At 71.2% G+C, this 56,855-nt stretch carries 48 protein-coding genes and 1 pseudogene (1 of these 49 running past the window's edge); 33 read left to right on the top strand and 16 right to left on the bottom strand.

Features of this window, described 5'->3' with window-relative positions; all coding sequences use genetic code 11:
- Both acs and BT98_RS24310 read left to right on the top strand, forming a co-directional pair.
- Window positions 1–1,283, top strand: partial view of an acetate--CoA ligase gene (gene acs, locus BT98_RS0113235; protein ID WP_026033519.1) — the 3' portion only. 652 nt of this gene lie to the left of the window's left edge; the window shows 1,283 of its 1,935 coding nt (coding positions 653–1,935); its start codon lies beyond the left edge, outside the window; it ends in the stop codon at window positions 1,281–1,283.
- A 129-nt stretch (window positions 1,284–1,412) separates the two neighbouring features.
- Window positions 1,413–2,621 carry an MFS transporter gene (locus BT98_RS24310; protein WP_019462845.1) on the top strand — a complete coding sequence of 403 codons (1,209 nt, stop codon included), beginning with the start codon at window positions 1,413–1,415 and terminating at the stop codon, window positions 2,619–2,621.
- Between the two features lie 352 nt (window positions 2,622–2,973).
- Here the strand turns inward: BT98_RS24310 and BT98_RS0113225 are convergent, their stop codons facing one another.
- Entirely contained in the window at window positions 2,974–3,849 is an 876-nt protein-coding gene (locus tag BT98_RS0113225) for a LysR family transcriptional regulator (RefSeq protein WP_019462954.1), read from the bottom strand.
- A 105-nt stretch (window positions 3,850–3,954) separates the two neighbouring features.
- On the opposite strand from BT98_RS0113225, the gene bla reads away from it, so the two are divergent.
- The 5 genes and pseudogenes from bla to BT98_RS0113200 all read left to right on the top strand — a co-directional run bounded on the left by bla (window position 3,955) and on the right by BT98_RS0113200 (window position 10,962).
- Entirely contained in the window at window positions 3,955–4,875 is a 921-nt protein-coding gene (bla, locus tag BT98_RS0113220) for a class A beta-lactamase (RefSeq protein WP_019462953.1), read from the top strand.
- Window positions 4,876–5,205: 330 nt separating this feature from the next.
- A pseudogene (locus BT98_RS28075) lies at window positions 5,206–5,949 on the top strand (gluconate 2-dehydrogenase subunit 3 family protein).
- A gap of 47 nt (window positions 5,950–5,996) precedes the next feature.
- Window positions 5,997–7,763 (top strand): GMC family oxidoreductase, encoded by a 1,767-nt coding sequence (locus BT98_RS0113210; RefSeq protein WP_019462950.1) that lies wholly within the window; start codon window positions 5,997–5,999, stop codon window positions 7,761–7,763.
- Window positions 7,764–7,774: 11 nt separating this feature from the next.
- Window positions 7,775–9,208, top strand: coding sequence for a cytochrome c (locus BT98_RS0113205; RefSeq protein WP_019462949.1), 1,434 nt, complete (start codon window positions 7,775–7,777; stop codon window positions 9,206–9,208).
- A 155-nt stretch (window positions 9,209–9,363) separates the two neighbouring features.
- Complete coding sequence (locus tag BT98_RS0113200) at window positions 9,364–10,962, top strand: ABC transporter substrate-binding protein (protein WP_019462948.1); 1,599 nt, start codon at window positions 9,364–9,366, stop codon at window positions 10,960–10,962.
- 26 nt (window positions 10,963–10,988) lie between these two features.
- Here the strand turns inward: BT98_RS0113200 and BT98_RS0113195 are convergent, their stop codons facing one another.
- From BT98_RS0113195 to BT98_RS0113165, 7 genes are all read right to left on the bottom strand, one after another.
- On the bottom strand, window positions 10,989–11,792 hold the full coding sequence (locus BT98_RS0113195) for an amino acid ABC transporter ATP-binding protein (protein WP_019462947.1): 804 nt from the start codon (window positions 11,790–11,792) through the stop codon (window positions 10,989–10,991).
- A gap of 8 nt (window positions 11,793–11,800) precedes the next feature.
- On the bottom strand, window positions 11,801–12,466 hold the full coding sequence (locus tag BT98_RS0113190; protein WP_019462946.1) for an amino acid ABC transporter permease: 666 nt from the start codon (window positions 12,464–12,466) through the stop codon (window positions 11,801–11,803).
- A 12-nt stretch (window positions 12,467–12,478) separates the two neighbouring features.
- Window positions 12,479–13,147 carry an amino acid ABC transporter permease gene (locus BT98_RS0113185; protein WP_099782209.1) on the bottom strand — a complete coding sequence of 223 codons (669 nt, stop codon included), beginning with the start codon at window positions 13,145–13,147 and terminating at the stop codon, window positions 12,479–12,481.
- A gap of 127 nt (window positions 13,148–13,274) precedes the next feature.
- A complete protein-coding gene (locus BT98_RS0113180; protein WP_019462944.1) occupies window positions 13,275–14,171 on the bottom strand; it encodes a transporter substrate-binding domain-containing protein in 897 nt (298 codons plus the stop codon).
- Window positions 14,172–14,491: 320 nt separating this feature from the next.
- Complete coding sequence (locus tag BT98_RS0113175) at window positions 14,492–15,667, bottom strand: ABC transporter substrate-binding protein (RefSeq protein ID WP_051004747.1); 1,176 nt, start codon at window positions 15,665–15,667, stop codon at window positions 14,492–14,494.
- 162 nt (window positions 15,668–15,829) lie between these two features.
- Window positions 15,830–17,146 (bottom strand): cystathionine gamma-synthase family protein, encoded by a 1,317-nt coding sequence (locus BT98_RS0113170; protein WP_026033030.1) that lies wholly within the window; start codon window positions 17,144–17,146, stop codon window positions 15,830–15,832.
- A 144-nt stretch (window positions 17,147–17,290) separates the two neighbouring features.
- Window positions 17,291–18,499: an amidohydrolase family protein gene (locus BT98_RS0113165; RefSeq protein WP_019460162.1), complete on the bottom strand. Its 1,209-nt coding sequence runs from the start codon at window positions 18,497–18,499 to the stop codon at window positions 17,291–17,293.
- A 211-nt stretch (window positions 18,500–18,710) separates the two neighbouring features.
- Here BT98_RS0113165 and BT98_RS0113160 point away from each other — a divergent pair, with 211 nt between their 5' ends.
- A complete protein-coding gene (locus BT98_RS0113160; RefSeq protein ID WP_019460163.1) occupies window positions 18,711–19,391 on the top strand; it encodes a flavin reductase family protein in 681 nt (226 codons plus the stop codon).
- A gap of 35 nt (window positions 19,392–19,426) precedes the next feature.
- On the opposite strand, the gene BT98_RS0113155 is transcribed toward BT98_RS0113160, so the two are convergent.
- On the bottom strand, window positions 19,427–20,776 hold the full coding sequence (locus BT98_RS0113155; protein ID WP_027297239.1) for an LLM class flavin-dependent oxidoreductase: 1,350 nt from the start codon (window positions 20,774–20,776) through the stop codon (window positions 19,427–19,429).
- A gap of 248 nt (window positions 20,777–21,024) precedes the next feature.
- Between BT98_RS0113155 and BT98_RS0113150 the strand changes: the two genes are divergently transcribed.
- The 3 genes from BT98_RS0113150 (at window position 21,025) to BT98_RS0113135 (ending at window position 24,970) form a co-directional block, all read left to right on the top strand.
- A complete protein-coding gene (locus BT98_RS0113150; RefSeq protein ID WP_019460165.1) occupies window positions 21,025–21,927 on the top strand; it encodes a LysR substrate-binding domain-containing protein in 903 nt (300 codons plus the stop codon).
- A 578-nt stretch (window positions 21,928–22,505) separates the two neighbouring features.
- Entirely contained in the window at window positions 22,506–24,032 is a 1,527-nt protein-coding gene (locus BT98_RS0113140) for an amidohydrolase family protein (RefSeq protein WP_255346340.1), read from the top strand.
- A 5-nt stretch (window positions 24,033–24,037) separates the two neighbouring features.
- Entirely contained in the window at window positions 24,038–24,970 is a 933-nt protein-coding gene (locus BT98_RS0113135) for a CobW family GTP-binding protein (RefSeq protein ID WP_019460167.1), read from the top strand.
- Between the two features lie 66 nt (window positions 24,971–25,036).
- Here the strand turns inward: BT98_RS0113135 and BT98_RS0113130 are convergent, their stop codons facing one another.
- From BT98_RS0113130 to BT98_RS26160, 6 genes are all read right to left on the bottom strand, one after another.
- Window positions 25,037–26,464, bottom strand: a complete 1,428-nt coding sequence (locus BT98_RS0113130; protein ID WP_027297238.1) for a glycosyltransferase family 4 protein — start codon at window positions 26,462–26,464, stop codon at window positions 25,037–25,039.
- Window positions 26,461–29,433 (bottom strand): glycosyltransferase, encoded by a 2,973-nt coding sequence (locus BT98_RS24300; protein ID WP_019460169.1) that lies wholly within the window; start codon window positions 29,431–29,433, stop codon window positions 26,461–26,463. The genes BT98_RS0113130 and BT98_RS24300 overlap by 4 nt, the downstream gene beginning before the upstream one ends.
- Window positions 29,434–29,456: 23 nt before the next feature.
- Window positions 29,457–29,777: a hypothetical protein gene (locus tag BT98_RS0113120; RefSeq protein ID WP_139323400.1), complete on the bottom strand. Its 321-nt coding sequence runs from the start codon at window positions 29,775–29,777 to the stop codon at window positions 29,457–29,459.
- A gap of 139 nt (window positions 29,778–29,916) precedes the next feature.
- Complete coding sequence (locus BT98_RS0113115) at window positions 29,917–30,648, bottom strand: ABC transporter ATP-binding protein (RefSeq protein ID WP_019460171.1); 732 nt, start codon at window positions 30,646–30,648, stop codon at window positions 29,917–29,919.
- A gap of 7 nt (window positions 30,649–30,655) precedes the next feature.
- Window positions 30,656–31,492 (bottom strand): ABC transporter permease, encoded by an 837-nt coding sequence (locus tag BT98_RS0113110; RefSeq protein ID WP_019460172.1) that lies wholly within the window; start codon window positions 31,490–31,492, stop codon window positions 30,656–30,658.
- 147 nt (window positions 31,493–31,639) lie between these two features.
- Window positions 31,640–32,065, bottom strand: coding sequence for a glycine zipper 2TM domain-containing protein (locus BT98_RS26160; RefSeq protein WP_019460173.1), 426 nt, complete (start codon window positions 32,063–32,065; stop codon window positions 31,640–31,642).
- A 462-nt stretch (window positions 32,066–32,527) separates the two neighbouring features.
- On the opposite strand from BT98_RS26160, the gene BT98_RS0113100 reads away from it, so the two are divergent.
- The 11 genes from BT98_RS0113100 (at window position 32,528) to BT98_RS0113050 (ending at window position 42,595) form a co-directional block, all read left to right on the top strand.
- The gene (locus BT98_RS0113100) at window positions 32,528–34,006 is read left to right on the top strand and encodes a transglycosylase SLT domain-containing protein (RefSeq protein WP_019460174.1); all 1,479 of its coding nucleotides are present in this window, start codon (window positions 32,528–32,530) and stop codon (window positions 34,004–34,006) included.
- 16 nt (window positions 34,007–34,022) lie between these two features.
- Window positions 34,023–34,367: a hypothetical protein gene (locus BT98_RS0113095; protein ID WP_019460175.1), complete on the top strand. Its 345-nt coding sequence runs from the start codon at window positions 34,023–34,025 to the stop codon at window positions 34,365–34,367.
- A 46-nt stretch (window positions 34,368–34,413) separates the two neighbouring features.
- A complete protein-coding gene (locus BT98_RS0113090; protein ID WP_019460176.1) occupies window positions 34,414–35,145 on the top strand; it encodes an aspartate/glutamate racemase family protein in 732 nt (243 codons plus the stop codon).
- A 328-nt stretch (window positions 35,146–35,473) separates the two neighbouring features.
- Complete coding sequence (locus tag BT98_RS0113085; protein WP_026033033.1) at window positions 35,474–36,520, top strand: flagellar motor protein MotB; 1,047 nt, start codon at window positions 35,474–35,476, stop codon at window positions 36,518–36,520.
- Window positions 36,517–37,383: a flagellar motor stator protein MotA gene (gene motA / locus BT98_RS0113080; protein WP_019460178.1), complete on the top strand. Its 867-nt coding sequence runs from the start codon at window positions 36,517–36,519 to the stop codon at window positions 37,381–37,383. The genes BT98_RS0113085 and motA overlap by 4 nt, the downstream gene beginning before the upstream one ends.
- Before the next feature lie 49 nt (window positions 37,384–37,432).
- Window positions 37,433–37,867: a PaaI family thioesterase gene (locus BT98_RS0113075; protein WP_019460179.1), complete on the top strand. Its 435-nt coding sequence runs from the start codon at window positions 37,433–37,435 to the stop codon at window positions 37,865–37,867.
- 447 nt (window positions 37,868–38,314) lie between these two features.
- Window positions 38,315–39,382, top strand: coding sequence for a methionine ABC transporter ATP-binding protein (locus BT98_RS0113070; protein WP_019460180.1), 1,068 nt, complete (start codon window positions 38,315–38,317; stop codon window positions 39,380–39,382).
- Entirely contained in the window at window positions 39,382–40,056 is a 675-nt protein-coding gene (locus BT98_RS0113065; protein ID WP_019460181.1) for a methionine ABC transporter permease, read from the top strand. Before BT98_RS0113070 ends, BT98_RS0113065 begins: the two co-directional genes overlap by 1 nt.
- Window positions 40,057–40,105: 49 nt before the next feature.
- On the top strand, window positions 40,106–40,927 hold the full coding sequence (locus BT98_RS0113060) for a MetQ/NlpA family ABC transporter substrate-binding protein (protein ID WP_019460182.1): 822 nt from the start codon (window positions 40,106–40,108) through the stop codon (window positions 40,925–40,927).
- A gap of 11 nt (window positions 40,928–40,938) precedes the next feature.
- Entirely contained in the window at window positions 40,939–41,772 is an 834-nt protein-coding gene (locus tag BT98_RS0113055) for a MetQ/NlpA family ABC transporter substrate-binding protein (protein WP_019460183.1), read from the top strand.
- A 10-nt stretch (window positions 41,773–41,782) separates the two neighbouring features.
- A complete protein-coding gene (locus BT98_RS0113050) occupies window positions 41,783–42,595 on the top strand; it encodes a MetQ/NlpA family ABC transporter substrate-binding protein (protein WP_019460184.1) in 813 nt (270 codons plus the stop codon).
- A 307-nt stretch (window positions 42,596–42,902) separates the two neighbouring features.
- On the opposite strand, the gene BT98_RS0113045 is transcribed toward BT98_RS0113050, so the two are convergent.
- On the bottom strand, window positions 42,903–43,103 hold the full coding sequence (locus BT98_RS0113045; protein ID WP_027297237.1) for a DUF1674 domain-containing protein: 201 nt from the start codon (window positions 43,101–43,103) through the stop codon (window positions 42,903–42,905).
- A 42-nt stretch (window positions 43,104–43,145) separates the two neighbouring features.
- Between BT98_RS0113045 and htpX the strand changes: the two genes are divergently transcribed.
- The 11 genes from htpX (at window position 43,146) to BT98_RS0112990 (ending at window position 56,617) form a co-directional block, all read left to right on the top strand.
- A complete protein-coding gene (gene htpX, locus BT98_RS0113040) occupies window positions 43,146–44,096 on the top strand; it encodes a zinc metalloprotease HtpX (RefSeq protein WP_019460186.1) in 951 nt (316 codons plus the stop codon).
- Window positions 44,097–44,410: 314 nt separating this feature from the next.
- The gene (locus tag BT98_RS0113035; RefSeq protein ID WP_019460187.1) at window positions 44,411–45,961 is read left to right on the top strand and encodes an ABC transporter substrate-binding protein; all 1,551 of its coding nucleotides are present in this window, start codon (window positions 44,411–44,413) and stop codon (window positions 45,959–45,961) included.
- Window positions 45,961–46,911: an ABC transporter permease gene (locus tag BT98_RS0113030; RefSeq protein ID WP_019460188.1), complete on the top strand. Its 951-nt coding sequence runs from the start codon at window positions 45,961–45,963 to the stop codon at window positions 46,909–46,911. Before BT98_RS0113035 ends, BT98_RS0113030 begins: the two co-directional genes overlap by 1 nt.
- Window positions 46,912–46,913: 2 nt before the next feature.
- Window positions 46,914–48,764 (top strand): dipeptide/oligopeptide/nickel ABC transporter permease/ATP-binding protein, encoded by a 1,851-nt coding sequence (locus BT98_RS0113025; protein ID WP_019460189.1) that lies wholly within the window; start codon window positions 46,914–46,916, stop codon window positions 48,762–48,764.
- Window positions 48,761–49,744 carry an ABC transporter ATP-binding protein gene (locus tag BT98_RS0113020; RefSeq protein WP_019460190.1) on the top strand — a complete coding sequence of 328 codons (984 nt, stop codon included), beginning with the start codon at window positions 48,761–48,763 and terminating at the stop codon, window positions 49,742–49,744. Before BT98_RS0113025 ends, BT98_RS0113020 begins: the two co-directional genes overlap by 4 nt.
- A gap of 65 nt (window positions 49,745–49,809) precedes the next feature.
- On the top strand, window positions 49,810–50,634 hold the full coding sequence (locus tag BT98_RS0113015; RefSeq protein ID WP_019460191.1) for a creatininase family protein: 825 nt from the start codon (window positions 49,810–49,812) through the stop codon (window positions 50,632–50,634).
- Window positions 50,635–50,886: 252 nt separating this feature from the next.
- On the top strand, window positions 50,887–52,341 hold the full coding sequence (hydA, locus tag BT98_RS0113010) for a dihydropyrimidinase (RefSeq protein WP_019460192.1): 1,455 nt from the start codon (window positions 50,887–50,889) through the stop codon (window positions 52,339–52,341).
- A gap of 131 nt (window positions 52,342–52,472) precedes the next feature.
- Complete coding sequence (locus BT98_RS0113005; protein WP_019460193.1) at window positions 52,473–53,432, top strand: GAF domain-containing protein; 960 nt, start codon at window positions 52,473–52,475, stop codon at window positions 53,430–53,432.
- A gap of 133 nt (window positions 53,433–53,565) precedes the next feature.
- On the top strand, window positions 53,566–55,083 hold the full coding sequence (gene adh / locus BT98_RS0113000; protein WP_019460194.1) for an aldehyde dehydrogenase: 1,518 nt from the start codon (window positions 53,566–53,568) through the stop codon (window positions 55,081–55,083).
- Window positions 55,084–55,172: 89 nt separating this feature from the next.
- Window positions 55,173–56,204: an alcohol dehydrogenase AdhP gene (gene adhP / locus BT98_RS0112995; RefSeq protein ID WP_019460195.1), complete on the top strand. Its 1,032-nt coding sequence runs from the start codon at window positions 55,173–55,175 to the stop codon at window positions 56,202–56,204.
- A gap of 50 nt (window positions 56,205–56,254) precedes the next feature.
- Entirely contained in the window at window positions 56,255–56,617 is a 363-nt protein-coding gene (locus tag BT98_RS0112990; RefSeq protein WP_019460196.1) for a DUF779 domain-containing protein, read from the top strand.
- The last annotated feature ends 238 nt before the right edge of the window (window positions 56,618–56,855 follow it).

The raw sequence follows: 56,855 nt of genomic DNA, 5'->3' as shown, positions 1-56,855 counted from the left end.
GCATCACCGGCGGCGACGTGCCGATGCAGGAAGGCCGCGACCATTCCTGGGAGGCGCTGACCGCCAAGGCCGCCACGGCCTGCGAGCCGGAGCCGATGGAGGCGGAGGACCCGCTCTTCATCCTCTACACCTCCGGCTCCACCGGCAAGCCGAAGGGCGTGCTGCACACCACCGGCGGCTACATGGTCTGGGCCAGCTTCACCCATGACCTGGTCTTCGACTACCGCCCGGGCGAGGTCTACTGGTGCACCGCCGATGTCGGCTGGGTCACCGGCCACACCTATATCGTCTACGGGCCGCTGGCGAACGGCGCGACCTCGCTGATCTTCGAGGGCGTGCCCTCCTGGCCCGACAACAGCCGCTTCTGGCAGGTCATCGACAAGCACCAGGTCAACATCTTCTACACCGCGCCCACCGCCATCCGCGCCCTGATGCGCGATGGCGAGGCGCCGGTGAAGAAGACCTCCCGCAAGTCGCTGCGCATCCTGGGCAGCGTCGGCGAGCCGATCAACCCCGAAGCCTGGCTCTGGTACTACCGCGTCGTGGGCGAGGAACGCTGCCCGATCGTGGACACCTGGTGGCAGACCGAGACCGGCGGCATCCTCATCGCGCCGCTGCCGGGCGCGGTGGCGCAGAAGCCGGGTTCCGCCACCCTGCCGCTGCCCGGCGTGCAGCCGGCCCTGGTGGACGGCGACGGCAACACGCTGGAAGGCGCGACCGAGGGCAACCTCGTGATCACCGATAGCTGGCCCGGCCAGATGCGCACCGTCTTCCGCGACCACGAGCGCTTCATCCAGACCTATTTCTCGACCTTCAAGGGCACCTACTTCACCGGCGACGGCGCCCGGCGGGACGAGGACGGCTACTACTGGATCACCGGCCGCGTGGACGACGTGATCAACGTCTCCGGCCACCGCATGGGCACCGCCGAGATCGAGAGCGCGCTGGTCGCCCATCCCAAGGTGGCCGAGGCCGCCGTGGTCGGCATGCCGCACGACATCAAGGGCCAGGGCATCTACGCCTATGTCACCCTGAATGCCGACGAGCAGCCGACCGAGGCGCTGCGCAAGGAGCTCGTCACCTGGGTGCGCAAGGAGATCGGCCCCTTCGCCGCGCCGGACGCCATCCACTGGGCGCCGGGCCTGCCGAAGACGCGCTCCGGCAAGATCATGCGCCGCATCCTGCGCAAGATCGCCGCGAACGAGATCGAGGGGCTGGGCGACACCTCCACCCTGGCCGACCCGACCGTGGTGCAGGACCTGATCGAGACCCGCGTCGGCTGAGACTCCTTCCGGGGGCGGGCGGCCGCCCCCGGAAACCCGCGTCCCGCCCGCGGCGGAGCCGGCCTCCCGCCCTCTTTCTCGCCTCCGGGCAGTTGCGCCCGCCGCCGCCCTGCGCAGGATGGCGGGCGCATGTCAGACACCCCACCCGCCGCGCCCACGGCTCCTACCGCCGCGCAGGTCGGCCACCTGGTCTTCGTCCTGGGCCTCGCCGGCTTCTCCTCCGCCCTCACCACCCGGGCGCTGGACCCGCTGCTGGTCAACGTCGCGGCGGATTTCAACACCACCGTCGAGCGCACGGCCCTGCTCGCCTCGGCCTTCGCGCTGCCCTATGCGCTGATCCAGCCCATCCTCGGCCCCATCGGCGACGCGCTGGGCAAGCGCCTGGTCATGATCCTCTGCGCCAGCCTGCTGGTCCTGGCCCTGGGCTTCGGCGCGCTGGCCCCCAGCCTGCCCACGCTTTTCGTGGCGCGCATCCTGGCCGGGGCGGCGGCGGGCGGCATCACCCCCCTGGCGCTCGCCACCTTCGGCGACAGCGTGCCGATGGCGGAGCGCCAGGTGGCGATGAGCCGCTTCATGGCCTGGACCATCGGCGGACAGGTGGCGGGCGGCGCGCTCTCGGGCTTCCTGGCGGTCCATCTCGGCTGGCGCGGCATCCTCGCCGCCTGCGGCGTGGTGGTGCTGGTGGGCGCGGTGGTGCTGTGGCGCGACAGCCGGCGCCATCCGGCCCCGCCCGCCCGGCGCTTCGACCTTTCCGTCGCGCTCAGCCACTACAAGAGCATCCTCTCCAATCCCAGGGCGCTGCGCCTCTTCGCCGGCGTGGCGGCGGAGGGGCTGCTGGTCTTCAGCATGTTCCCCTTCCTCGCCGCGCTTCTCGACCTGCGCGGCCTCGGCGGCACGGCGGAGGCCGGGATGGCGCTCGGCATCTTCGGCCTGGGCGGCTTCGCCTATGCCGGCCTGGCGCCCCTGCTGGTCCGTGGCATCGGCCAGCCGAACATGATGCGCTTCGGCGGCGCGCTCGCCGGCTGCGGCCTGCTGCTGGTCGGCCTGGCCGGGGCACTGCCGGCGGTGCTGGCGGGAACGCTGCTGCTCGGCCTCGGCTACTTCATGCTGCACAACAGCATCCAGGTCCGCGTCACCGAGGTCGCGCCCAAGGCCCGCGGCTCCGCCATGGCGCTGCATGCCTGCAGCTTCTTCCTCGGCCAGTCGCTGGGCCCGGCACTCTTCGGCGCCGCCCAGGCTTGGATCGGCACACTCCCCAGCCTCGCCGTCTGCGCCGCCGGCATCCTCCTGGTCGGGCTCTGGCTGGCCCATGCCCGCCGTCCGGCGCCACAGGCCTAGAAGGCGGCGCTCGTAGCCCGGGGGGAAGGCTCCGCCTTCGCCCCCGTAACCCCCCATCCGCCAGGACCCTGAGGGTCCTGGACCTCCCGTTCGCTGGCGCCCGCTGATGCCGGATCTCGCCGGGGAGCATGGCTCTCCGGCAGGCTGCCGGTGCCACCCACGCGGACAGGGTGCCTTTCTTCCTTTCGGCAGCCCCGCGCTGCCACCTGCTCCCAGGGATCAGGGCGAAGACTGACGACAACCACGGGAACCCACGAAAGCCCGGGGTCCGGGGACCGGCTTCGGTCCCCGGCGGAGAGGGGGTCCGGCGGGAGAGGCGGCGCCTCTCCCCCGGGGCCGGCCGCGGAAGCTGTCACTCCGGCCACGCCACCTCCTCCAGCAGCCATTCCCGGAACGCCGCCTGGGCCGCCGTCTCGGTGCGGGATTTCAGCCGGGTCAGCCAGTATTCGCCCAGGGTGACCTCTGTGGCGAAGGGCCGCGCCAGCCGTCCGGCGCGCAGGTCGTGCTCGAACATCCGTGCCGGCAGCAGGGCGACGCCCACGCCCTGGGCCGCTGCCTCCGCCATGGTCAGCGAGGAATCGAAGACGAAGCCCCGGATGGCCGGCGGGGGCAGGCCCGCCGCGGCGAACCAGCACTCCCATTCATCGACGCGGTAGGAGCGCAGCAGCACCTCCGGCAGCAGGTCCGCCGGCTGGCGCAGCCGCCAGGCCAGGGCGGGGGCGCAGAGCGGCGAGAGCGGCGCCGCCAGCAGCCGCACCGCCTCCGCCCCGTGCCAGGCGCCGTCGCCGAAGCGGATGGCGCAGTCCAGCCCCTCGCCCGCGAGGTCCACGCGGTTGTTGTTGGTCAGCAGCCGCAGGTCCACGAAGGGATGCGCCGCGCGGAAGCGGGGCAGGCGCGGCAGCAGCCAGCCGGTGACGAAGGTGCCTACGGCGCCGAGCGTCAGCACCTCCCGCAACCGCCCGCCCGCGAAGCGTTCCAGTGTGCCGGAGATCCGCCGGAAGGCCTCGGTCAGCACCGGCAGCAGCGCCTCGCCCTCCTCGGTCAGGGCGAGGCCGCGCGGCAGGCGGCGGAACAGGGTCACTCCCAAGATTTCCTCAAGGCTCTTCACCTGATGGCTGACCGCCGCCTGGGTGACGCGCAGCTCCAGCCCGGCCCTTGTCAGACTTAGATGCCGGGCAGCGGCCTCGAAGGCACGCAGCGCGTTGAGTGGAAGCTGCGAGGGCAACATGGCCGGACCCTTTAGTTTTTCTTGGGGCAATCGCAAGAAACGATCGTTTGCCGGGTCGCGGCTCCCTGCGCAATCTCCGCCCGCCAGCACAGAGGGGAGCGGCACATGATCGGCAGGCGGATGGGCATGGGCGCCATGGCGGCGCTGGGCCTCGGCATGATGGCGGCGGGGCCTTCCGGTGCCCGGGCGGCTTCGGGCGCCGGGAAGGGGCAGGCAGGGGCCGGTTTCAGCGCCCTGCCGGCGGTTTTCGCCGGAATCGAGCGGCGGGTCGGCGGGCGGCTCGGCGTCGCCGTGCTCGACACCGCCACCGGCCAGCGGGCGGGCCATCGCGAGGCGGAGCGCTTCCCCCTCACCAGCACCTTCAAGCTCCTGGCCGCCGCCGCCGTCCTGTCCCGGGTCGATGCCGGGCAGGCGCGGCTGGACCAGCGCATCCGCTACGGGCGGGAGAAGCTGGTGGCCTACTCTCCCGAGACGGAGAAGCACGCAGGCGAGGAAGGCATGACCCTGGCCGCGATCTGCGAGGCCGCGGTCACGCTGAGCGACAACACCGCCGGCAACCTGATGCTGGAGCAGATCGGCGGTCCGGCGGGGCTGACCGCATGGCTGCGCTCCATCGGCGACACGGTGACGCGCCTCGACCGCTGGGAGACCGCGCTGAACGAGGCGGAGCCGGGCGACCCGCGCGACACCACCAGCCCGGCGGCGATGCTGGCCAGCCTGCAAAGGGTGACGCTGGGCGAGGCGCTGTCGGTGGGCGGGCAGGCGCATCTGACCGGCTGGCTGCGCGCCAACAAGACGGGCGACAAGCGCCTGCGCGCCGGTCTGCCGGGCGGCTGGCAGGCGGGCGACAAGACCGGCGTGGGCGAGAGGGGCACCAACAACGATGCCGGCCTGCTCTGGCCGCCAGGGGAAAGCGCGCCGATCCTGGTCGCCGCCTATTCCACCGGCGGCACGGCACCAAGCACGGAACGCGATGCGGCCCTGGCCGAGGTCGCCGCGGCCATCGTTGCCGCGAAGGGTCCCTGAAGCAGGCCGGACCGTCCTGGAGAGGCGCCGCGACGGCCCGGCCATGGCCGCCGCGGCGACCGATGGGGTGACGTGACGAGCGGGGAAAGTATCCCATCCCCGCGCGGGCGGGCGGAATGTGCGGCCCGTGCAGGCCAGGAAATCATGTGTAAGTCAAAATAGTGTAACGTTCATGTACGATTATTAATGTTCTTGTTTCACTCACCATGGTCTGCGGTTTCGTTCGGATGTTTTCTTTACGATACGGTGTGGCTGCTTATTAACGATTGACAGGGGAAAGGCGGGGCGAATAGGCCGACCTCAAAACGCCTTTCCGGCCAGGGATCCCGCATGTCGACAGGTCACATGACGCTGCGTCGTCATTTCCTTCTCTCCACCGCCCTCGCCCTCCCGGCGGCCGCCCTCGGGGCCACCCTGGGAGCCTCTTTCCCGCGACTGCCGGCGGCCGAGGCGGCGGAGCGTCTCGCCCCCGCCCTCGACAGCTACAAGCCCGTCTTCTTCTCGGGCGACGAATGGAACTTCGTGAAGGCCGCCTGCGACCGGCTGATCCCTTCCGATCCGGAAGGCCCCGGCGCGCTGGACACCAACGTGCCCATCTTCATCGACCAGGAGCTGAACGGATCCTATGGCCAGGCGGCGGACTGGTACATGGAGGGCCCCTTCCACCCGGACGCCCCGGCGCTGATGGGCTTCCAGCTTCCCTACGCGCCGCAGGAGATCTAACGCCGCGGCATCCGCGCCACCGGGGCCTTCTGCCAGAAGACCTACCAGAAGGGCTTCGAGGCGCTCGACGACGCCACGCGCGACGCGGTGCTGACGAAGCTGGAGCACGGCGAGATCCACTTCCCGGATTTCGGCGAGCCCCTGCTCAAGGCCGCGGATTTCTTCTCCTTCCTGCTGGGCAACACCCGGGAAGGCTATCTCTCCGACCCGATGTATGGCGGCAACAAGGGCATGGCGGCGTGGAAGATGATCAACTTCCCCGGGGCCCGCGCCAGCTTCCTCGAATGGGTGGGGCAGCACAATGTCCGCTACCCGCTCGGCCCGGTCAGCATCATGGGCGAACGCGCCTGATCCCCGCCCACCTCCGGTGACGCGCCCCTCCCGCTAGGATTTTTCCCATGGCTATCGTCAAGGACGCCGTCGATGCGGTGGTTGTCGGACTGGGCTGGTCCGGTTCGATCATGAGCATCGAGCTGGCCCGCGCCGGTCTCAAGGTCCGCGCCCTCGAAAGCGGTCCCGAGCGGACCAATGCCGGCCACCTCTACCCCAAGCCTGCCGACCAGCTCGCCTATTCCATCCGCCAGAAGGTCTTCGCCCGCCCGCGCCAGATGGCGACGACGGTGCGGCACAACACCGACGAGGTCGCGCTGCCGACCCGCACCTGGGGCGCCTTCAAGCCCGGCAACGGCGTCGGCGGCGCCGGCGTTCACTGGACCGGCGTGCTGATCCGTCCGACGCCCACGGACCTGAAGCTCAAGACCTTCGTCGACCAGGCCTACAAGCCCGGCCAGTTGCAGGAGGACCTGCAGATCCAGGACTTCCCCTTCACCTGGGAGGAAATGGAGCCCTTCATGGACCATTTCGACAAGGTCTGCGGCGCCTCCGGCGCCACGGGGAACCTGCGCGGCCAGATCATGGAAGGCGGCGATCCCTTCGAGGGGCCGCGCTCGAATCCCTTTCCCATGCCGCCGCTGAAGGATACGCTGAACAACACGATGTTCGCCGAGGCGGCGCGGAAGAAGGGCTACCATCCCTTCCCGAACCCCTCCGCCGCGGCTTCAGGGCCCCACACCAACCCCTACGGCGTGCAGATCGCGCCCTGCAACTACTGCGGCTTCTGCAGCGACTACTACTGCCTGAACTACTCCAAGGCCTCGCCGCAGACGACCATCCTGGACGCGGCGCGGCGCCTGCCGAACTTCTCCTACGAGGTCAACGCCCATGTCCTCCGCGTGGACCTGCACGACGACCGCAAGACCGCCAAGGGCGTGACCTATATCGACGAGCAGGGACAGGAAGTCTTCCAGCCCGCCAGCATCGTCATCCTCAGCACCTTCCAGTACAACAACGTGCGCCTGATGCTGCTGTCCGGCATCGGCACGCCCTACGACCCCCATACGGGCGAGGGTGTGGTCGGCCGCAACTATGCCTTCCTGAGCAACGGCGGCACGACGCTCTTCTACAAGGACAAGCACTTCAACCCCTTCGTCGCCGCCGGGCCGACGGGGCAGATGATCAACGACTTCTCGCCCGGCAACTTCGACGCCGCGCCCTATGGCTTCATCGGCGGTGCGAAGCTGCACAGCTCCCAGGCCGGCGGCGCGCCGATCGGCGCCTCGCTGCCCGCCGGGACCCCCGCCTGGGGCGCCGGCTGGAAGAAGGCGATGAAGGACTGGTACGGGCATTCCATGAAGGTCAGCATCTCGACGACCTGCATGTCCTACCGCGGCAACTACCTGGACCTCGACCCGACCTACAAGGACCCCTACGGCCAGCCGCTGCTGCGCATCACCTTCGACTGGAAGGAGAACGAGCTGAAGCTGCAGCGCTTCCTGCGCGAGCGCGTGCTGGAGATCACGAAGGAGCTGAATCCGGACAGCTTCACCGAGAGCTTCCTGAAGATGGATTCGCACTGGGACACGCGGCCCTACATCTCCACGCACAACGTCGGCGGCGCCGTGGCGGGCGAGACGCCGGTGGATTCCGCCATCAACCGCTACCTGCAGAGCTGGGACGTGCACAACGTCTTCGTCCCCGGCGGCAATGCCTTCCCGCAGAACTTCCAGGGCAACCCGACCAGCATGATCGGCGCCATGACCTACTGGTCCGTCAAGGCGATCACCGAGCAGTACCTGAAGAACCCTGGCCCCCTGGTGCAGGCGTGAGGAACGGGGCCATGACCAAGCGGAAACCCCTCCTGCTCGCCGCCGGCCTCCTCGCCGCCCTCGCGGGCCCGGCCCTGGCTCAGCTGGCCCTGGCTCAGACGACACTGGCTCAGACGACACTGGCTCAGCCGGCCCCGGCTTCGTCCGGCCCGGCGCAGCAGCCCTCCGCCGGCGAGAAGGCGCTGATCGAGAAGGGCGCCTACCTCGCCCGCGCCGGTGACTGCGTGGCCTGCCACACCGGGCCGGGCGGCAAGCCCTTCGCCGGCGGCCTGCCGATCGAGAGCGATCTCGGCCGGATCGTCACCACCAACATCACGCCCGACAAGCAGACCGGCATCGGCAACTACACCGAGGCACAGTTCGCCGCCGCGCTGCGCCAGGGCCGGCGAGCCGATGGCACCAACCTCTACCCGGCGATGCCCTACCCCTCCTACCGGCTGATCACCGACGAGGACATGCACGCGCTCTACACCTTCTTCATGAAGGGTGTGGAGCCGGTCGTGAACAGGCCGGAGGAGACGAAGCTCAGCTTCCCCTTCAACCAGCGCTGGGGCATGTCGCTCTGGAACTGGGCCTTCCTGCCCACCGGCACCTTCCAGCCGAACCCGCAGGTGAGCGACGAGATCAACCGCGGCGCCTATCTGGTCGAGGGGCTGGGGCATTGCGGCACCTGCCACACGCCGCGCGCCTTCACCATGCAGGAGCGCGGCTTCACCGCCAGCGACCCGCATTTCCTCGCCGGCACCGAGCTGAACGGCTGGCACACGCCGCAGCTGCGCGCCGGCGGCGAGGCCGCGCGCGGCGTGGCGACCTGGAACGTGCAGGACATCGCCGACTATCTCGGCAAGGGGCGGAACCGCGTCTCCGCCGTCGGCGGCGAGATGAAGTCCGTGGTCGAGCACAGCATGAACTACATGAACGATGCCGACCTGCACGCGATCGGCGCCTATCTGAAGTCGATCCCCAACGCCATGCCGGCGGTGCAGCCCAGGCCGGACGGGCAGCGCCAGACCCAGGCGAAGCTGACCGCGGCGGTCGACCTGACGCCGGGCGAGCGCCTCTATCTCGACAACTGCAACGCCTGCCACTTCGTCACCGGCCATGGCGGGACCACGGTCTTCCCGCGCCTCGACGGAGCCTCCATCGTGAACGCGGAGAACCCCACCGGGCTGATCACCACGATCCTCGGCGGCGCGGCCACGCCCTCGACCGAGCGGGCGCCCTCCGTGCTGCCGATGCCGGGCTTCGCCTTCCGCCTGTCGGACGAGGAAGTGGCGACTCTGGCCAGCTTCGTGCGCAGCGCCTGGAGCAACACCGCCCCCGCGGTGACGGCCGAACAGGTGGCGCGGGTGCGCGCGAACCTGCCGAAGCACCCCGAGCCGGTGCCCCGCACCGGGTTCAGCAACGCTTCCGGCGGCACCAACCCGACCTCCAGCCGGCCGTGACGCGCGGCGCCAGGATGGCTCCTCCATCCTGGCGCCGTTCCCTTGTGGGGCGAGAGGCGGCCCGCCGCGAAGCGTAACGGCCAGGGGCGCCTCCGAGGCCGCGGCTGGCACATCGCTTGCTGCGCCGGACGCACACCACGACAGGACACCGGGCCTTGTTCCAGCGACGCCATCTCCTCCAGCTCGGCGCGGCCGCCCTGGCCGCGCCGGCCCTCGCCGCTCCTCGCATCGCACAGGCCACCTCGCAGCGCGTGCTGAAATTCGTGCCGCAATCCGATCTCACCGTGCTGGACCCGGTCTGGACCACGGCGACGGTGACACGCAACCACGCCTTCCTGGTCTTCGACACGCTCTACGGCCTGGACACGGATTTCCGCCCGCATCCGCAGATGGCGGAAGGCCATGTGGTGGAGGCGGACGGACGCGCCTGGAACATCCGGCTGCGGCCCGGCCTGATGTTCCATGACGGCACGCCGGTCCTGGCGCGCGACTGCGTGGCCAGCCTGCAACGCTGGGGCAGGCGCGACGCCTTCGGCCAGAGCCTCATGGCGGTGACCGAGGCGCTGGAGGCGCAGGACGACCGGACCATCCGCTTCCGGCTGAAGCGGCCCTTTCCGCTGCTGGTGCATGCGCTGGCCAAGTCCACCGCCACGGTGCCGGTGATCATGCCGGAGCGCCTGGCGAAGACCGATGCCTTCACCCAGGTCCCGGAGATCGTCGGCAGCGGCCCCTACCGCTTCCTGCCCGCCGAGCGCCTGACCGGCGCGCGCGTCGTCTACGAGAAGTTCGCCGGCTACAGGCCGCGCGAGAACGGCGAGCCCTCCTGGACCTCGGGGCCCAAGCAGGCGCATTTCGAGCGCGTCGAATGGAACATCCTGCCCGACGCGGCCACGGCGGCGGCCGCGTTGCAGAGCGGCGAGGTGGACTGGTGGGAAAGCCTGTCGCCCGATCTCGCGCCGATGCTCCGGCGCGACCGCAACCTGCGGTTCCAGCCGCAGGACCCCACCGGCTCCATCGGCATCCTGCGCTTCAACCACCTGCAGCCGCCCTTCGACAACCCGGCGATCCGCCGCGCCGTGCTGGGCGCGGTCAGCCAGGCGGACTACATGTCCGCCGTCGCGGGCTCCGACACCTCGCTCTGGCGCACCGGCGTCGGCGTCTTCACCCCCGGCACGCCCATGGCGACGGATGCCGGGATGGAGGTGCTGAACGCGCCCCGCGACATGGAGAAGGTGAAGCGCGACCTCGCCGCCGCCGGCTACAAGGGCGAGAAGGTGGTGGTCCTGGGTGTCAGCGACCTCGCCGTGCTGAAGGCGGAAACCGATGTCGGCGCCGACATGTTCCAGCGCATGGGCATGAACGTCGATTTCCAGGCCGCCGACTGGGGCACGGTGGTCACGCGCCGTGCCAACAAGGGCCCCGCCTCCCAGGGCGGCTGGAACGTCCACTACACCGGCTTCAACGGCATCGACTTCGTCAATCCGGTCGGCCACCTGCCGCTGCGCGGCAATGGCGACGGCGCCTGGTTCGGCTGGCCCGGCTCGCCGCGGCTGGAGGAGCTGCGCGACGCCTGGATGTTCTCGGAAGGCCTGGAACAGCAGAAGACGATCGCGGTGGAAATGCAGCGCCAAGCCTGGCAGGACGTGCCCTATATCCCCCTCGGCCAGTACTTCGTGCTGCAAGGCTACCGCCGCGACCTCGCCGGCATGCTGCCCGCCTTCCCGGTCTTCTGGAACGTCCGGCGCAGCGCCTGACGGGTCCGGCGTTGCGCCTCCCGGGATCAGCCGGCATGCCCGAACAGGCCGTGGAAGCGCCCGAGGAAGCTCCGCAGCCTGTCGCTGGACGGGTTGCCGAAGATCTCCTTCGGCGGCCCGGCCTGGGCGACGCGGCCGCCATCCATGAAGACGACATGGTGCGACACGTCGCGCACGAAGAGCATCTCGTGGCTGACCAGGAGCATGGTCATGCCGCTCTCGGCGAGGTTCTGCATCACGCCCAGCACCTCGGCCACCAGCTCGGGGTCGAGGGCGGAGGTCACCTCGTCGAAGAGCAGCAGGCGCGGCTGCATGGCCACGGCCCGCGCGATGGCCACGCGCTGCTGCTGCCCGCCGGAAAGCTGGTAGGGATAGTGCCCGCGCCGCGGCCCCAGTCCCACGCGGTCCAGCCAGTGCCCGGCGATGTCGCGCGCCTCCGCCTTGCCCTTGCCCAGCACGCGGACGAGGCCGAGCATCACGTTCTCCTCCGCCGTCAGGTGCGGAAAGAGGTTGAAGCTCTGGAACACCATGCCGATGCGGGCGCGCTGGGCGGAAACCGCCGCCTCGCCCATCCGCCGCCGCCGCCCGTTCTCGACGCGGTAGCCGACCGGGTCGCCATCCAGCAGGATCTCGCCGCCATCATGTTCCTCCAGCAGGTTCACGCAGCGCAGGAAGGTGGTCTTGCCGGAGCCGGAGGCGCCGATCAGCGCCACCACCTGCCCCTGGTGCACGTCGAGGTCGATGCCCTTCAGCACCTCGACCGGACCGAAGCTCTTGTGCACGCCACGCGCGCGGAGAAGGGGCTGGGCGCCGTCGCTCTGGCTCATCATCGGGGCTCTCAGTTCCGGATATAGGAGAAACGCCGCTCCAGCAGCGCGCCGATCTGGGCGATGGCGAAGTTGACGATCAGGTAGAGGATGGCGGCGAGCAGGTAGAACTGGATGATCATGTAGTTGCGTGCGATCGCCTGCTGCGTCGCCAGCAGCAGCTCCACCACCCCGATCACCGAGAGCAGCGTGGAGCCCTTCACGATCTCCAGGCAGATGTTCACCCAGGGCGGCAGGGCCCGGCGCACCGCCTGCGGGATGATCACGTACCAGAGCCTCTTCGGGAAGGTGAGGCCGATGGCCTTGGCCGCCTCCATCTGCCCGGCGGGCACGGATTGCAGCGCGCCACGCAGGTTCTCCGCCACATGCGCCGTGGCGAAGGCGGACAGCGCGATCACCCCGGCGGCGAAGGGCGTCACGTTCACCTTGAACAGCGCCAGCCCATAGAAGGTGAAGAGGATCAGCACCAGCACCGGAATGCCGCGCATGAAATCCACATAGGCCCGCGCCAGCCAGCGGAACGGCGCCCAGGCATAGGCGAGCACGGCCCCCATCGCCAGCCCGGCCAGGGTGGCGAGGAGGATGCTGAGCAGCGAGGTGCCGAGCGTCACCTGGAGGCCGGAAAGCAGCGAGAAGCGGGCCAGCCAGGCCTGTTCAAGAAAGAGGTCGAGATCCATCCCCGCCCTCCTTCAGCGGATCACGGCATAGCGGCGCTCGACCTGCCGCAGCAGCAGGGCGATCGCATAGGCGGTGACGAGGTAGAGCGCGCTGGCGGTGAGCCAGGATTCCATCACGCGGAAGGTGTTGGCGTTGATCTGCCGCGCCGTGAAGGTCAGCTCCGGCACCGCGATGGCAGCGGCGAGCGAGGTGTCCTTGAACAGCGAGATCAGGTTGTTGCTGATCGCGGGCAGGGTGATGCGGAAGGTGACGGGCAGGATGACGTAGCGCTGCCGCTGCCAGGGCCGCATGCCGATGGCCTTGGCCGCCTCCATGTACTGCCGCGGCACCGTGCCCAGGCCGGCGCGGAAGACCTCGCACATATAGGCGCCGGCATAGATGGACAGGGTGAAGATGAAGGACTGGACCTTGTCCAGCCCGTAGATGCCCAGCTCCGGCAGGCCGAAATAGATGAAGAAGACCAGCAGCAGCAGCGGCGTGTTGCGGATGACCTCCACATAGGCCCAGACCGGCCAGCTCACCCAGCGCGGCCCATAGACGCGCCCCATGGCGCAGAACAGCCCGATCACCGTGCCGATGGCCAGCGAGGCGATCGCCAGCCCGAGGCCCAGGCCGAGCGCGGCCGCGAAACGGTCCCAGTTCCGCCAGATGACGGACCAGTCGAAGTGATAGTCGATCATGCCTGTCCCGATCGCCCAGGACATTCCCGGCGCGGCCGCGCCGGCCGGGAATGTTCCATCCGTTGGTGTGCATCGCAGCGGGATGCAGGCCCCGCCGGGGCGTTCCCGTCCCGGCGCGGCGGAAGGATCAGGAGAACTCGCTCGGGAAACCGACCTTGGGCGTCGGCAGCTCGATGCCGAACCACTTCTTGTAGGAGGCGGCGAAGTAGTCGAAGTCGACGCCCATCATCGCCTCCTTGTACACGGTGTTGACGTAGTTCAGCCACACCGGCTCGCCGGGCTTGACGGCGGAGGCATAGGAGTTCGGCATCCAGCCATAGCCCGAATCGACGAAGCGGCCGGGCGCCTGCTGCATCAGCCAGCGCGAGGCCGACTGGTCCGACATCGCCGCGTCGATGCGCCGGGCGTTCAGCGCCTGGATCGTGGCATCCGGACTCTCGAAGGCATCCACCTTGGCCTGGGGCAGCGCCTTGTGCACCCATTCCTCCAGGAAGACGTTCTGCATGCCGCCGATGGTCACGGCGCTGCCCGCGGCCTTCAGTTCCTCGAAGTTCTTGTACTTGCCGCCGCGCGCCAGCAGCAGCAGGCTCACGCCCTCGCGGTAATAGGGGATGGTGAACTCCACCTGCTGCGCGCGGCCGCCGGTGACGGTCATCCACTGCACCACGATGTCCACCTTGTCGGTGATCAGGCTCGGGATGCGCGCATCGGAGCCCTGCAGCACGAACTCCACCTTGTCGTAGTCGTCGAACAGGTTCTTCGCCAGCAGCCGGGCGAGGTCGATGTCCATGCCCACCAGCTTCCCGCTCGAATCCTCGAAATGCCAGGGCGGGTTGGTGCTGCCGGTCCCGACGATCAGCTTGCCGCGGTCCTTCACCACCTGCAGCCGGCTCTTGCCCGCCGCCTGGGCATGCGCCGCCCTGGGCGTGAGCAGGCCCAGCCCCGTCCCCATCGCGGCGCCCAGCGCCGACAGGCCGAAAAAGCCGCGCCGGACGAGATTGGCGCGGCTGGTCTGGTCGTCCATCGGATGTCTACCCCCTTGCTGTCCCCCGGAGCCCGGATGGACCGGCCCCGCCAAGGGAAGCAGAGCAAGAATGTCGCCACCTCCACAATGGTCCGCATGCGGACCGGCCGGGAAAGCATCGCCCCCTCCGCCGGTCGCGCTCCACGCTCGGCGTCGTCCCCGGGGGGACAAGGCTCCGCCTTTTCCCCCGGACCCCCTTATCCGCCAGGACCCTGAGGGTCCTGGACCTCCCGTTCGTTGGCGCTCGCTGATGCCGGATCGCGCCGGAGAGCCACGCTCTCCGGCGGCCAGCCACGAAGCGTGACGCCCGAAGGGGCGGTTCAGGCCTTCAGGTTGGTCCAGTAGGTCCCCTGCATCGGCACGGCGGCGAAGCGCTGGTTCAGCGTGGCCAGCGTGGCAGCGGGGTCGATCCCGGCCGTGGCCTCCGGATGGAACCAGCGTGCCATGGCCTCGATGGCCATGAGGTGGGTCGGCGAGTCGTTGAAGGCGTGCCAGAGCGCATGGGCCCGGCCCTGCTTCACGGCGCTGAGGCCGGAAAGGTGCTGGCTCTCGATCACCTGCGCCAGGCTCGACCGGGCCAGGGCGGGATCGACCCCGGCGCCCAGGCTCACCCCGCCGCGCCCGCCATAGGGGCCGCCGGTGGCGATATAGACATGCGGGTCCTGGGTCAGCACGTATTCCAGGCTGAGCTGGCCGGTTTCGGTGGCGATGCTGTCCGCGCCGATATTGTGCCCGCCGGCGAAGCGGATGAAGTCGTCATAGACCCCGCGGCCCGGGGAGAAGCAGCAGGCCAGCCCGCCGGCATGGGCCTGCATCATCACCCGGGGCCGGTTCTCGCCGATCCCGGCGAGGCGCGCCTGCACCGCCCGCATCCGCGCGCGATAGAACTCCAGGAAAGCACCGGCCTGTTCCTCCCGCCCCAGCAGTTGGCCCAGGATCTCCAGGCTCGGCTCCGTGTCGCGCAGCGGGCGGACAAAGAAATCCACCACCGCCACGGCGACGCCCGCCGCCTCCAGCGGCGCGAAGAAGCTGACCGCCGCCGTGCCGCCGCCCAGGCTGGCGACGTTGCGGCGGCTCAGCAGCAGCAGGTCCGGCTTCACCGTCAGAAGCTGCTCCAGCACCCCGACCCCGGTGGAGAAGCCCAGCACCGGCAGCCGGTCCAGCGCCGGGAAGCGGCGCAGATAGGCCTGGTACTCTGCCCCCTCGCCCCGGCGCATGTCGTCCGCCCAGCCGACGACGAGGCTGGCCGGGTCGGGATGCAGCAGGTTCAGCACGGCGAGATGGCGCCCCTGGCCCAGGGCGATCCGCCGGGCCGGCTGCTTCAGGGCGATCTCCCGGCCCAGCAGGTCGCGCAGGCGGGGCGCTTCCTGCGCCCGCAGCACCGCGGGCGCCGCCAACGGGGCCGCCATGGCGGAAAGGACCAGGGCCAGCCCGTGCCGCAGCACGGTCCGGCGGCGGGGCGGGCAGGGGGAGGGGGGAGAGGATGTCTCGGGCATGGCGCAACGCCTTTCCGGTGGCCACCCGCCCGGCCGGGCGGCGAAGGCCGCGAAGTTGTTGCGAAGCCTTCGCATGAACGGCCGGGCTTGGCCAGGGCCGCCCCCGCCCACTCCCCCATTACCGCCCTATCATCCTCCCATCATCCCCCCATCATCCCCCCATCATCCCCTGGGGGCCTGCCCCTCGCCATCCCCGTCCAGCGTCGCCAGGGCCTGGGCGAGATCGGCGATCAGGTCGTCCGGGTTCTCGATGCCGATGCTCAGCCGCACCAGCCCGTCGGTGACGCCGATCCGCGCCCGCAGCTCGGCCGGCACACCGGAATGGGTGGTGGAGGCCGGATGACTGATCAGCGACTCCGTCCCGCCCAGGCTGACCGCCAGCTTGAAGACCCGCAGCGCGTTGAGCATGCGGAAGGCCTCGTCCTGCCCGCCCCGCAGCTCGATGCTGAAGGTCGAGCCGGGGCCGCTGCACTGCGCCGCATAGACCCGCCGCGTGGCCTCGTCGCCCCGATCCGGCCCCAGCGCATGAACCCGGCTCACATGCGGATGCCCGGACAGGAACTCCGCCACCGCCTCGGCATTGGCCGCCGCTGCCCGCATCCGCAGCGACAGCGTTTCCAGCGAGCGGCCGATCATCCAGCAGGAATGCGGGTCGAGCTGCGTGCCGATGGCGCCGCGCAGCAGCCGCACCGGCTGCAGCACCGCGCGTGATCCCAGTGCCGCGCCGGCGATCAGGTCGCTGTGCCCGCCGACATACTTGGTCAGCGAATAGAGCGAGATATCCGCCCCCTGCGCCAGCGGCGTCTGGAAGACCGGGCCGAGCAGGGTGTTGTCGCAAAGCAGCAGCGGACGCTTTCCGCCCTGGGCCGCCGCGATGCGCTCGGCCTCCACCCGCAGCAGGGCGAGGTCCACCAGCGTGTTCAGCGGGTTGGACGGGGTCTCCGCCAGGACCATCGCCACCGGGCCGCGCGCCATGGCCCGTTCCGCCGCCGCCCGCACGGCACCGGCATCGGTGCCCTGGGAGAAGCCCTCGGCCAGGATGCCGTATTCCGCCAGGGTGCGGGCCAGCAGCGTTTCCGTGCCGCCATAGAGCGGCTGGCTGTGCAGGATGACCTGCCCCGGCCGCGCATGGGCCAGGATGGTGGTGGCGATCGCGGCCATGCCGGAGGCGAAGAGCAGCCCGCCCTCCGCCCCCTCGTAGAGGGCCAGCCGCTCCTCCACGATCTCGCTGTTCGGGTGGTTGAAGCGGGAATAGACCAGCCCCGCCCCGCCCTCCGGCGCCGGCTTGCGCCCGGCCACCACGTCGAAATAGTCCCGCCCCTCCTCCGCCGAGCGGAAAACGAAGGTGGAGGTGAGGAAGACCGGCGGCTTCACCGCGCCTTCCGACAGGGCCGGGTCGTAGCCATAGCCCAGCATCAGCGTTTCGGGGCTCAGCCGGTGGTTGCCGAGCATGGTCTTGTGACTGCGGTCCTGAGCCATGCGCCTCGCCTTTCCGCCGTGGAAGCCGCGAGCATACCAGGAAACCCGGCCCGCGCCGCCGTTCCGGGCGGCGCCGGACCATGCCCGGGGGCGGGGCGCAATTCACATCGCGGTGGGGCGGGCCAGGGGGTCAGGGGTCAAGGGTCAGGGCGCCTCGACCAGGGACACGCCGTTGCGGGCGACGACCCGGCCGCGCTTGACCACGAGGCGCCGCGGCGGGCGGGCGGCCACGGCCTCGGCCAGCGATTCCCCATCCACCAGCACGAGATCCGCCCGGCAGCCGGGCTCGATCCCATAGCCCTCCAGCCGCATCACCCCGGCGCCGCCCCGGGTGCAGATGTCCAGCGCCATCTCCACCTCCTCGTCCCGGCGGAAGTTGTTGCGCAGCCCGATCAGCATCGCCCGCTCCAGCATGTCGGCATTGCCATAGGGGCCCCAGGTGTCGCGGATGCCGTCGGAGCCGGCGCAGAGCCGGATGCCCAGGCCGCGCAGCGTGGCGGCGGCGGGCACCGGGCGGCTGGCGGGCGCGGTGGTGGCGATGGCGATATCCAGCGCCGCGATCCGCTCCAGCAACGGGTTCACCAGCGCCGGGTCCGGGTCGCCCAGGCAGAAGGCATGGCTCACCGTCACCCGCCCCTTCATGCCCAGCGCCTGCGTGCGCTCGATGATCAGCTCCAGGCTGAAGGCGCCGAGCTGCCCTGGCTCGTGCAGGTGGATGTCCACCGGCCTGCCGAACCTCTCGGCCAGACCGAACACCACGTCGAGCTGCCCCTTCGGGTCGCGGTCGATGGCGCAGGGATCGAGCCCGCCCACCACATCCGCGCCCATGCGCATCGCCTCCTCCATCAGCGCCGCCACGCCCGGGCGGACCATCAGCCCGGATTGCGGGAAGGCGACGGTCTCGATCTCCATCACCCCGGCATAGGCGGCCCAGGTGGCGAGCACGCCCTCCATGCCCGCAAGGCCCACCGCGTCGTCCACATCCACATGCGTGCGGATATGCGTCGTGCCCATGCGCAGCGACTGCACCACCTGCCGCGCCGACTGGCGGGCCGGGTCGATGTCCCATTCCTTCTTCAGCCGCCGCTCGGTCTCGATCTTGTCGATCAGCCGTGGCCCGGCCTGGTGCCGGCGCCAGCCCATGCCCCAGAGCGACTTGTCGAGATGCGTGTGCGCCTCGACGAAGCCGGGGATCAGCAGCGCCCCGGCGCCATCCTCCACCGGCACGCCGGGCGCCTCCAGGGGGGCATCCGGCCCGCCGCCCCATCCGGCCACGCGCCCGTCGCGGACCAGCACATCGGTGGCCTCGCCCCCCATGGGCCGGACGTTCCGGAGCAGCAGGTCGTGGGTCATGCGGGCGTTTCCTCCAGGCGGGACGTGGCGATCCGCAACCTCCGGGCCACTGGATCGCAGGCCGCCATGAAGCGCCGGCCATGCCCCGGATTCAAGCCGCCGCGCCGGAACCCCAGGAGAGGCGCGGTCGACGGCATCCCGGCGCCTTCTGTATAGGATTCCGCCGCACCGACCCCGCCCCGGCCCGGCGGCGATGCCGAAGGAACGAGACATGAGCGACACCGCCAGCGTCGGTATCACGGAAAGCCTGGGCTTCGACTTCGCCGCCCTGTCCCCGCGCGAACGCTACAAGATTCTGATCGGCAGCGTCGTGCCGCGTCCCATCGCGCTGGTGACGACGATCGGGGCGGACGGGCGCGCGAACGCGGCGCCCTTCTCCTTCTTCAACTGCCTCTCCGCCGATCCGGCCCTCGTGGCCCTGGGCATCGAGTTTCGCGCCGACGGCTCGCCGAAGGACACCGGCCGAAACATCCGTGACACGGGCTGCTTCACCGTCAACATCGTCTCCGACGCACTGGTGGAAGCGATGAATGTCTGCGCCACCCCCTTCGCCCCGGGCGTGGACGAGCTGGCCGAGGCCGGGCTGGAGATCCGCCCCGGCCATGCCGTCGCCTGCCCCTGGATCGCCCGCGCCCCCGCCGCGTTGGAATGCCGCCTGCATTCCTTCCTGGAGATCGGCAATTCCCGCGAGATCGTGCTGGGCGAGGTCCTCCACGCGCATCTGCGCGCCGACGCGGTGGACGGGCGCCTGCATATCGATCCATCGGTCATCGACGCCGTGGGCCGCATGGGCGGCCATGGCTATGCCGGCACCCGCCAGCGCTTCGACCTGCCCACCATGAGCGCCGGCGACCACGCCGCCGGGCGCGTGCCGGCGCGGCGCGAAGGCTGACGGGACCACGCCGCCCCGCTGGCGTGCCGCCGGGCTCAGGCCCGCTGGCGGTGGGAGCCGTGCGCCGGCCGCGGCAGGCCAAGGCTGCCGCGGAAGGTGCCGTCGCCGCCATACTCGGTCTGGAACAGGCCACGCCGCTGCAACTCCGGCACCAGCCAGTCGAAGGCCTCGTAGGCCGGCGCCGGAAGATGGGAGGCCATGATGTTGAACCCGTCGCAGCCGCGCGCGGCGAACCAGTCCTCCATCAGGTCGGCCACGTCGGCGGCCGTGCCCACCACGAGGTTGTGCCCCGAGGCGCCGGCCACGATCTGATAGAGCCTGCGGATCGTCATGCCCTCCTGCCGGGCCATCCGCACCAGCTTCTCGTGCCCGCTCTTGACCGCGTTGCTGTTCTCCAGCGGCGCGGGCAGCGGCCCGTCCAGCGGCAGGCCGGACAGGTCGCCGAAGGACGACGCCAGCATCGGCAGGCCCAGGCATTCGTGGATCAGGTCCTGGAGCTGCGCGAACCTGCCCTCCGCCTCGGCACGCGTGCGCCCCAGGATCGGCATGATGCCCGGCATCACCAGCATGCTGTCCGGGTCGCGCCCCGTGCCCGCGGCATGCGACTTGACGCTGCCGTAGAAGGCAACGGCATCCTCGCGCGACTTCTGCGCGGTATAGATGATGTCCGCGATGCGCGAGCCCAGCACCTGCCCGGGCCCCGAGGACCCCGCCTGCGCGATCACCGGATAGCCCTGGATCGGCCGCGCGACGTTCAGCGGCCCGGCCACGCGGAAATGCTCGCCCTCGTGGCGCAGGTTGTGCAGCTTCGCCGGATCGAAATAGCGGCCCGAGGCCTTGTCGCGGATGAAGGCGTCGTCCTCCCAGCTATCCCAGAGGCCGAAGACGACATCGACGAACTCCTCGGCCCGGCGATAGCGGTTCCCGTGCGCCAGCAGCCGGTCGCTGCCGAAGTTGTGCGCCTCCTGCTCGCTCCAGGATGTCACGACGTTCCAGCCCACCCGGCCGCCGCTGATATGGTCGAGCGAGGCGAACTTGCGCGCGATGTGATAGGGCTCGTTGTAGGTGGTCGAGGCGCTGGCCACGAAGCCCAGCCGCTCCGTCACCGCCGACAGGGCGCCGATCAGCGTCAGCGGCTCGAAGACGTCGATGCGGGCGAGATAGCTCAGCTCGTCGTCGCTCTTGGCGGAATGGCGCACCGCGATGCCGTCCGCCCAGAACATGAAGTGGAAGCGCGCCCGCTCCGCCGCCTGGGCCAGGCGCTTCCACAGCGCGAAGTCCATGGCCGCGGTCTCCTGCGCGTCGGGCATCCGCCAGCCCGCCGAGTGCGCGCCGTTGGCCACGATGTTCAGCCCGAGCTTCATGTCGCGACGATGGCCGCTCATGCCGTATCTCTCCGAATGTCCTGGTCGGGGCAGCGTGCCGGCCTCCGCGCCCGGCCCGCGGGCGCCGGGCCGCCGAGGCCTGGCGGACAGCCGCCCGTCCTACGGACCGGTTTCCCCGAAATCCTGGTGGAGCCGCGATGCGCCGGTGTCGTCCTGTCCCTGGACGGAGCCTAGGGGCGGCGGGCACTTGCCGTCAAAGTACCAGTGATGCCAGGGTTCATTCCAAAAGGTTATGAAAGAGGCCCGGCATGAACCTGCGCCAGTGCGAGATCTTCCGCGCGGTCATGACCAGCTCCTCCATCACCGGCGCCGCCGATCGCCTGGGCATCACCCAGCCGGCGGTGAGCAAGATGCTGGCGCAGATGGAGCGCGATCTCGGCTTCCCGGTCTTCCTGCGCGAACGCCGCCGCCTCGTCCCCACGCCCGAGGCGCAGGCCCTCTTCAAGGAGGTCGAGCGCGCCTTCCTGGGCCTGGAGCACCTGACCCGCTTCGCGCGCGACCTGAAGGGGCTCAGGCAGGGGCATCTCGTCCTTGGCGCGCCCTATGCCGCGGCGGCGGGCTGGCTGCCCGGGGTGGTGGCGGGCTTCCTGCGGCAGCATCCGGGCCTGTCCCTGTCGCTCCGCACCATGGACTCGCTCTCGGTCGCGCAATCCCTGGTGGCGGGGCATCTCGACCTCGGCCTGGTGCAGTTCGAGGTCCCGGCCCAGGCCCTGCACCGCGAATGCCTCCTGTCCGTGGAGGCGGTCTGCGTGCTGCCCCCCGGGCACCCCCTCGCGGCGAAGCCCAGCCTCGGCCCGCCGGACCTGCGCGACGAGCCCCTGGTGGCCCTGGCCGCAGCGGACCGCTACCGCCAGCGGCTGGAGGCCGAGCTGGCGGCGCATGGCATCGCGCCCCGCATCCGGGTGGATGCGCCGCTCGCCTCGGCGGCCTGCGCCCTGGTGATGGAGGGCATGGGCATCGCCCTGGTGGACCGCCTGACCGCCGAGGACAACCGCCACCGCGGCATCCTCCTCCGGCCCTTCGCGCCGCGCCTCGCCGAAGACCTGACGCTCCTCACCCCCACGCGCCGCCCCGCCTCCCTCGCGGTCGCGCGCTTCGCCGCCTTCCTGAAGGCGCATTTCCAGGGCGCGTCCAGGCCGGCGCCAGCCTGATCCGGATGGCGGAACGCACCGGCCCACGGGCCTGCAGGGTCCGGGCGTCACGCTCCGTGGCCAGCCCCCGGGGGACAAGGCGCCGCCTTTCCCCCGGCCCCCCCATCCGCCAGGACGCTGCGCGCCCTGGACCCGGGAGGGGCGCTCGCGGCAACCGTCGGCCCGAAGGTCCGATCCCACAGCACGGACGGATACGGCAGCGCCGGAAAAGAAAGAAAACCTCCCGGGCCACGCGCCCCCCGCCGCACGGGGCGGGCACAGCCCCCAAACACCCCTTGCTTCCCGGACCCACCCCAGGCTATAGGAATAAAATCAACGCACCGCCTCGCCGCCGCGCGATTCACCGCGCCTGCACCAGCATGACCCGGGTGATCCCCGGCCTGCCGGCCCTCGCACCGTCCGGACGGATAAAAGGCTAAAATCCTAAAGTGCCAAAGCTTCGAAGTGGCACGGCCGGCGGCTTACCTTGGCAATCGCAGGAAACCCGCCCCTGCGATTGCCAGCCCCGGAGAATCTGTTTCTAGTGCCGCGCCCGCACCGGGCCGGCCGCACGCACCACGCGCGTCGCCGCCGTCCCGGTGCGCGGGCGGTTGTCTGGCGCGCGGGGTGACGGAATGGGTGGCTTGGTGATCAGCGGCGGCCGGGTTGTGGACCCGGCGAGCGGGATGGATGTCGTGGGCGACGTGGCCCTGATCGACGGCAAGGTCGCCGCCTTGGGCACCGGGCTGGGCGGCGCCGAGCATGTGATCGACGCGACGGGGCTCGTGGTCGCGCCGGGCTTCATCGACCTGCACGCGCATGGCCAGTCCATCCCCGCCGACCGCATGCAGGCCTTCGACGGCGTGACCACGACGCTGGACCTGGAAGCCGGCGTGATGCCCGTCGCATCCTGGTACAGGCGCCAGGCGGCGGAAGGGCGCATCCTGAACTACGGTGCCGCCACCAACTGGGCCTTCGCCCGCATCGGCGCCATGGTCGGCACCAACGAGGAATCCTCGCTGGAGGCCTTCGGCCGCGCCATGCGCGACCGCCGCTGGATGGACAACATCGCGACCGAGGCCGAGGTCGCGGGCATCATCGACCGCATCACGCAGGGGCTCGACGAGGGCGGCATCGGCATCGGCATCCTCAACGCCTACGCGCCCGGCGCCGGCGTGCAGGAACTGGTCGAGGTCTGCCGCCTCGCCGCCGCGAAGAACGTGCCGACCTTCACCCATGTCGCCTACATGGCGCGCATCGATCCGCAGAGCGCGGCCGAGGCCTATATCCGCCTGATCGGCTATGCCGCGGCGACCGGCGCGCACATGCACATCTGCCACTTCAACAGCTCCAGCAAGACGGACATCGCCCGCTGCTACGATCTGGTGCGCAACGCGCAGCTCAAGGGGCTGAACATCACCGTCGAGGCCTATCCCTACGGCACCGGCTCCACCGTTCTGGCGGCGGCCTTCTTCAGCGACCCGCATTTCGAATCCCGCAACGGCCTCGGCTACGATTCCGTGCAGCGCGTGACGGACGGCCACCGCTTCCGCGATCGTGACGAGCTGCTGGCGGCGCAGGCCGAGGACCCGTCGCAGCTCGTGCTCTGGCACGTGCTGGACACGGAGCACAACGAGCGCCACCGCGAGTTGCTCGACATGGCCGTGCTCTATCCGGACGGCGCCATCGCCTCGGACGCGATGCCCTGGTCGATGCCGGATGGCAGCACCTACACGGGCGATGCCTGGCCGCTGCCGGAGGAAGCGACCTCCCACCCGCGCTCCGCCGGCTGCTTCACCCGCTTCATCCGCCACTGGGTGCGGGAGCGCCAGGCGGTGCCGCTGATCGAGGGCATCCGCAAGGTCTCGCTGATTCCGGCGCAGATCCTGGAGGCCAGCACGCCCGCCATGGCCGGCAAGGGCCGCCTGGCCGTGGGCGCCGACGCCGACGTCGTGGTCTTCGACTACGACACGCTCAGCGACAAGGCGGAGTTCACCGCGATGAACCGCCCGGCCGAGGGCGTGCGCCACCTGATCGTCAGCGGCGTGCCGGTGATCGCCGACGGCGTGATGGACGTGGCGGCGCGGCCCGGCCGGCCGGTGCGCCGCCCCGCCATCACGCGCTGAGCGGCATGCCCGTCCCCGTCCTGCTCGTCGCCGGCTTCCTCGGGGCGGGCAAGACCACGGTGGTGAACCACCTCCTGGCCCATGCCGGGGGGCGGCGCATCGCCGCGGTGGTGAACGACTTCGGCGCGATCAACATCGACGCGGAACTGGTCGCCGGCGCCAGCGACGGCGTCGTCAGCCTGTCCAACGGCTGCATCTGCTGCTCGCTGGAAGGCGACCTGCTGCGCACGCTGGCCACCCTCCTGCGGCGCGACCCGCGCCCGGAGGCCATCGTGATCGAGACCAGCGGCGTGGCCGAGCCCTCGGACATCGTCCGCAACCTCATGGACCCGGTGATCTGGCGCGAGGCGCCGCTGGAGACCGTGCTCTGCGTGGTGGATGCGACGGCCACGTCGGAGGCGCTGGAGGACCCGCTGTTCCGCGCCCAGCTCCGCGCCGCCGATGTGGTGGCGCTGAGCAAGGTGGACCTCGCCGAGGACGCCGACCGTGCCAGGGTCCGCGCCGCCGTGAAGGCGCAGCGCCCTGCGGCGCTCGCCGTCGATGCGCCGCAGGGCCGGGTGCCGCTGGAACTCCTCTTCCCGGACGACCCGGCGCATGTTCCCGCGCCGCGCGATCCCGGCCGCCGCCGCCCCGTGGCCGACCGTTTCGAGACGCTGAGCTGGACCTCCGACCGGCCTCTCTCGCTGCCCCGGCTGCAACAGGCCATCGCCCGCCTCGCGCCCCGCCTCGCCCGCGCCAAGGGGCTGTTCGAGACCGTGGAGCAGCCAGGCCGCCAGTTCCTGTTCCAGCTCGCCGGCGGCCGCGCGACCCTGGCCCCGGCCGGAGCGCCGCCGCCGGACCTGCCCCGGGCGCGGATCGTGTTCATCGCGGAGATCGGCGCCCTTTCCGCCGCCGAGATCGAAGGGGCGATGGAGGCCTGCACCGCCGGGACAAGGTGACACGAGCGGACCGTTCCGCTTCATGGCAGCACTCTCCCCGGGCCTGGCCTCAGGCGCGGCGCCCGCTCAGCCCAGCGCCGCCAGCACGGCGGCGGCGGTGTCCGACCAGGGCACCGGGCGGAAGCCGTCGCGGATATCGGCCTCCAGGGCGGCGAGGTGTTCCGGATTCCCGATCAGGGCACGGGCGGCGGCGGTGGCGCCGGTGGCGTTGTCCGGGTCGAGATAGGCGCAGAAGCGTCCCCCGGCCTCCGGCACCGAGGCGCGGTCGGAAGCGAGGCAGGCCCGCCCGAAGCTCAGGCTTTCCGTCACCGGCAGGCCCCAGCCCTCGTAGAAGGAGGGAAAGAAGGTGAAGCGGCAGTCGCGATAGAGCAGGCGCAGGTCGGAATCGCTCGGCGAGCCGGCCAGGACCAGCTTGCCGCCGAGATTCGCCGTGTTGCGGATCTGGCCGAGCAGGTCCTGCACCAGCCAGCCGGCCCCGCCGGCGAAGACCAGGCGCGGCACCTCCCGCTCCGGCATCTCCTCCAGCAGCCGCCGCCAGACGCGGAAGGCGAGCGCGTGGTTCTTGCGTGCCTCGATCGTGGACACGAAAAGGACATAGCCCGGGTCGCCCGGTGGCGGCGGCACGGCGGGCACGGCCTGACGCGGGGCGCCGAAGCCGGTGCCGATAGGGAAGGCGGTGATGCGCGGTGCCGGGGCGATGCCCTGTTCCGCCACCCATGCCGCCGCGTCGCGCGCCGTGGCCCCGGAGATGGCCAGCACATGGTCCACCTGCGGCAGGGTGCGGCGCAACCAGGGGCCGAAGACCCGCATCAGTCCCGGATCGGTCCATTCCGGGTACTTCACCGCGATCAGGTCATAGAGGACCAGGGCGATGCGCAACCCGCTGCGCGCCTTCATCCGCCCCAGCACCGGGCCGTAATCCGGATGCGCCCAGGGCGCGCCGGGGATCAGCAGCGTGTCGCCCGGCCCGGGCTCCACGGCCGCGCGCTCCGGCGCCTTCGCGCTCCCGCCCTTGCCGGGGTGCGGCAGGGGGCGTGGCAGGGGGCGTGGCAGGGCGCCCGCCACGCCGCGCAGGGCCTGGCGCAGCTCCGTGGCGACCGAGGCCTGCGCCACGGTGGCGCGGGCCAGGGGGATGCGGATGCCGCTCGGCAGCCAGCCCGCCGCCTGCCGCAGCATCCCGCGCCGGGCCTCCGCCACGGGCGCCGCGACATGCTCCGCCACCACCGCATGCCCGTCGCGGCCCGGCGGCGGGGTGTCGTCGCCGCCGGAAAGCCGGGCATAGAGCGCCTCCAGCTCCGCCCATTCCACCGCGCGCAGCCCTTCGCGCGGCGGCACGGCACGGCAGAAGCGCACGCCGGGATGCGGCGCCAGGGCGCGGCAGAGCTCGAAGGCAAGGCGCTGGATGCCGGAAAGCCGGTGGCGGATCGCGGCATAGTCGAGCAGGTCACCGACCTCGACCCAGAGCACCGGCGACGGAGGGGCGGCGGCGCTCATGAGGAAAGCAGGCCCTGGAACCAGCCGGGCAGGGAGGCCCCTGCCGCCGGAACCGCCCTGCCGCCCGCGCCACGCTCCGCCAGGACGCAGCCGCGCCGTTCCAGCGCTCGCAGCGCCCACCGCCGGGCTTCGGCCGGTGGACTGGCCAAGGGGTGCAGCAGCAGGTCGCCCGGCGCGGGGCACAGCGGCCTCGGCACGAGATCGGCGAAGCGGCGCCCGAGCAGCGGGAAGACGGCCTCGGGCGCTGTCCGGTAGGCGCCGGCCGGGGCCGCCCGCGTTCCCGCCGGAAGCGTGGCGCCGTCCTCCGCCGGAACCTCGAAGCGGACGGGCTCCACGCGGAGCGCCGGGGGATGCGCCAGCAGCAGGCGCTCCAGCTCCGCCGGGTCCGGCCAGCCATCGGTCACGTCCAGGAACAGGAAGGGCGGCCGGCGCGGCGGGAAATTGGCCAGGCTGGCTTGGGCGACGGAGGCCCAGTCCTCGGCGCTGCCGCGCGGCAGCAGGGCGCCATGGAAGGGATCGCCCAGCCGGAGGAAGGCGCCGGGCCTGTCGTAGAACGCCTCGATCGCCTCGCGATAGGCCAGCCCGATCCGCTCGGGGGATAGCGTCTCCCGCACCCATTCCCGCGCCCGTGCGCCGAGTTGGCGGCCCGAGGCGGGGTCCTGCAGCAGATCCTGCAGCACGGCGCGCAGCTCCCCATCCCCGAACCGTTCGGGAATGGCGCGGAGGCAGCCATCCGGCACCTGCGACATGGTGCCATGGCGGTTCACCACCACGGGAAGCCCCGCCGCGAGGCAGTCGATCAGGGCGCCGGAGGTCTCGCCGCGCGAATGGTCGCGCAGTTGGACCGCGATATCGGCCGCCGCCATCCAGTCGGCATAGTCCTGGGGCGAGACCCGTCCGGTCAGCCGCAGGGTGGCGCCTTCGCGCGGGAGGTCGAGCTGCTCCACCGCCTCGCCCACCAGCGCCAGGAGCGGCCGCTTCCCCGCGTGGTGCAGTCCATGGCAGGCCGCGACGAGACGGTCCGGCAGCTTGCTGGCTGTCAGGATGCCGAAGCTGGCGATGACCGGGAGATCCGGTGCCAGCCCCAGGCGCCGGCGGGCGGCGGCCCGGTCGCCCTTCGGAGGAAGCCGGCGCAAATGCGGGATGATGGCAGGCTCCCCCGCCGTGGCCGCGTCGTAGTGCCGCCGCGTCCATTCGGCGGCGTGCAGCGAGTGCTGGATCACGCCGATCGTGTCGCGCAGCACCGGCAGGCTGCAGGGCCAGGCGCGGGTCGCGGCGATATCGCCCTCGCGCAGCCAGGTCAGGACGGCGGGCCAGCCGTGGGAGGCATGCAGCGCCGCGACGAGACGCTCCCGGTCGCCCTCCCGGTAGGCCCGCCAGAGCGCGTGGCCGGACAGGAAGGAATCGTGCAGCGTCGCCACCCCTGGCTGCTCCGCCAGCAGGCCCCGATACTGGAAGTCGTGGAGATCGGAATTGCCGAGCTGGTGGAGCACCCGGTCGAAGCGTTCCCCCAGGTTCCCGAAGGTGCCGGCATCCAGCACCGGAAAGGCGCCGCGCAGCCGCTCGTCCTCGGTCAGGCCGCTCTCGCAGACCAGGGTGACGTCGTAATGGCGCGCCAGGGCCGGGGCGAGCTCACGCGTATAGTCGGCGATGCCGGTCGGCTGCGGCGGCAGGGGCGAGACCAGGGCGAGGCGCGGCAGGCGCCGCCCGGGCACGAGATGGGCGGGACGGTCCCGGAGACGCGGGGCTTCCAGCAGGGCCTCCAGCGCCGACCAGCTGCGTGCCGCGGTATCCGCCCAGCCGAAGCGTGCCGCCTGGGCCGGGGCATGGGCCAGGAGCTGTGCGCGGAAAGCGGGCTCCGCCAGGGCGCGCGTCATCAACCGGGCGATATCCGCCGGATCACGCGGGTCGAACAGCGCCTCCTCCAGTCCGATCACTTCCGGCAGGCTGCCGGCGCGGCTGCCGATCGCCGGGGCGCCGCAGGCCATGGCCTCCAGCACCGGCAGGCCGAAACCCTCGTAGAAGGAAGGAAGCACCGAAAGGTCGCAGGCCGCGTAGAGCGCCGGCAGGTCCGCCTCCGGCACGAAGCGGATCAGCACCGCTTCCTCCGCCCCGAGGCCGGCCGCCTTGCGGGCCAAGGCGAATTCCGCGGGGTCCGTGGCGCCGACGATCACCAGCTGGTGCCGGGCCCGCAACGCCGGCGGCAACAGCGCCTGGGCCCGCAGCAGCCCGGCCTCGTTCTTGCGCGGGTCGCCGCCGCCGACAAAGAGCACGAAGCCGTCGCGCAGCCCGTAGCGGGCGAGCAGCGCCTGCTTCCGCGTTGCGTCCATTCGCTGCGGGCCGAAGACCGCGCTGTACCCGGCGCGGATATTGACCACCCGGTCGCCGGGCAGGGCGAGATGCTCCATGGCGTCCTGCCGGCTGGCCTCGGAGATGGCGAGCAGCAGGTCGGCCTCGGCCATCTCGTGCAGGCAGCGGAAGTACCAGTCCTTCAGCCGCTGCGCCCCCGCCCAGGGGCCATCGAGATAGTCCTCCCGCTGGATCAGCGGGATCAGGTCGTAGCAGACCGCCGCCGTGGCCGGCCGTGCCCGGTCGGGCGGCCAGCGCGCGATCACGTCGTCGGATGAACCCTCGAAGAGGCTGGTCGCCAGGAGCAGGTCCGGCGCCAGCGCGGCGATGGCCTCGGCCCGCAGGATCTCACCCGCCGTGCGCCGGGCGGGACGGGGCTCGGTGACATCCGGCGCGCCGGCGGGGCCCCACCAGAGATGGAAGGCGGAATCCGGCAGGACCTCGCCGAAGGCTTCCCGCAGCGCGTCGCCGCCATCGCCCAACGTGCCGTTGAGCAGCAGGTGCACCTCGTGCCCCCGGGCCTCCCGCGCCAGGGCGAGCGCCAGGTCGCGCGAGTAGCGCCCGATGCCGCGAAGGCGGCTCGTGCCCTGGGCGCCCTGCATGTCGATCAGCAACCGCATCGGTATTCCGCCGCTTTCCGCGTTCAGATCCCGCCATGCCGCGCCGCGAGGCGCAGGAAGGCGGAGCGTTCCGCATCTGACAGGACCGGTGGCGGCTGCAGCCGCACACCCTGCACGGAGATGTGGGCGGGAAGCGCGGCTCCTTCGGAAAGCCGCTCATAGGCCATGAAGCGATGAACCAGCCTGGCCTTCAACCCTGGGCTCAGGGCCGCGAGGCGCAGGCCGATCATGCGCGCGATGGGGATCGCCCGATAGGCGCGCACCCCCTTCCGGAAGCCCTGGCGCAACTGGCGCTTCCAGGGTTCCGGAAGATCCCGCAGCGGCGCCAGCAAGGACCGTTTCAACGGCTTGTCGTCTCGTTCACCCATCGGGCGAGAGCGATAACGGCAGCAGTCCGGGGAAGCAACCAGGCGGGGGGACAAAGGCACGCGACGGGCGGCCCGGCCCGGGAACGGAAAGCCGGAACGGGACGGCGGATGGGCCTCAGGCGGCGCCCAGGATCTCGTCCACCGTGCCGTCGGCGGTGATGCGCCCGGCCTCCAGCCGGATGGCGCGGTTGCACCAGCGGCGCACCACGTTGAAGTCGTGCGTGGCGATGACCATGATCTCCGCCTTGTCCACCAGCGCCGCCAGCCGCTCCTCGGCCTTGCGCATGAAATCCGCGTCGCCGGCCGAGAACCATTCGTCCATCAGCAGGATGTCGGGGTTCATGGTGGTGGCCATCGCGAAGGAGAGGCGGATGCTCATGCCGGCGGAATAGCCGCGGATCGGCACGTCCAGGAACTCGTCCAGACCGGAGAAGGCGGCGGCCTCGCGCTCCAGCCCGGCGATCTCGGCGTCGCCGAGGCCACGGAAGAGCCCGCGCAGGCGGATGTTCTCGCGCCCCGTGGAATCCGGGTCCATGCCGGCCGCCGGGTCGATCAGCGAGCCGATCTCCCCCTCCACCCGCAGCGACCCGCCGACCGGCTCGTAGATTCCGGCCAGCGTCCGCAGCAGCGTGGTCTTGCCCGCGCCGTTGTGCCCGACCAGCGCCACGCGCTCGCCCGGGCGGATGGTGAAGGTGAGGTCGCGCAGGGCGTTCACCACCACGCGGTTGGACTCGTCCGTGCTCACCCGCACCGCCGCCTTGGCCAGCAGCCGCTTCTTCAGCGAACGGGAAGCGACGTGGTAGAGCGGGAACTCGATGTTGAGCCCCTGGGCCTCGATGATAGCCATGTCGTCGTCAGACCCAGAAGGCGAGGCGGCCGCGGAAGCGGACGAAGAAGCCCAGGGCCAGCCCCGTGGCGGCCAGGGTATAGAGGATGGCGCCGACCCAGGCCATCATGGCCCCGCCGCCATCCACCAGCGGGCCGCGCAGCACTTCCAGCAGGTCGTAGAAGGGGTTCAGCGGCAGCCAGGCCTGGGTCGCGGGGCTCAGCAGGTCGGCCTTCCAGATCACCGGACTCATGAAGAAGGCGAGCTGCATGATGTTGGTCACGATCGGCCCGACATCGCGGAACCGGGCGCAGACCATGCCCAGGAAGACCGAGGCCGCCAGGGCGTTCAGGAAGAAGATCAGCAGCCCGGGGACCAGCAGCACGACCTCCGGCCCCGGCCAGCGGTTGAAGATCGCCAGCACGAGGAAGAGCAGGGGGATGTTGTGCGCCGCCGTCAGCACGTTGCGGAAGACGCAGCGCAGCGCATGGGTGGTGAAGGGCAGGCGCATCTGCCGGATCACCCCTTCCGCGCCGGTCAGCGCCGTGCAGGCATCCGTCACCAGGCCGTTGATCACGTTCCAGACCACGAGGCTGACCGCCAGGTGCGGCAGGTAGTCGCGCAGGCTGATGCCGAGCAGGCGGGAATAGAGCAGCCCCAGCCCCGCCAGCATCGCGGCGGTGGAAAGGGTCAGCCAGAAGGGCCCGATCACCGAGCCCCGGTAGCGGTTGCGCAAGTCGAGTCGCGCCAGCGCCCAGCTCAGCCGCCAAGTCTGCATGCCGGAGGACAGGTCCTCCATGGCGCGGGAGAGGCGTCGTGGGTTGCTCGCGTCGATCTGGAAGACGGGCGACGGCTGGGCGGTCATGGCGGGCGTGCCTATACGAAGCCGCGGGGCGCTACAACCTGTCTTGCGGGCAGGGCGGCCCCGCCCTGCCCGCCGGAACCCCTGGCGGGCCGTGCCGCCGGGGGAGGGCCTTCCTTCCCCCGGTGCCCTCGCGGGGCCTCTACCGTCCTACTTGGGCGCGTAGGCACCGATCGGACGGGCGGAGACGCCGGTGGCCGGCGGCGGGGCGCCAATGGCCCGGCCGATGCGCACCTGGTCGGGACCATGGGTGATGAAGACCCGGTCGCCGACCTGCAGGTTGTCCTCGTTGGTCTGCACCACGGCGATGTCGCCGCCATTGTCCTGCTGGATGATGAACTCGATGGCCTGGCCGGTGCCGGTCCCGCGCTCGATCGCATTGCCGGCGAGCCCGCCCAGCACCGCGCCGCCCAGGCCGCCCAGCACGTTGCTGCGCCAGTCGCCGCCGATGAAGGAGCCGGCCACGCCGCCCGCCACCGCGCCCGCCGCGGTGCCCACCCCGCTGCGGCCGCTCTGGACCGTCACCGGCCGCGTGCCCTTGACCACGCCATAGGTCACGGCCGCCGGCACGCCCATGGTCGCGCTGCTGTAAGTCGCGCCCGTGTTCTGTGGCGCGCAGGCGGCCAGGCCGCCGGCCAGGGCCAGTGAAACCAGGCAGAGCCGAAGAGCAGCCGAAGACGAACGATGCGCCCGGGAATGGCTTGTTATACGACGCATGAGGCGTTCCTTTCGGAAAGGCAGAGTGTCTTCTGCGCGGAATGTGGCGAGAAGGGGGCGCCAACGTGACGTGGATCGCACAGCGGCGCCAGCCCGCGATATGCATCGTAGAGTCTCCACTTGCTTCATGCCCAGGCTTCCGTTAGCCCTTTCCGCCGCAGGCACCGTCTGCACCGCGGCTTCCGGCCGTTTCGCCAGCGTGGGGGCGCCGGCGATCGGCCAAGCCGGAAGGACCGCGGGAGTACCGAGGATTGGGGGGATTGGGGGATGCTTCCTCGCGGGTTTGATCGGCGCGGCCTGACCGCGCGCGTGCGGGGAGCGATGACGCTGTCGCTTCTGGCCTGTGTGGCCGCCTGCGGCAGCCAGCAGGTCGCGACCAGCTCGTCCCGGCACATCTACGATTCCTCCTCCAACTACCACCGCCCCGCCTCCTACGACCCGCCCGGCCCGCCCGGCGATCCCTGGGGCCCCTATATCCGCGATGCCTCCAAGCGATTCGACGTGCCGGAGCGCTGGATTCGCGAGGTGATGCGTCAGGAGAGCGCGGGCCGGACCACGGCCACCAGCCCGGTGGGCGCCATGGGCCTGATGCAGGTGATGCCCGGCACCTATGCCGAGCTCGCCTCCCGCTACGGGTTCGGGAACGACCCCTACCACCCCTATGACAGCATCATGGCCGGCGCCGCCTATATCCGGGAGATGTACGAGCTCTACGGCAGCCCGGCCTTCCTCGCCGCCTACAACGCCGGCCCCCGCCGCCTGGAGGACTACCTCTGGGGCGGCAAGGGCCTGCCCGCCGAGACCCGCAACTACGTCGCCCGGATCGGGCCGCGGATCGTGGACGCCCATCCGTCCCACCGTGCGCCGCCGGAGGTCTATGCCGCCGCCGACATCCCGCTGCGCATCCCGGCCGGGCCGCGCCGCGGCGACACCGCCACCATGCTGGCGCTGCGCGACCAGCGCCGCGCCGTCGATCCGGGCGTGAAGGTCGCGACGCTGCCGCCCGGCCCGGTGATCCGCATGGAGCCCATCCCCGACGGCTCGACCAGCATCGCCTCGGCCCCGCCGCCAGCCGTGCAGGTGGCCAGCCTGGGCAACGGCCCGGTCATCGCCATGGAGCCCATCCCGGACGGTTCCACCCGCTCCTCCTCCGGTTCCTACGCCCCGCGGGGCACCGTCGTCGCCATGGCGCCGATCCCGGATGGTTCCACCAGCCCCGCCGCTTCCCGCCTGGGCGGCAATGTGGTGGCGATGGACCCGATCCCCGACGGCTCGACCACGCGCAGCGAGGCCGCTCCCACCACGGGCCGGATCGAGACTGCCTTCAGCCGCCAGGAAATCATGCCGACCCCGCCGGCCTTCGCCGCCGGCGCCCGGGCCGCCGAGCCCGCCGGCCGCGCCAGGGCGCCCCGCAGCGCCCCCGTGGAACTCGCCGAGGCCTCCGCGCCGCGCCGCGCCGCGCCGCCCCAGACGCTGAGCCTCGTCGGCACCGCCCATGCCGGCACCCTGTCCCGCCCAGGCCTGAGCACGGCCACCGCCGCGCCGGGCACCGGCAGCTGGGCCGTGCAGGTCGGCGCCTATGCCAGCGAAAGCCAGGCCCGCACCGCCGCCAACCAGGCTCGCTCCAAGATCCCGGCCAATGGCGTGCGCGTCGCCGTGCAACCGGTGATGCAGGGCAAGACCGTGCTCTATCGCGCCCGGGTCATGGGCCTGTCGCGCGACGGTGCCCAGAACGCCTGCGAGAAGCTGCGCAGCGGCCGCGGCGCCTGCATGACCCTGTCGCCCGACTCCCAGAGCTGAGCGAAGGCCATCCGGCGTGACCGACGCTCCCGCGCCGGTCACGCCGGATGGCCGCTACCTCGTGGTGCGCGGCCGGCTCTGGCGCCGCGCCGATCCCGCCCTTCCCGAATCCGAACGCGGGGTGCTGGTCCAGGCCCTGATGCGGGCCCGCCGTGCCGTGCGCGAGGCTGGCCGGCAGGGCGACACGGAGGCACTGCGCGCCGCGCGGCAGGCGGTGGACGAGGCCAAGCGGGGCCTGGGCGAGCGCGGCCCGGTCTGGTGGCAGGACGGCGCCCCCGACTACAATCGCCACCTAGCGCGCAACACGCCCTATGCCGGCTGGTACGCCGCGCTGGAAACGGCCCCGCCGGAACGGGGCTGAAGGGCCCCTTCGCAATCCCGCCCGCGCGGGGCATCCTGCCCGGCCGATGCGCCTCCTCCTCCTCAACGGCAACACCGACCCCGCGATGACCGAGCGCCTGCGCCACCATGCCGAGGCCTGGCTGGCCCGGCAGGGACGCGGCGATGTCGAGCTGATCCCCTGCACCGCCCGCTTCGGCGCCCGCTACATCGCCACCCGCGCCGCCGTGGCCGTGGCCGGGCATGCGGTGCTGGAGGCCATCGCCGAGCGGGACCCGGCGGTGGACCGCATCGCCATCGCCTGCTTCGGCGAGCCCGGCTTCCTGGCGGCGCGCGAGATCTCCCGCGTTCCCGTGCGCGGCATGGCCGAGGCCAGCATCGCCGCCGCCCTGGCGCTGGCCCCCGGGGCCCGGATCGCCCTGCTGACCGGCGGCGAGGCCTGGGTGCCGATGCTGCGGGAACATGCCTTCGCCCTGGGCCATGGACCGGACCGCATCCTGGTCCGCGCCGTGCCGCCCGCCGGCGACGTCCTGGCGCGCGACCCGGACGGCGCGGCCCGGCTGCTGGCCAAGGCGGCGGAGGCCGTCATCGCGGAAGGGGCTGCCGCGGTGGTGCTGGGTGGCGCCGGGCTGGCAGGCCTGGCCCCCGCCGTGGCGGCGCATCTGCCCGTGCCGGTGCTGGACAGCCTCGACTGCCTGATGGAAGCCAGTCTCGGCGAACCCCTGCCATTCCTGCCGCCGCCGTCTTCCGCCCCATCCCTGGACCTCTCCCCGGCCCTCGCCCGACGTCTCGGCGGCTGATCCGGGCAACGTCCTCGCTTCGGGTGTCGCCCTTGTGGGTCGCGCCCAGGGGGAGGCGCTGCCTCCCCTGACCCCCTCCGCCGGGGACCAAGCCGGTCCCCGGGCCCCGGGCTTTCGTTGGCGCCTGTGGCAGCCGCTTTTCCGCGGCTTGATTCCCGGGAGCAGGTGGAAACGCGGGATTCCCGGAAAGCAGAGGTGGCACCGGCAGTCCGCCGGAGAGCATGGCTATCCGGCGCGATCCGACAAAGCCCCGGCCCGCATAACTGCCGCTTAAGGACTGCCATGCAGGATGCGCGCCGACGGCAGCGCAGCATGGGGCACGGAGAGCGTGGCGAGAACCCGCAACCAGGGACCGACGATCGTCATCCGGCGGGAGGAAGGAGGCGAGGCTGGCCATCATGGCGGCGCCTGGAAGGTCGCCTATGCCGATTTCGTCACGGCCATGATGGCCTTCTTCCTGCTGATGTGGCTGCTCAACGCCACCACGGAGCAGCAGCGCAAGGGCATCGCCGACTACTTCGCGCCAAGCAACCTGATGTCCCAGTCCACCTCCGGCAACGGCCAACCTTTCGGCGGCAGCACGCCGCATTCCCCCGGCCAGCTTTCCACCGACACCAGCAGTCCGCGGATCGAGACCGGCCCCCGTCCGGTGCTGCAGGACATCGAGGTGGAGGACGAGACCGAGACCCCCGCCCAGCCGGTCGCGACGCGCGAGGCGCCGCCCGGCCCGGACGATGCCCCCGACGCGAAGCCGGGGCAGGCGGCGCTCGCCGTCTCCGCTCCCGGCGACGGCGGAAACGGCGCGGCGCGGCGCGACGCCGACCTCGCCGCCGCATCGGAGACCGCGCTGCGGCGGGAGCTGGAGAAGCGGGAGCGCGATGCGCTGGAGCAGCTGGCCGGCCAGCTCCGCGCCGCCGTGGCGGGCGACCCGGTTCTGGCGGAGCTGGCGCAGCAGTTCCGGGTGGAGCAGGTGCCGGAGGGGTTGCGGATCCAGCTCCTGGATTCGGAGGGCAAGCCGATGTTCACCTCCGGCGGCAACACGCTGAACGAACGCTCCCGAGCCCTGGTCGCCAAGGTCGCCTCGGTGATCCGCCGCGTGCCCAACGCGGTGTCCATCACCGGCCACACTGACGCCACCCCCTTCCGCACGGACGCCCGCAGCAACTGGGACCTGTCGGCCGAGCGCGCCAATGCCACGCGCCGCCTGCTGGTGGAGAACGGGGTGGGCGAGAACCGCCTGCGCAGCGTCGCCGGCCTGGCGGAGCGCGAGCCGCTGCTGCCCGAGGCGCCGGAGGCCGCGGCCAACCGCCGCGTCTCCATCCTGCTGCTGCGCCAGGCGCCGCAGCCCCCCGCGACCGGAGCGACGCCGCGATGAACGCGATCCTGGGCCTCGCCGTGATGCTGGGCTGCGTCTTCGGCGGCTATGTGCTGGCAGGCGGCAAGTTCGGCATCATCATGCATGCCCTGCCGCACGAGATGATGGTCATCGGTGGCGCCGCGCTGGGCACATTCATCATGGCCAACAGCCTGAACGACATCAAGCACACGCTGGGCGGGCTGGCGAAGGTGCTCAAGGGCTCGCGCTTCCGCAAGGCGCAGTATGTCAGCATGCTCAGCCTGCTCTTCTTCCTGGTGCGGCTGGCGCAGCAGAAGGGCAACATGGCGCTGGAGCCGCATATCGAGAAGCCGGAGGAAAGCAGCGCTTTCGGCCATTTCCCCGATATCCAGAAGGACCACCACGCCGTCCTGCTGATCTGCGACTACCTGCGCATGATCGGCATGAACGCCGACGACCCGCACCAGATCGAGGATGTGATGGCCCGCGAGCTCAAGAAGATGCGGGATGAGGAGCTGCACCCCTCCCACGCCCTGCAGAGCATCGCGGACGCGCTGCCGGCGCTGGGCATCGTCGCGGCGGTGCTGGGCGTGATCAAGACCATGGCCAGCATCGACCAGCCGCCCACGGTGCTGGGCGGCATGATCGGCGGCGCGCTGGTCGGCACCTTCCTCGGCGTGCTGCTGGCCTATGGCATGGTGGCCCCCGTGGCCGCCCGGCTGAAGGGCGTGGTGGAGGAGGAAGCCAAGTTCTATGAGGTGATCCGCGCCGTGCTGGTTGCCCATCTGCAGGGCAATGCCCCCCAGGTGGCGGTGGAGACCGGCCGCAAGATGGCGCCCAGCCAGCACATGCCGAGCTTCCAGGAGCTGGAGACAACTCTGCAGGAGCTTCAGATCGCCTGAGGCCCGGGGAACTTGACGCGGGGGCCGGCCTGCTGCCACCGCTTCTCGCATGAGCGAGATCCAAGAACGGGCCGGCGGCCTGCCCAATCACCTGGGCTTCGAGGTTGAGGAATGGCGCGAGGGCTATGCCCGCGTCGGTTGCGAAGTGATCCCGGAGCTCCTGAACTTCGCCGGGATCATGCATGGCGGGGCGATCATGGCCCTGGCCGACCAGGCGGCCGGCATGGCGGGCCTGTGGTGCTCGGTGCCGGGTCATGTCCGCTATGGCGTGACGGTGGACCTCAACTGCCGCTTCGCCAACCGGGTGCCCCCGGGCCGGGTGGTGGCGGAGGCCAAGGTGGTCTCGCAGGGCCGCAGCACCTATTTCGTGCAGTTCGAGATTTTCGACGCCCACCACAAGCTGGTGGCTTTCGGTTCCAGCACGCACCGGGTACGCAAGGGCAGCGAGAGCCTGGAAGGCGTACCCGGTCCGGTCCGCGAATAGGGCGGGTCCTCGATCGAGAGGGGTATGGGCATCGGGCGGCGAGGTAATAATCCGTCCGGCGATCGTGCATTTTCCGCATCTGCTTGACAGGGCGGGACAACCCTCCTAACTCCGCCGCTGTCCTGCTGCCGGAATCATGCTGGCCGGGGCCGCGGGCGATTTGACGGATGCAGCTTGCGCCGCGTCACCAAGAGCTAAAGCGCCAGGAAGCGAATGCCGGCCGTTCCGGTCCTGCTTCGTGGGTCATCCGACGGTGTTGGAGGATCGCGATGCGCCGCATCATGCGTCTGGTCGGGAAAGGCTGAGGCGGTCCGCCCCGGACGGAGGGTCCGGCGGCGCAGACCGGATCTGCCGGATCGTCATGTGGCCTCCGTCGCCATTCATGCGACGCCAGGCCGGACCGGAGGCGAGGATGCCTCCCAAGAAGCTTCCTGACCGGGTTTTCTCATGTCTTCACAAGAACAGGCACCGGCCGCCATCCGGCTCCGCGATCTGACACGCCGCTTCACCGCGCGCGGGGCGGAGACGCTGGCGCTGGACGGCGTCTCCCTCGATGTGGCGCCGGGCGAGGTCTATGGCATCGTCGGCCGCTCCGGCGCCGGCAAGTCCACGCTGATCCGCTGTGTCAACCTGCTGGAACGCCCGGATACGGGCCGGGTCGAGGTGCTGGGCCGCGACATGCTGGCGCTGGACGATGCCGGGCTGCGCCAGGCGCTGCGCGGCATCGGCATGGTCTTCCAGCACTTCAACCTGCTTTCCTCCGCCACGGTGGCGGAGAACATCGCCTTCCCGCTTTCCATCGCCGGGGTCGGCCGCGCGGTGCGCGAGGCGCGGGTGCGGGAGCTGCTGCCGCTGGTCGGGCTGGAGGGCAAGCGCGACGCCTATCCGGCGCAGCTCTCGGGCGGGCAGAAGCAGCGCGTCGGCATCGCCCGCGCCCTGGCCTCGGACCCGAAGGTGCTGCTTTGCGACGAGGCGACCAGCGCGCTGGACCCCGAGACCACCGCCGACATCCTGTCCCTGATCCGGTCGCTGCGTGACCGGCTGGACCTCACCGTGCTGCTGATCACCCATGAGATGGCGGTGGTGAAGGCGATCTGCGACCGCGTGGCGGTGATGCAGGCCGGGCGGATCGTGGAGCAGGGCCGGGTCTTCGACGTCTTCACGCGGCCGCAGCAGGCCGTCACCCGCCTCTTCGTGGCGGAGGTGATCGGCCATGCCGTGCCGCCCGGCACCGTCGCCCGCCTGCCCGCGCCGCAGCCGGGTGAGGAGCGGCGCCTGCTTCAGGTGCTCTTCGCCGGGCCGCATTCCACCCGCGCGGTGGTGAGCGAGGCCTCGCGCCGCTTCGGGCTGGACCTGAACATCGTCTCTGGCCGCATCGACGAGATCGGCGGCGAGCCCTTCGGCCTGATGGCGCTGGCGGCCTATGGCGCGCCGGCGCAACTGGCCCAGGGCGTGGAATGGATGCGCTCGCTCGGCCTCGACGTGGCCGAGGTGAAGGAAGGGGAAGCCCGCTGATGCCCAACCTGTTCCCCTGGCTGCCGCCCGCCTTGCAGGACCTGATGATCGACGCGGCCTGGGAGACGATCACCATGGTCTTCGTTTCCGTCCTGGTGGCGGTGGCGATCGGCCTGCCCCTGGCGCTCCTCCTCTACAGCACCGGCCAGGGCGGGCTGCGCCCGAACGGCTGGATCAACCGGCCGCTGGGCCTGTTGATCAACGCGGTGCGCTCCACGCCCTTCATCATCCTGATGGTGGCCATCGTACCCTTCACCCGGCTGGTCGCCGGCACCTCGATCGGCACCGCCGCCGCCATCGTGCCGCTGGCGCTGGCCTCCACCGCCTTCATCTCCCGTCTTTTCGAAGGCGCGCTGCGCGAGGTGGACCGGGGGGTGATCGAGGCCGCCCGCGCCATGGGCGCGACGCGGATGCAGATCCTGACCCGCGTGCTGGTGCCCGAGGCGATGCCCGGCATCATCGCCGCCGTCACCGTCACGCTGGTGAGCCTGGTCGGCTATTCCGCCATGGCGGGTGCCATCGGCGGCGGCGGGCTCGGCGATCTCGGCATCCGCTTCGGCTACCAGCGTTTCATGCCGGAGGTGATGGCGACCGTGGTCGTCATCCTGATCCTCTTCGTCCAGGGCCTGCAATCGCTGGGCGACTGGCTGGTCCGCCGCGTCAGCCATCGCTGAACGGCGGGACGCCCCACGACGAACGCCACACGACACGGGAAGGAAGAACATGACCATCGCACGCCGCGCGGCGCTTGCCGCCCTCCTCGCCACTCCGGCCCTCACCGCCGCGACCCGCGCCCATGCCCAGGGCGCGGAGATCGGCACCGCCGCCCGCCCGCTGAAGATGGGCGTCACCGCCGGCCCGCACGCCCAGGTGATGGAAAGGGTGCGCGACATCGCCGCCAAGGACGGGCTGGTGATCCGCATCATCGAGTTCACCGACTACATCCAGCCCAACGTGGCGCTCGCCTCGGGCGACCTGGACGCGAACTCCTTCCAGACCCAGCCCTTTCTGGAACAGCAGGTGAGGGATCGCGGCCTCAAGCTGGTCTCGGTGGCCAAGACCCTGACCTTCCCGATGGGTATCTATTCGAAGAAGGTCAAGTCGGTGGACGCGCTGCCGCAGGGCGGCCGCATCGCCATCCCCAACGACCCGACCCAGGGCGGGCGCGGGCTGATGCTCTTCGCCCAGGCGGGCGCCATCCAGCTGCCGGCCAATGCCGATGTGCGCGTGACCGTCGCCGACATCACCGGGAACCCGAAGCGCCTGCGCATCGTGGAGCTGGAGGCGGCGCAGCTCCCCCGCGCGCTGGACGACGTGGACGCGGCGGCGATCAACACCAACTATGCCCTCACCGCCGGGCTGCAGCCCACCCGCGACGCCATCGCCATCGAGCGCAGCGACAGCCCGCATTCCAACCGCATCGTGGTGCGCCAGGGTGACGAGGAGAAGCCCTGGGTGAGGAAGCTGGTCCGCGCCTACCAGAGTGACGAGGTGAAGGCCTTCGTGGCGGAGACCTTCTCCGGTTCCGTCATCCCGGCCTTCTGAGGGGCAGCGCCATGCTTCGCCGTCCCCTTCTCGCCGCCGGCCTCCTGGCCGGCGGTGCGCTCCTCCGTCCCGCCATCCTCCGCGCCCAGGCGGGGAGCCAGGGCGCGGCCGGGATCGGCAGCGCCGCCCGTCCGCTCAGCATCGGCGTCACCGCCGGGCCGCACGCCCAGGTGACGGAGAAGGTGCGCGAGCTCGCCGCCAGGGACGGGTTCGTGCTGCGCCTGGTCGAGTTCACCGACTTCATCCAGCCCAATGCGGCTCTGGCCTCGGGCGACCTCGACAGCAACTCCTACCAGCACCGCCCCTTCCTGGAGCAGCAGATCCGGGACCGCGGCTACAAGCTCGCCGCGGTGGCCAGGACGCTGGTCTTTCCGCTCGGCATCTATGCGCCGAAGTACAAGGCCCTGTCCGACCTGCCGCAGGGCGGGCGCGTGGCCATCCCCAACGACCCGTCCAATGGCGGCCGGGCCCTGCTGCTGCTGGCCAAGGCCGGGCTGATCCGTCTGGCACCGGGCGCCGATTTCCGCGCCACCGTGGCGGATATCGCGGAAAACCCGAAGCGCCTGCGCATCGTGGAACTGGAGGCGGCGCAGATGCCGCGCGCGCTGGGCGACGTGGATGCGGCGGTGGTGATCACCGACTACGCCCTTATCGCCGGGCTGGACCCGGCGAAGGACGCGCTGCTTCGCGAGGATGCGGACAGCCCCTATGCCAACATCCTCGTGGTGCGCGAGGCCGACCGGGACACCCCCTGGGTGAAGCGGCTGGTGGCCGCCTATCACCGCGACGAGATCCGCGCCTTCGTGCGCGATACCTTCCACGGCAATGTCGTGCCGGCCTTCTGAGGAGCATCCCATGAATCGGCGCCCCCTCCTGCTGGCCACGGCCGGCGGGCTCTTCCTTCCCGGCATCCTGCGGGCGCAGGACGCCGCGGGGATCGGCACGGCGGCCCGGCCCTGCCGCGTCGGCGTCACCAGCGGTGTCCACGCCCAGGTGCTGGAGCAGGTGCGCGACGTTCTGGCCCGCGACAACTTCGTGGTGCGGATCACCGAGTTCGGCGACTTCATCCAGCCGAACGTGGCCCTGGCGGGCGGCGATATCGACGCCAACACCTATCAGCACCAGCCCTTCCTCGACGCGCAGAAGGCGCAGCGCGGCTACGACTTCGTGCCGGTGGGCAAGACCGTGCTGACCGTGATGGCGGTGTTCAGCCGCAAGCTGAAGTCGCTCGCCGACCTGCCGCAGGGTGGGCGCGTGGCCATCCCCAACGACCCGACCAATGGCGGCCGCGCCCTGCTGCTGCTGGCCCAGGGCGGCGCCATCAAGCTGGCCCCCGGCGTGGACTTTCGCGCCACCGTGGCGGATGTGGTGGAGAACCCGAAGCGCCTGCGCTTCGTGGAGCTGGAGGCGGCGCAGATCGCCCGCTCCCTCGACGATGTGGACGCCGCCGCCATCACCGGCAACTACGCCGTTCCCGCCGGGCTGAACCCGCTGAAGGACGGGCTGGTGAAGGAGGGCGCCGAAAGCGTCTATACCTGCCTCGTCGTGGTGCGGCGCCAGGATGCCGGTGCCGCCTGGGCCAGGAAGCTCGCCTCCGGCTACGCCGCGCCGGAAATCAAGCGCTTCGTCGAGGAGAAGTTCGGCGGCGCGGTGATCGTCGGCGCCTGAGAGCGGGTGGCGGCGTCCGGCTCCCGGCCGGCCGTCGCCCTTGCGGCCGGGCAGGACGGCACCCGGAGGGCGACATGGTGGTGTGGCAGCCGTGCCGCACCACCCGTTTCCAAGCGCATTCGCGATTCGGTCCAGGAACGAAAAAAGAACATCGGGACAGGAAACCGGCGGAAAACAGTCGGATGGCCCGATTCGGCGCCTGTCTCCGAAGCGCCATCGACGACTCGGAGATCCTTCTAGATCTTGTGGCTCCCGTTCCAGGAAGCCCGGCTGCGGTTCGTGGCCTGTTCACCCCTTCGGGCGTGGCTCAGAAATCGCTGACCCGGCCCTTGCGCTCCCAGTCGCCGTAGCGGGTCGGCTCAGGACCGGTCGGCCCGCCGATCTCGGGCGGCAGGGCGCGCTCCTCCTGCTTCCCGCCATCGGGCGGGGGGCCATCGGGCGCGGCGGCCGGCGCCGGGTCGTCCTGCTTCCGTGGGACATTCGTGGGGGAGGCGGGTTTCTCGCTCATGATCCCCCATATGAGGCGGGACAGAGCCGGGAGAAATACCCGATGAACGGGACACTGCGGACGACGGTCCTTCTGGCGGGGCTGATGGCCCTCTTCGCCGGGGTGGGCTTCCTGCTGGGCGGCAGGCAGGGGATGGTGATCGCCCTGCTCATGGCCGGCGGCATGAACCTCTGGGCCTGGTGGAACAGCGACCGGGCCGTGCTCCGCATGCACAACGCCCAGCCCATCGGTCCGGGCGCTGCGCCTCGCCTTCATGCCATGGTGCAGGAACTGGCCGGCCGCGCCGGCCTGCCCATGCCCGCCCTCTATCTGATCCACGAGGCCCAGCCCAACGCCTTCGCCACCGGCCGCGACCCGCGGAACGCCGCGGTCGCCGTCACCTCCGGCCTGCTGGAGATGATGCCGGAGGAGGAGGTGGCCGGGGTGGTGGCGCATGAGCTGGCACATATCCGCAATCGCGACACGCTGATCATGACCGTCACCGCCTGCCTCGCCGGCGCCATCGGCTTCCTGGCGCATTTCGGCGGGCTGCTCGGGGGCGGGCGGGACAACCGCAACCCGCTGGGCTTCCTTGGCGTGCTGGTGATGATCGTGGCGGCCCCGCTGATGGCCATGCTGGTGCAGATGGCCATCAGCCGCGCCCGGGAATACGAGGCCGACCGTCTCGGCGCCCGGATCGCCGGTGGGCCGCAGGGCCTGGCCAGCGCCCTGATGCGGCTGGAAGGCGCCCGCCACGCCATCCTCAACCGCTCCGCCGAGGCGCATCCCGAAAGCGCGCCCCTCTTCATCGTCAACCCGCTCTCGGGGCAGGGGATGGACAACCTCTTCTCCACCCATCCCAGCACCGAGAACCGGGTCCGCGCCCTGTTGGGCAATGGCGCCACGGCCGCGCCCCCGGTGGGCGGCATCCGGGGCGGCACCGCGCCACGCGGTCCCTGGAGCGGCGGCTCGGTGCCGCCGACCGCCGGGCGTCGCCGGGGGCCCTGGGGATAGCGCAAGGCCGGACCGGACAGGCGGAGCGCGGCCCCGGATGGCGGGGGAGGTGGCGCCTGTCCCGCGACAGGGTGCCGCCAGCCGGACGGGCTTTCCCGCCGGCCCTGCCTCATTCCCGGGCAGGCCGGCAACGCGCCGGCCGACATCACCCGCGAAACTGCCATGGCACGGTGATTGCTCCCGCTCCCCACGCTGCCGGGGTTGCTGTTGCGCTGCGATCGGGCCGAGCATGCGCGGGGGAGGATCGCCCGCCGCCCGGCCCGCCGGTCCGCGCGATGGGGTCTGCCTCGACAGCCCGAGACGGAGGCCTGCCGATGACGACCACCCGCCGTGCCCTTCTGGCCCGCAGCCTCGCGGCGCCTGCCCTGGCCTCGCTGGCCGCGGGCGGCGCGCTGTCCTTCCTCGGGCGCCCGGCCCACGCCCAGGCGGCCAGCGGCATCCTCCGTTTCGGCCTGTCCACCTTTCCGCCGAACCTGCAGCCCTGGGCGAGCGCCGGCGCCTCCGCCGGCACGGTGAAGATGCTGGTGCACCGCCGCCTGATCTCCTTCGACGACAAGGGCGGGCTGCGCGGCGAGCTGGCGGAATCCTGGGCGCATGAGGACGGCGCCTGGGTTTTCCACCTGCGCCGGGACGCGATCTTCCAGAATGGCGAACCGGTGACGGCGGAGGACGTCAAGTGGACGATCGAGCAGATCGCGGGCGAGAAATCCACCGCCTACATGCGCGCGCAGTTCCAGCAGGTGACGCGCATCGAGACGCCGGACGCGAAGACGCTGAAGCTCTATACCAAGGAGCCCATCGCCACCGTCCCGATCTGGTTCAGCAACTACAACATGGCGATCGTCTGGCGGAAATCCTCCGCCAGCGAGCCGGTCGGCGCCGGGCCTTTCCGCATCGCGGGGCAGGAGCGCGGCACCTCCATCGACCTCGTGCCCTTCGACAAGTACCCGCGCCAGGGTTTCCCGAAGCTCAAGGGCGTGAAGCTCACCGTCTATGCGGACGAGAATCTGCGTGTCGCGGCGCTGCAGTCGGGCGACGTGGACCTGATCGAATACGTGCCCTGGCAGTCGATGAGCGCCATCGAGGGCGATCCGCGCCTGAAGATGCAGACGCAGTATGGCCCCTTCATGGACATCCTGTTCAACGGCGCCAAGGGCCCCTTCGCCGATCCCCGCGTGCGCCGCGCCGTGGCCCATGCCGTGCGGCGCGAGGACATCGTGAAGGCAGCTTTCTTTGGCCGCGGCAAGGTGCTGGAGGGCGTGCCGATCGCCGAGGGTACGCCCTGGTACGACGAGACGCTGGCCCATGGCTGGAACTACGACCCGGCGCGTTCCAGGGCGCTGCTGGCCGAGGCGGGCGTGCCGGACGGCTTCCAGTCCACGCTGCTCTCCACGGCGCAGTACGGCATGCACAAGGACACGGCGGAGGTGGTGCAGCAGCATCTCGCCGCCGTCGGTATCCAGTGCGAGCTGCGCCTGCCCGACTGGTCCACCCGCGTTGCCCAGGGCATGCGCGGCCAGTACGAGATCGCCATCCATGGCGTATCCACCGACAGCAACGATCCGGACGGGCTGTCCGTGGTGATGGACACCTCGCTCTCGCCCACCCATGGCCGCTCCTACATGCTCAAGGCGCCGCGCACGGTGGAGGGGCTGGCGCGCGGCCGGGCCGAGTTCGACCAGGCCAGGCGGGCCGAGATCTACAAGGAGATGCAGCGCGCGGCGCTGGAGGAGGTGCCGCTGGTCGGCCTCGCCTGGCGCGCCCAGGGCTACGCGATGGACAAGGACGTCCAGGGCTTCACCAACCTGCCCGGCGCGCTCACCCTGCTCTCCGGCGCAACGCTGGAAGAGGTGAGCTTCGGCTGATGCTTTGGATCCTCCGTCGCGTCGGCATCTCCCTCGCCCTGGTCTGGGTGGTGGCCAGCATCGTCTTCATGGCCCTGCACCTCGTGCCGGGCGATCCGGCGGAGCTGCTGCTTTCCACCGGCGGCGTCTCGCCCGATCCGGCGGCGGTGGCGGAGCTGCGCGAGCGGCTGGGCCTCGACCTGCCGCTGATGACGCAGTACGGCAGCTTCCTCGCCGGGCTGCTGCGCGGCGACCTGGGTTCCTCCCTGGTCGATGACTACCCGGTGGCGCAGGAGATCGCGCTGCGCCTGCCGCGCACGCTGGAGCTGATCCTCGCCGGCACGCTGCTCGCCGTCGTCTTCGGCATGCCCGCCGGCACCTGGGCGGCGCTGCACCGGGGCGGCGCCTTCGACCGCATCGCCTCCGGCATCGCCGCCTTCCTGCTGGCGCTGCCGGTCTTCGTGGTCGGCACGCTGCTGGTGCTGGTCTTCGCGCAGATGCTGCGGATCATGCCGGCGGGCGGCTACGTGCCCTTCGCGCAGAGTCCTGGCCAGCACCTCATCCTGCTCACCCTGCCGGCCATCGCCATCGGCAAGGGACTGGCCGCCGTGGTCTTCCGCATGACCCGCGCCTCGGTGCTCGACGCGCTGAGCAAGGATTTCGTCCGCACCGCCCGTGCCAAGGGCCTCGGCCCCCGCCGCATCCTGGTACGCCACGTGGTGCGCAACGCGCTGACCCCGGTGCTGACCGTGCTGGCGCTGCACATGGGCTCGCTGCTCGGCGGCACGGTGCTGGTGGAATACGTCTTCAACTGGCCCGGCCTTTCCACGCCGCTGCTGCGCGCGGTGGAGGCGCGGGACTATCCCATGGTGGTCGGCATCATGCTGGTGATCTCGGCGCTGTTCCTGCTGATCAACCTGCTGACCGACCTGCTCTACGCCGCCCTCGACCCCCGCATCCGGACGGCCTGACCATGAAGAAGCTCTGGCTTCCCGGCGCGGCCGTCGCGGTCATCATCCTGCTGGCCTTCGCCGCGCCGCTGCTCGGCCTGCCCGATCCGGTGCGGCAGGACATCGCCCACCGCCTTTCCGGCCCCCTGGCCGGCAGCCCGCTGGGGCGCGACGAATTCGGCCGCGACGTGTTGTCCCGTCTGATCTGGGGGGCGCGCACCAGCCTCTCGGTTGCCTTCGCCTCCGCCATCACCGCCGGCATCCTGGGCACGCTGCTCGGCCTGGTCGGCGGCTGGTTCCGCGGGCTGGGCGAGATGCTGGCGGTGCGCAGCATGGACATCATCCTCTGCTTCCCGCCCGTGCTGCTGGCGCTGCTCGTCGTCACGCTGATGGGGCCGGGGGCAGGGACGCTGATCCTGGTCCTGTCCGTCCTCTACCTCCCCGGCTTCGCCCGCGTGACCTATGCCGAGGTCCTTTCGGCGCGCGAGCACGACTATGTGGAGGCCGTCCGCGCCCTCGGCGCTCCCACCGGCCGCATCCTGCTGCGCACCGTGCTGCCCAATGTCGCCGGGCCGATCCTGGTGCAGTTCTCGCTCGCCGTGGCCGCCGCCGTGGTGCTGGAAAGCGGCCTCTCCTTCCTGGGCCTGGGCGTGGTGCCGCCGGCGCCGTCCTGGGGCCTGATGATCCGCGGCGCGCGGGCCACGATGGAACAGGCGCCGCTGCTGCTGCTCTGGCCCTGCCTGGCGCTGACGCTGACCATCCTGGCGATGAACCTGCTCTGCGACGGGCTGCGCGACGCGGTGGACCCGCGCACCGGCGCCGGGCGGATGCGCCTGCGGGCGGTGGACCGCGTGCTGCCGGGCCTGCTGCCGCGCCGCGAGGAGGCGACGGGCGCGGTGCTGGAGGTGCAGGACCTGACCGTGGAGATCGCCACCCCGCGCGGCACGATCCGCCCGGTGGAGGGCGTCTCCTTCTCGGTGAAGCCGGGAGAGACCCTGGCGGTGGTGGGCGAGAGCGGTTCCGGCAAGTCGGTCACCGTCACGGCGGTGATGGGCCTGTTGCCGCCCGTCGCCCGCATCGCCCAGGGTGCCGCCTGGTTCGGCGAGCGCGACCTGCTGCGCCTGAAGGAGGAGGAGCTCCGCAAGCTGCGGGGCGGCCCGATGGCGATGATCTTCCAGGACCCGATGAGCAGCCTGAACCCCGTCCACCGCGTGGGCGACCAGGTGGCCGAGGCGATCCTGGCGCACCAGCCGGGGCTGGGGGGCGCCGAGGCACAGAAGCGCGCGCTGGAGCTGTTCCGCCGCGTCGGCATCGCCGATCCGGAACGGCGCATGCGCGTCTTTCCGCACGAGATGTCGGGCGGCATGCGCCAGCGCGTGATGATCGCCATGGCGCTGGCCAACCGTCCGCGCCTGCTGATCGCGGACGAGCCCACCACCGCGCTGGACGTCACGGTGCAGGCGCAGATCCTCGACCTGCTGGCCGATCTCCAGCGGGAGACGGGCATGGGCATGGTCTTCATCACCCACAGCCTGGGTGTGGTGGCCGAGATCGCCGACAGCGTGGCCGTCATGTATGCCGGGCAGGTGGTGGAGCGCGGCAGCGTCGAGGCGGTCTTCCGCGCGCCGCTGCACCCCTATACCCGCGCCCTGCTGGCGGCGGTGCCGGAGGGCGAGCACCAGCCCGCCGGCATCCCCGGCGTGGTGCCACCGCCGCATGCCTTTCCGGTCGGCTGCCGCTTCGCCCCCCGCTGCCCGCATGCCGTCGCCGCCTGCGAGGCCGGGCCGCCCCCGCTGGAGGAGGCCCGCCCCGGCCGCGGCACGCGCTGCATCCGCTGGGCCGAACTCGGCGCCCTGGAGGAACAGGCGGCATGAGCCAAGCGTCCCTTCCGCTGGTCGAGGCCGACTCCCTTTCCAAGACCTTTCCCGCCAAGGGCGTCTTCCGCCGCGGCAGGCCGGTGCAGGCGGTGCGCCAGATCCATGCTCGGATCGCGCGCGGCGAGGCGCTGGGCGTGGTGGGGGAGAGCGGCTCCGGCAAGAGCACGCTCGGCCGCATGATGCTGGGCCTGCTGCCCGCCACCTCCGGCAGCCTGCGCTTCGACGGCAAGGAGATGGAGGGCATCTCCCGCGCAGAATGGCGGCGCCTGCGCCGGCGCATGCAGATCGTCTTCCAGGACCCCTTTTCCAGCCTCGATCCGCGCCGCCGCATCGGCCCGCAGATCGCGGACGGGATGGACATCCACGGCCTCGCCTCCGGCGCGGAGCAGGCGCAGCGCGTGGGCGAGCTGCTGGCCCGCGTCGGCCTCGACCCCGCCCATGCGCAGCGCTTCCCACACGAGTTCTCCGGCGGCCAGCGCCAGCGCATCGGCATCGCCCGCGCCCTGGCCACGAAGCCCGATTTCCTGGTGGCCGACGAGCCGGTGAGCGCGCTGGACGTCTCCATCCAGGCGCAGGTGGTGCAGCTTCTCTCCGACCTGCGGCGCGACCTCGGCCTGGCGATGCTCTTCATCAGCCACGACCTGCCCGTGGTGCGGCATCTCTGCGACCGGGTGATGGTGATGTATCTCGGCCGCGTCATGGAGGAGGGGCCGGCCGGGGCCGTCTTCAGCCGCCCGGCGCACCCCTATACACGCGCCCTGCTCTCGGCCACGCCGCGCCTCGACCCGAAGCACCGGGTCAAGCGCATCCTGCTGGCTGGCGACCCGCCCAGCCCCTCCAGCCCCCCTTCCGGCTGCGTCTTCCGCACCCGCTGCGCCCATGCGGTCGCGGCCTGCGCGGGCGACGTGCCGGCGCTGCGGCCCTTTGGCTCACCAGGACAGGCGGTGGCCTGCATCCGGGCCGAGGCGCTCGCCTGACGGCGCCCCGGCGCGCGCCGGGGCGCCGTCCATCCCTAGTCAGAACTGTCCAGGAGTGCGTGAGAGTGGCCACCAAGACGACGCCCAAGGTGCATATGGGCACGCTGACCGGCGGCGAGGGGCGAGAGGCCTATGCGAAGAATCCGGTCATCCTGCTGCCCATGGGCAGCCACGAGGACCAGGGGCCGCATGCCCCGATGGGCGACTACCTCCTGGCCGAGAAGATCGCGGAACTCGCCGCACTCCGCGCCACCGAGCTCGGCACGCCCACCTATGTCGCCCCGGTCCTGCCCTTTGGCGGTGCCGACTGGTTCGCGCCGATGATCGGCGGCATCGCCATCACCCAGGCGACGCTGACCAGCGTGATCACCGACATGGTGGAGAGCCTACACCGCAACGGGCTGACGCGGATCGTCGTGATCAACGGCCATGGCGGCAATGTCGGCCCGATCGCCGAGGTGGCGCGCCGCCTCTACGAGAAGGACAGGACCATCCTGCCGAGCCTCTACCTCTGGCGCATCGGCTACGGGCTGCTTCCCGGCCTCATCGGCGCGGAGAAGGCCAGGGCGGTCTCCGGCCATGGCGCCGACCCGCTGACCAGCATCGGCCTGCACCTTTTCCCGGAGCTGATCCGTCAGGACATGGTCCCCGCCGCCGCGCCGCTGAAGAGCGACAGCGTCCTGGGCCTGCCTTTCACCGGCCTGGGCACCGCCAGCTTCGACGGCGCCGAGATCGGCATGCCCAACGCCTACGACGAGGTCTATCACGACGGCGTCGCCAAGGGTGATCCGAACCTCTCCTCCGCCGAGACCGGCGCCGCCCTGTCCGAGAAGCTGACCGACATCGTCGCCCGCTTCGCCGTCCACTTCGCCTCCCGCGTTCCGGCCTGATCGGGCCGGGGCCAGGGAGGGCTCTGCCCTCCCTGGAACCCACCCGCCAAGGGACATTGGTCCCTTGGAACCCTGTGAGCGCTCCGCGAGGAGGGGTGATGGCCGGTCGGTCGCCAGTTGGCGCAACGGTGGTCGGAGCCCCTCCTCGCGGAGCGCTCATGGCGGGGTCTCGGGGGCATACTATGCCCCTGAGCGGAGGGTCCGGGAGGCAGAGCCTCCCGGTTCCCAGGCCCAATCCAAGGCAGAGGAACGATGACGGGATACGAGCTGGTGGTCCGGGGCGGCATGGTCGCGGCCGGGGGAGAGGCGCGGCGCTGCGACGTGGGCGTGCGGGCCGGGCGGATCGCGGCGGTCGGGGAGGACCTGTCCACGGAGGGGGCGGCGGTCGTCGAGGCGGACGGGCTGCTGGTGCTGCCGGGCGGGGTGGACACGCACTGCCATATCGAGGAGCCGCAATCCGACGGCAGCATCCACGAGGAGAGTTTCACCACCGCCAGCCACTCGGCCTTCGCGGGCGGCACCACGACGCTGGTCTGCTTCACGCCGCAGTTCAAGGGCGGCGGCATCCTGGCGCAGCACCGCGCGAACCGGGAACGGGCGGCGCGCGGCATGATCGACCATGGCTTCCACCAGGTGATCACCGACCCGACGCCGGCGGTGATGGAGGCCGAGCTGCCGCAGGTGGTGGCGGACGGGGTGGGCAGCCTGAAGGCCTTCCTCACCTATGACCCGCTGCACCTGACGGATGCGGAGTTCCTGCAGGTCCTGCTCGCCGCGCGCCGGCACGGGCTGATGGTGCATGTGCATTGCGAGAACCACGACGCCATCCGCTGGCGGCAGCAGGCGCTTCTGGCGGCGGGGATGACCGCGCCGAAGTACCATGCCTGGGCGCGGCCCCCGGTGGTGGAGCGCGAGGCCACGCACCGTGCCATCGCGCTGGCGGAGCTGGTGGACCAGCCGATCCAGGTCTTCCATGTTTCCTGCGCCGAGGTGGCGGAGGAGATCGCCCGCGCCCAGGCACGAGGCCTCAAGGTCTGGGGTGAGACCTGCCCGCAATACCTGGTCCTGACCGCGGAGGACATGGACCGGCCGGGCTTCGAGGGCGCGAAGTTCATCTGCAGCCCGGCCCCGCGCCAAGCCGCCGACCACGAGGGCACCTGGGAGATGCTGCGCCGGGGCACCCTCTCGGTGGTTTCTTCCGACCATTGCGGCTTCTCCTTCGGGGGGGACCGGGGCAAGGCGAGGAACGGGCGCGACGCCTCCTTCGATGCCATTCCCAACGGCATCCCGGGCCTCGCCGCCCGTGTGCCGGTCCTCTTCTCCGAGGGCGTCTCGAAGGGGCGCATCGACCTCGCCCGCTTCGTCTCCCTCACCGCCACCGAGCCCGCGCGCATCGCCGGCCTCGCCCACCGCAAGGGCGCCATCGCCCCCGGCCTGGATGCCGACCTCGTGCTCTGGGACCCGGCGAAGGAGGTGACCATCACCAACGCCCTGATGCGGCACGCCATCGACTACACCCCCTATGAGGGGCTGGCGGTGAAGGGCTGGCCGGTCATCACCATCGCCCGGGGCGAGGTGGCGATGCGGGAAGGGGCGATGCTGGCCCGGCCCGGTTCCGGCCGCTGGCTGCCCCGCGACACCGGCGCGGTCGCCCGCCCCCTGGGGCACCTGCCGGACGGCTTCGAGGCCGCCCCGCCGCTGCCCTGACGGCCGGCCCCGGCCGGGGTGGGCCTCGCCCTTCCGGGAGCCTCCCGGAAATTTGTTCTTCCCTTCCCCGGGCGCGGCCGTGGTAGGGCTCTGGTTCCAGAGCAAGGCCCACTTGCCCGAGGGAGGGAAGCATGTCCGGTTCTCCGGCACGCGCGCATGCCGATCAGGTCCGTGCCGTCCTGCAGGACGGTGCGGCGGCGCGCTCCGTGGTGGCGGCCTCCTGGCGCCGCTCGATGACCCAGTACGGGCTGGACCCGGAAAACCACCGCGGCCCCTGGCGAATGACGGAAGCCGAGCTGCGCGAGGCGCGGGCGCGCATGGAGCCGCTGATCCAGCTCGCCCAGCCAAGCATGGACCGGCTGTTCCAGGCGGTGGGCGGGATCGGCTGCTGCGTACTGCTGACCGACCGCAACGGCGTGCCCGTGGAACGCCGCGGTGCCCCGGCGGACGACGCGCAGTTCCGCGACTGGGGCCTCTGGACCGGCACGGTCTGGAGCGAGGCGCAGGAGGGCACCAACGGCATCGGCACCTGCATCGCCGAGCAACGTGCGCTCACCATCCACCGCGACCAGCATTTCCACACCCGCAATGCCGGGCTGAGTTGCAGCACCGTGCCGATCTTCGACGAGGAAGGCCGCCTCGCCGCCGCGCTCGACGTCTCCTCCTGCCGCGCCGACCTCACCGAGGGCTTCACCGGCCTGATCGCGACCGCCACCGGAGAGGCGGCGCGCCGCATCGAGGAACGCAACTTCCGCCGCGCCTTCCCGCGTGCGCGCATCGTGCTGGCCGACGACCGTGCGCCTGGCGCGCTGCTGGCCATCGATGCGGACGACCTGGTGATCGGCGCCACGCGCGCCGCGCGCCTGGCGCTGAACATCACCCCCGAGAAGCTGCGCCAGCCTCTGCCGGCGGCCGACCTGCTGGGCTCCGGCGGCCCGGCCACGGACCTGCTGCAGGCCGAGCGCAGCGCGTTGCAGCACGCCCTGGCGCGCGCCGGCGGCAATGTTTCCGCTGCCGCCGAGGCGCTGGGCATCAGCCGCGCGACGCTGCACCGCAAACTCCGCCGCCTCGGCCTGCGCGGCGCGAACTGAGCGGGCGCCTGTCGCAGAACTGCGACAGGCCCGGGATTCCGCGCATTCCAGGCAGGTGACAGGACCGGGGCGGAAGTCCCAGCTTATCCTCGATGCGATCCGCAATGCATGACGGATCGCAACGGAGGGAAGCATGACCAAGCTCGACGCCCTGCGCGTGACGGATTCCCCGTTCAAGCGGCGCTACGGCAACTTCATTGGCGGCCAGTGGGTGGAACCCGCCAGCGGCCAGACCTTCGCCAACACCTCCCCCGTCAACGGCCGCGTCCTCTGCGAGGTCGCGCGCTCCGACGCCACCGACATCGACCGCGCGCTGGATGCCGCCCATGCGGCAAAGGATGCCTGGGGCCGCACCAGCGCCGCCGAGCGCGCCCGTCTGCTGAACGCCATCGCGCAGCGCATGGAGGACAATCTCGACCTCCTCGCCCGCGCCGAGACACTCGACAACGGCAAGCCGATCCGCGAGACCACCGCCGCCGACCTGCCGCTCGCCATCGACCATTTCCGCTACTTCGCCGGCTGCATCCGCGCGCAGGAAGGTGCGTTGAGCGAGATCGACCACGACACCGTCGCCTATCACTTCCACGAGCCGCTGGGCGTCGTCGGCCAGATCATCCCGTGGAACTTCCCGATCCTGATGGCCTGCTGGAAGCTCGCCCCCGCGCTCGCCGCCGGCAACTGCGTGGTGCTGAAGCCCGCCGAGCAGACGCCGGCCTCGATCCTCGTGCTTGCCGACCTGATCGCCGACATCCTGCCGCCCGGCGTGCTGAACATCGTCAATGGCTTCGGGCTGGAGGCCGGCAAGCCGCTGGCGCTCAGCCCGCGCATCGCCAAGATCGCCTTCACCGGCGAGACGACGACAGGCCGGCTGATCATGCAGTATGCCAGCCAGAACCTGATCCCCGTCACGCTGGAGCTCGGCGGCAAGTCGCCCAACATCTTCTTCAAGGATGTCGGCGCCGAGGACGACGACTTCCTCGACAAGGCGATCGAGGGATTCGTGATGTTCGCGCTGAACCAGGGCGAGGTCTGCACCTGCCCGTCCCGCGCGCTGATCCATGAGAGCCTCTACGACCGCTTCATGGAGAAGGCGCTGAAGCGCGTCGGGGACATCAGGCAGGGCGATCCGCTCGACCCCTCCACCATGATCGGCGCCCAGGCCTCCAGCGAGCAGCTGGAGAAGATCCTGAGCTACATCGACATCGGAAAGCAGGAAGGCGCCGAGGTGCTGATCGGCGGCGAGCGCAACGTCCTGTCCGGCGACCTCGCGGAAGGCTTCTACATGAAGCCCACCGTCTTCCATGGCCATAACCGCATGCGCGTCTTCCAGGAGGAGATCTTCGGCCCCGTCGTTTCCGTCACCACCTTCAAGGACGACGACGAGGCGCTCTCCATCGCCAACGACACGCTCTATGGCCTGGGCGCCGGCGTCTGGACGCGGGACGTGAACCGCGCCTACCGCTTCGGCCGTGCCATCCAGGCCGGGCGCGTCTGGACCAACTGCTACCACGCCTACCCGGCCCATGCGGCCTTCGGCGGGTACAAGCAATCGGGTATCGGGCGCGAGAACCATCGCATGATGCTCGACCACTACCAGCAGACCAAGAACATGCTGGTCAGCTACAGCCCGAAGAAGCTCGGCTTCTTCTGAAGGGCTGTGAGGGGCGGTGCGGGATGTCCACCCCGCGCCGCCCGGGAACCGCAGAACCCTGAACAACCCCCGAGATTGGGAGAACGTCCATGGCCAGGACCATGAAGGCGGCGGTCATCCGCGAGTTCGGCAAGCCTCTCACCATCGACGAGGTGCCCATCCCCGAGGCAGGGCCGGGGCAGATCCAGGTCGCCATACGCGCCTCCGGCGTCTGCCACACCGACCTGCACGCGGCGGAGGGCGACTGGCCGGTGAAGCCCAACCCGCCCTTCATTCCGGGGCACGAAGGCGTGGGCTATGTCTCCGCCGTCGGCGCGGGCGTGAAGAACGTCAAGGAAGGCGACCGGGTCGGCGTGCCCTGGCTCTACACCTCATGCGGCCATTGCCGGCACTGCCTGGGCGGCTGGGAGACGCTGTGCGAGGCGCAGCTCAATACCGGCTACTCGGTCAATGGCGGCTTCGCCGAATATGTCGTGGCCGACCCGAACTATGTCGGCCACCTGCCGCGCAACATCGAGTTCACCGAGATCGCGCCCGTGCTCTGCGCCGGCGTCACGGTCTACAAGGGCCTCAAGATGACGGAGGCCCGGCCGGGCGACTGGGTGGTGATCTCCGGCATCGGCGGCCTCGGCCACATGGCGGTCCAGTACGCCAAGGCCATGGGCATGCATGTCGCGGCGGTGGACATCGACGACGCGAAGCTCGACCTGGCTCGCCGCCTCGGCGCCAGCCTCACCGTGAACGCGCGGCACGAGGACCCGGCCGCGGCGGTGAAGAAGCACACCGGCGGCGGCGCCCGGGGCGTGCTGGTCACCGCCGTCTCGCCCAAGGCCTTCGAGCAGGCGCTGGGCGTGGTCGGGCGCGGCGGCACGGTGTCGCTGAACGGCCTGCCGCCGGGCGACTTCCCGCTGCCGATCTTCGACATGGTGCTGAACGGCATCACCGTGCGCGGCTCCATCGTCGGCACGCGGCTCGACCTGCAGGAATCCCTCGACTTCGCCGGCGATGGGCTGGTCAAGGCCACCGTCAGCACCGAGCCGCTGGAGAAGGTCAACGAGATCTTCGACCGGATGCACAAGGGCCAGATCGAGGGGCGCGTCGTGCTCGATCTCGCGGCATGATGGGCGGGGAGGGGGCCGCCCCCTCCCCACAACCCCGGAGGACCGTGCCCATGACCCAGGCAGACCCCAGGCCGGACCGCGTGCGCGCCACGCCCGCCGCGCTGGAGCTCCTGGCCGAGATCCAGGCGGATCACGGCCCGGTGCTGTTCCACCAGTCCGGCGGCTGCTGCGACGGTTCCTCGCCCATGTGCTACCCGCAGGGCGACTTCATCGTCAGCGAGCGCGACGTGCTGCTGGGCGAGATCGGCGGCGCACCCTTCTACATCGGCGCGGCGCAGTACGAGGCCTGGAAGCATACCGACCTGCTGATCGACGTGGTGCCCGGCCGCGGCGGCATGTTCTCGCTCGACAACGGGCGGGAGAAGCGCTTCCTCGTCCGCTCCTCCTGCACCATCCCGCCGCGCCGGGGCTGAGCGTGGCTGTTCCCGGGCGTTGCGCGTCCGGCCCGGGGGAAAGGTGCCACCTTTCCCCCGATAACCCCCTATCCGCCAGGAAACCGAGTTTCCTGGACCTTCCATTCGCTGGCTGTTGCTGGCGCCGGATCACGCCGGAGAGCATGGCTCTCCGGCGACGGCCGCTGCAAGGCTGACGGCAACCATCCGGAACCAACTCCCCGGGTCCAGGGCGCGCAGCGTCCTGGCGGAGAGGGGG

The sequence above is a fragment of the Roseomonas mucosa ATCC BAA-692 genome (assembly GCF_000622225.1).
GTDB lineage: Bacteria > Pseudomonadota > Alphaproteobacteria > Acetobacterales > Acetobacteraceae > Roseomonas > Roseomonas mucosa.
Note: the sequence above shows the minus strand (reverse complement) of the source record. Positions and strands in the feature narration are given on the sequence as shown.

What these genes read in the sequence shown, in the direction of transcription:
- BT98_RS0113065 (WP_019460181.1), top strand. Translation starts at nt 39,382, where the DNA reads ATGCCCAACCTGTTCCCCTGGCTGCCGCCCGCCTTGCAGGACCTGATG.
- BT98_RS0113030 (WP_019460188.1), top strand. Translation starts at nt 45,961, where the DNA reads ATGCTTTGGATCCTCCGTCGCGTCGGCATCTCCCTCGCCCTGGTCTGG.
- motA (WP_019460178.1), top strand. Translation starts at nt 36,517, where the DNA reads ATGAACGCGATCCTGGGCCTCGCCGTGATGCTGGGCTGCGTCTTCGGC.
- adhP (WP_019460195.1), top strand. Translation starts at nt 55,173, where the DNA reads ATGGCCAGGACCATGAAGGCGGCGGTCATCCGCGAGTTCGGCAAGCCT.
- adh (WP_019460194.1), top strand. Translation starts at nt 53,566, where the DNA reads ATGACCAAGCTCGACGCCCTGCGCGTGACGGATTCCCCGTTCAAGCGG.
- BT98_RS0113155 (WP_027297239.1), bottom strand. Translation starts at nt 20,776, where the DNA reads ATGAGCGGCCATCGTCGCGACATGAAGCTCGGGCTGAACATCGTGGCC.
- BT98_RS0113210 (WP_019462950.1), top strand. Translation starts at nt 5,997, where the DNA reads ATGGCTATCGTCAAGGACGCCGTCGATGCGGTGGTTGTCGGACTGGGC.
- BT98_RS0113005 (WP_019460193.1), top strand. Translation starts at nt 52,473, where the DNA reads ATGTCCGGTTCTCCGGCACGCGCGCATGCCGATCAGGTCCGTGCCGTC.
- bla (WP_019462953.1), top strand. Translation starts at nt 3,955, where the DNA reads ATGATCGGCAGGCGGATGGGCATGGGCGCCATGGCGGCGCTGGGCCTC.
- BT98_RS24300 (WP_019460169.1), bottom strand. Translation starts at nt 29,433, where the DNA reads ATGCGGTTGCTGATCGACATGCAGGGCGCCCAGGGCACGAGCCGCCTT.
- BT98_RS0113225 (WP_019462954.1), bottom strand. Translation starts at nt 3,849, where the DNA reads ATGTTGCCCTCGCAGCTTCCACTCAACGCGCTGCGTGCCTTCGAGGCC.
- BT98_RS0113075 (WP_019460179.1), top strand. Translation starts at nt 37,433, where the DNA reads ATGAGCGAGATCCAAGAACGGGCCGGCGGCCTGCCCAATCACCTGGGC.
- BT98_RS0113090 (WP_019460176.1), top strand. Translation starts at nt 34,414, where the DNA reads ATGCGCCTCCTCCTCCTCAACGGCAACACCGACCCCGCGATGACCGAG.
- BT98_RS0113180 (WP_019462944.1), bottom strand. Translation starts at nt 14,171, where the DNA reads ATGGACGACCAGACCAGCCGCGCCAATCTCGTCCGGCGCGGCTTTTTC.
- BT98_RS0113050 (WP_019460184.1), top strand. Translation starts at nt 41,783, where the DNA reads ATGAATCGGCGCCCCCTCCTGCTGGCCACGGCCGGCGGGCTCTTCCTT.
- BT98_RS0113020 (WP_019460190.1), top strand. Translation starts at nt 48,761, where the DNA reads ATGAGCCAAGCGTCCCTTCCGCTGGTCGAGGCCGACTCCCTTTCCAAG.
- BT98_RS0113025 (WP_019460189.1), top strand. Translation starts at nt 46,914, where the DNA reads ATGAAGAAGCTCTGGCTTCCCGGCGCGGCCGTCGCGGTCATCATCCTG.
- BT98_RS0113175 (WP_051004747.1), bottom strand. Translation starts at nt 15,667, where the DNA reads ATGCCCGAGACATCCTCTCCCCCCTCCCCCTGCCCGCCCCGCCGCCGG.
- BT98_RS24310 (WP_019462845.1), top strand. Translation starts at nt 1,413, where the DNA reads ATGTCAGACACCCCACCCGCCGCGCCCACGGCTCCTACCGCCGCGCAG.
- BT98_RS0113150 (WP_019460165.1), top strand. Translation starts at nt 21,025, where the DNA reads ATGAACCTGCGCCAGTGCGAGATCTTCCGCGCGGTCATGACCAGCTCC.
- BT98_RS0113165 (WP_019460162.1), bottom strand. Translation starts at nt 18,499, where the DNA reads ATGACCCACGACCTGCTGCTCCGGAACGTCCGGCCCATGGGGGGCGAG.
- BT98_RS0113035 (WP_019460187.1), top strand. Translation starts at nt 44,411, where the DNA reads ATGACGACCACCCGCCGTGCCCTTCTGGCCCGCAGCCTCGCGGCGCCT.
- BT98_RS0113195 (WP_019462947.1), bottom strand. Translation starts at nt 11,792, where the DNA reads ATGATGAGCCAGAGCGACGGCGCCCAGCCCCTTCTCCGCGCGCGTGGC.
- BT98_RS0113205 (WP_019462949.1), top strand. Translation starts at nt 7,775, where the DNA reads ATGACCAAGCGGAAACCCCTCCTGCTCGCCGCCGGCCTCCTCGCCGCC.
- BT98_RS0113100 (WP_019460174.1), top strand. Translation starts at nt 32,528, where the DNA reads ATGACGCTGTCGCTTCTGGCCTGTGTGGCCGCCTGCGGCAGCCAGCAG.
- BT98_RS0113135 (WP_019460167.1), top strand. Translation starts at nt 24,038, where the DNA reads ATGCCCGTCCCCGTCCTGCTCGTCGCCGGCTTCCTCGGGGCGGGCAAG.
- BT98_RS0113060 (WP_019460182.1), top strand. Translation starts at nt 40,106, where the DNA reads ATGACCATCGCACGCCGCGCGGCGCTTGCCGCCCTCCTCGCCACTCCG.
- BT98_RS26160 (WP_019460173.1), bottom strand. Translation starts at nt 32,065, where the DNA reads ATGGGCGTGCCGGCGGCCGTGACCTATGGCGTGGTCAAGGGCACGCGG.
- BT98_RS0113070 (WP_019460180.1), top strand. Translation starts at nt 38,315, where the DNA reads ATGTCTTCACAAGAACAGGCACCGGCCGCCATCCGGCTCCGCGATCTG.
- BT98_RS0113160 (WP_019460163.1), top strand. Translation starts at nt 18,711, where the DNA reads ATGAGCGACACCGCCAGCGTCGGTATCACGGAAAGCCTGGGCTTCGAC.
- BT98_RS0113190 (WP_019462946.1), bottom strand. Translation starts at nt 12,466, where the DNA reads ATGGATCTCGACCTCTTTCTTGAACAGGCCTGGCTGGCCCGCTTCTCG.
- BT98_RS0113170 (WP_026033030.1), bottom strand. Translation starts at nt 17,146, where the DNA reads ATGGCTCAGGACCGCAGTCACAAGACCATGCTCGGCAACCACCGGCTG.
- BT98_RS0113055 (WP_019460183.1), top strand. Translation starts at nt 40,939, where the DNA reads ATGCTTCGCCGTCCCCTTCTCGCCGCCGGCCTCCTGGCCGGCGGTGCG.
- htpX (WP_019460186.1), top strand. Translation starts at nt 43,146, where the DNA reads ATGAACGGGACACTGCGGACGACGGTCCTTCTGGCGGGGCTGATGGCC.
- hydA (WP_019460192.1), top strand. Translation starts at nt 50,887, where the DNA reads ATGACGGGATACGAGCTGGTGGTCCGGGGCGGCATGGTCGCGGCCGGG.
- BT98_RS0113115 (WP_019460171.1), bottom strand. Translation starts at nt 30,648, where the DNA reads ATGGCTATCATCGAGGCCCAGGGGCTCAACATCGAGTTCCCGCTCTAC.
- BT98_RS0113185 (WP_099782209.1), bottom strand. Translation starts at nt 13,147, where the DNA reads ATGATCGACTATCACTTCGACTGGTCCGTCATCTGGCGGAACTGGGAC.
- BT98_RS0113045 (WP_027297237.1), bottom strand. Translation starts at nt 43,103, where the DNA reads ATGAGCGAGAAACCCGCCTCCCCCACGAATGTCCCACGGAAGCAGGAC.
- BT98_RS0113110 (WP_019460172.1), bottom strand. Translation starts at nt 31,492, where the DNA reads ATGACCGCCCAGCCGTCGCCCGTCTTCCAGATCGACGCGAGCAACCCA.
- BT98_RS0113130 (WP_027297238.1), bottom strand. Translation starts at nt 26,464, where the DNA reads ATGAGCGCCGCCGCCCCTCCGTCGCCGGTGCTCTGGGTCGAGGTCGGT.
- BT98_RS0112990 (WP_019460196.1), top strand. Translation starts at nt 56,255, where the DNA reads ATGACCCAGGCAGACCCCAGGCCGGACCGCGTGCGCGCCACGCCCGCC.